Origin of the sequence: Sphingomonas sp. SAFR-052, from assembly GCF_051965015.1 — a bacterium.
Lineage (GTDB): Bacteria > Pseudomonadota > Alphaproteobacteria > Sphingomonadales > Sphingomonadaceae > Sphingomonas.
Window position 1 is genome coordinate 1 of record NZ_JBQCMO010000005.1, and the last position, 57671, is coordinate 57671.

Sequence of the window (57671 nt, forward strand, 5' to 3'; positions counted from 1 at the left end):
TGGCGCTGGTGACCGCCACTGAGCTGCTCATGGACGCCCAGAAGAGCCGTACTGGCGAACTCCAAGGCCGCTGGCCGTATGACGCGGCGCCACCTCGACACCGGCGGCGCTCGCAGTATCCCCCTCGAGCGTTGAAAGCCTTATCGCGTAGATAGGCCCAGTCCACCAAACAACGCAGGAAGCAAAGATCTGCCCCGCGCGCTGTGACTTAATCGGGTCGCTTGCCGCCAAGGTCCAATTCGCCGCAAACCGCCATTAGGGCCGTGCGCGCGAGTATCGAAGCAGCTTCCTTACCATATTGGCGATCCCAACACAGTAGCGCGGCTTGAATGCAGCCAGCGCCCGCGTCGGAACCCAGCAATTCTTCAGCAACGTCCGCTACAATCTTGCTCCGATCGTCAATACGGCGTTGCCGTTCGACCTCTCGATATTCCACAGACACGTTGCATAAGCCTTCTCAGTTAAGGCTTCGCTAGTGCCGATAAAGTATCCACTCAACCGCGGCTTTGTTCAGCACCGTTGTGGTGTTGTGCTACCACTCCCAGATTGGGACGATCCGTTACATCTGGAGGCGGACACACGCTCCGCCGCTGTCTTGTGACGGGGGTGGCAACGCGAAGCTCAACAGTGGTGCTGATACCCATCCCGTATCCGCGGTTCTGAACTGTTCGTCGCCGTGTCACTCCGGGTCGGACGTGTTCGGCGCGATCGTTGTCAGGAAGGTCAGTAGGCTTCGCCGTTGGTCGTCCGACAACCTCATGACGACACTGAGGATCGCGCTCGTTTCCGCGTCAAACGAATCAGCGGTGATTCGGCCAGTCAGAAGATAGCCAACGTCGATCCCACTGGCGCCGAGCAGCATCAAATAATTCGCGCCGGGCTCAGTTTCGCCCTTTTCATACCGGCTTTGCGAACCCAACCCGACCCCACCAATGGCGGCAAAGTCGGTCTGATTGCAACGACTTGCCTTCCGCGCCTCTCTGAGCCGTGACGCGAAATTCGCCATATTTGGAAATTCCGCTTGCTCTTTCACATAATCCTGCGCATTTTTGGACCAGTTTCTACAAACTGATACATGACACATGCCGAACGTAGTCGCCAATATTGACGGTGATATGCCCGCGCGCGCCCTCACGGCCCGCGAGCAGTTCACAGCGTCCGGGACCAACGTCTCCGAATGGGCGCGCGAGCGCGGCTTTTCGCTGACGCTCGTCCATCAGGTTCTCAGTGGCCGGCGTCGATGCATTCGGGGTGAATCGCATCGCATCGCGGTTGCATTGGGGATCAAAGTTGAGGCGACTGCCCCGGGTGCGCCGCCAATCAAGACCGGCGATCGTGCCGGAGGGCATCGCGCATGATCTGCTTCCGCGACCGCACGTTTTGCAACGCCGACTGCGCCTGCCCTGACTGCTGCACTCGGCTGACGTATGTCGTTCAACATACGGCCGACGCTTGGTGGGCAGTACAGCGCGGGCCTGTACCGGTGTCTGTCGCCGATCGGTCGAACGGCTGTCCCGACTTCAAGACGGCAGCCCGCCAGTGAGCGCGTCCCATCCCTTTCCCCCTTTCGGCCGCCCGAGCAACGGCCGGAAACTGCGCCCGGTCGATCTGTGTCGTACCGGCCGGGCGCAGGTGTTGCGCAGCGTCTCCCTATGCGCGGGCGGGGCCGGTTGTATGTCACAATCGGCTCCGCTTTTCGGGACGCACGCGTGACGAAGGTCCGCCAGCCCCTTTCGATCGAGCAGGCGCTATGCGACGTGATCGACGCGATCGGCTTGTCCCGGGCCGCGGAGGTTACCGGCCGTCGCCAATCGTACCTTCGCCGGGTGACCGATCCGGCTCGCCGCGACGCATTGACCTGTCACGACGCGCTGCTGCTCGACGCCGAGTATGATGCGACGGTCGGCGGACGCCCGATCCACGAGACGATGAAGGTCAAGCTCGACGCGCAGCGCTTGCACATCACCTTCGACCAGCAGGCGCTGCTGGAGGCAACTATGGATTCGGTCCGCGAGGCCGGCGGCGCGCATGCCGCGCTGATCGCCGCGACCGCCAATCCGTCCCCCTCCGTGCTGAAAGCTGCGCTGCGCGGCTTGATGCAGTCCGTCCAGGCCAAGAACCGGATTGCGCCGATTCTGCGCCAGATGATCCGGCGACAGCCGCAAGCGCCATGATGCCCCTCCACTAGCGCTGCCCAATCCCAATTTGCCCGACCCGTTCGCGACCATCTTGGTTCGCGAAGCGGCTTTCTGCTGCCCGGAGATACCTGTGCCCCCGACGCCCGGAGCGTATCTGAAATGCCGTAGGACCGCGTCCGGTCTGGCGGTCGAGGACGTCGTTCGCGCGATCGAGACCGATCCGTCCATGTCGCTCGCCGAACGGGTCGAATGGGTGCGGATGATCGAGGCAGATCTGGTCGCGGTACGCTGGTCGACCATCATCGCGTTGCGACAGACATTCCCGTTCGACCTCACGGTGCTTGAAAGGCTGTCACTGATCCATGACGGTGCCGACCTTCCGGCACCACGCCTCTGCCGGATCTGCCGAGCGGGTGAGTCCGGACCTGCCGGCGCGGCGCTACAGCCATGGGCATGGGACCAGACCGATCTCTGCATCGGCTGCGCCAGCGCCTCCTGATGCGTCCCCTTTCCCGCCTGAACCGCAACCTAAGTCGCGCTTCGACCCTACTCACCGGCGTCGCCGCCGGGTTCGGCATGCTCGGCCGCGAGTCGCTGGCGATCTTCGCTGCCGCCCTAGCCTGCCTGCTGGCGCTGACCGCTTTCCGCATCCTCACCCGACATGGAGATCGCTGATGTCGCGCGTTCGTCCTTTGCTCTCGACCTCCGATCCCGCACCTCGGCACCGGATCATTCATCTCATCGACTGCGACTGTCGGGAATGCGATCGCCCCGCGCCGTCCGACCGCGACTATCATGTCCGGGCGGCGGTCGAGACCGTCGCGATCTTCGCTGTCGGCTATATCGCTGCATGGCTGACCGATTGGGCACTCGACGGCCCCGGCCTGCAAATCATGGTAGGGCTATGACCGTGGGAAGCGCACAGGTGGGCTTGGGTGACGACACCCCGCCGCCGGAACCGGTGCGGTCCGATCTTCTCCGTGCGGTCCGCCTCGCGGCGAAATGCTTTGAAATGGCTTGGTCGACGCCGTTCCCCGCCGAGCGCGATGCGGCGATTTCCCGCGGGACCGCTGTCGCCAAGAAGGCCGGCCTACGGTTGGAGCTGTTCAAGATTCCCGGCCGTGACCAGACCGAGCAACAATTGCGCGATGCCTTGCGCGATGCAGCGGCGACGCGACAGCGCTGGGCGGATGATCTCGGCGCAGCGCAGGATGAGACGATCTACGCCGCGAAGCGGCGCGCCTTCGACGACGCTACCCGTCTTGCGGCCGAGCGCGACCGTTCTGCTGGGCGGCGGCCCGCTGCCTCGGCGGATTGCGACGCCGTGCGTCGTGCTGATCTGCTCGATCGCTGGCCATCGATCGGCGCGACGATCAACGCTCTGAAGGCTCGCCGCGTCGGCATACGCCAGATCAATGCTGACGATGGGTCCGACCAGCAGCGGTGGCATGTGCCCGATCGAATGCCGGAAACGCTCGACCAATGGCAACTGCGCGAGTTGGCTGACGAGGTATGCGCATGAAGCTGACCATCAACCAACGGCGGGTGTTCAACGTGCTGGAAAGGCTCGCCAACGACGGTGCGGCTTGCCCGACCAACGCCGCCCTAGCCGAAAGCATCGGCGCGGACACGTCCGACGCGGCAAAGGCGTTCGCCGATTTACGACGCATCGGCGTAATTGCCGTCGTGACGCTGCGCGCCAAACGGGAGGTGACGATCGTCGCTACCGGCGCAAAGACCGCTCCACTGTCCGGCCCGCCAGCTGCGCCAATGCAGTCAGAACGAGCGGACGCATGACGGTCCCACCCCCGCTGGCTGCGCTCATACGCGCCATTGCCGCTGACATGGCCGCCGAGGATGTTGCGCGCGCCTATCCTCCCCGGAGTCGCCCATGCCCCGCTGTGCCATCTACGCCCGCTTTTCGACCGAACTTCAGTCCGCCCATTCGGCCGAAGACCAGATTGCCAGCTGCTCGGCACGTGCAGGGCGCGAAGGGTGGGAAGTCGTTGGCGTATATACCGACATCGCGATCTCCGGGGCCTCCAATCGGCGACCCGGCATGACCGCAATGCTGGCCGACGCCGCCACAGGCTCGTTCGATATCGTCTGTGCCGAAGCGATCGATCGGATCGCGCGGAACCAAGCCGACATCGCGATGATCTACCAGCGGCTCGAATTTGCGAACGTCCGCATTCACACGCTGACCGAGGGCGACGTGTCGGAGCTCCACATCGGGCTGAAGGGCACGATGTCAGCGCTGTTCCTGAAAGAGCTTGCGGAAAAGATTCGGCGCGGTCAGCGCGGAACGGTCTCACGCGGCCGGGTGCCCGGCGGGCTGGCCTACGGTTATGAAGTGGTACCTGCGATCCGCCCGGATGGCGAACTCGATCGCGGTATCCGACGCATCGTGCCCGAACAGGCTGACGTCATTCTGCGCATCTATCGGGAATATGCCAGCGGCCGGGGCCCGAAGGCGATTGCCAAGGGCCTGAACGCCGATGGTATTCCGGCGCCGCGTGGTGGCGACTGGCGGGCTTCCGCCATTGCCGGATCGCGCGCCCGCGGTTTGGGCGTGCTCCACAATCCCATCTACGCCGGGCGGTACCTGTACAACCGCCTGCACATGCGGCGCGATCCGGAGACCCGGCGACGTATCTCCCGCGTCAATCCTGCGGAGGAACGCGTCTCGGTCGAGATGCCCGAGCTGCGAATCGTTCCACAGGACTTGTGGCAGCAGGTTCAGGATATGGCCGCGGATCGGTCCAACGGACCGCTGAACCAGCGCCGGCGGCCGAAGCACCTTTTATCCGGCCTAGTGCGGTGCGGGCGCTGTGGTGGGGCCTACGCGATGATCGGCGGTGGTCGCATGGGTTGCACCCGGGCACGGGAGGCCGGCACGTGCGACGTGCAACGGACGGTTGCTCGTTCCACCATCGAGGGCCGCGTTCTACGCGGGGTGACGGAAAAGCTGCTCGAATCGGACGCCGTTTCGCTCTTGGTTCGCGAATACCATGCCGAGGTAGAGAGCCGGCGCGCGGAGCGGGTCCGCGATGCGGGCGACGTCGACCGACGAATCAAGAAGACCCAAGGTCAGATCGAGCGGCTCATCAGCGCGATCGCCGACGGTGCCGCCGATTTCGCCGATGTGCGCGAAGCCCTCGCGGCACGGAAGGCCGAGCTGCTCGATCTGCAACGGGAACGGCAGGAGGTCGACGCGGTGCCGGTGATCGCCATGAACCCGTCAATCGTCGAGGACTATCGCAAGCGCGTCCGTGTCCTAGCGACAACGCTGGACGGCAGCAGTGCGACCAATGACGAGATAAAGGCTCGCCTGCGCGACATGATCGATGGCGTCCGGGTCACCCCAAACAATCACGACGGCTTCGATATCGAGGTATTGTCGTCGTTCGGCGCAGTAGTCGCTCTGGCGACTGACAAACCGAGGGGACGTTCGTCCCGCTCGGTTATGATGGTAGCGAAGGAGGGATTTGAACCCCCGACCCCAGGATTATGATTCCCGTGCTCTAACCAACTGAGCTACTTCGCCCCGCCACTTCCCGTCGGGAGGCGGCCCTATACGAACCGGAATCGCGCCGGTCAAGCGAACATGTGACGAGAAAATGCTTCCCATGGACCGCCGCGATACCACCAGCTTGCCAGACCCGCGATTTTCACCGGCCGCGACGAGAAACCCGCCGACAACGTCGCCAGCAATGCCTTCACTTCGGCGGGTTCGACCTTGTTCTGGACGGTGACGTGCGGACGCCATCCGCTGCGGTCCTGCGGCACCAGCATCGAGGCAAAGGCATCAGCCAGCTCGGCGCGGATCGCCTCGAGTTCGGGTGACTCAATCCGATAGGCGACGCCGCGACCCAGGTTCATCAACCCGCCGACCCGTGCGATCGGCGCGGGCTGTCCCCGCGTCGCCGCGTTCAGCCGCTGCTTGAGTTCGGCGGCCAGTTCCGGAGCGAGGTGATGGAACATCGTGCAATGCGCCGCCAGCACGTTGCGCTCAGGCGGGAAATAGGCGCGCCGCTGGCGATCGAACCATGCCTGATCCTCATGCCCGAACAGCGCGGTCACGATGATCGGGGCGGGGCCGGGACCGTCGGTCAAATCTCCACCTGACTGCCCAGCTCGACGACGCGGTTTGTCGGCAGGCGGAAGAATTCCATCGCGCTTTCAGAATTCTGCAGCATCCACGCGAACAGCTTTTCGCGCCAAATCATCATGCCCGGTCGCGACGATGGCAACAGCGTCTGCCTTGCAAGGAAGAAGCTCGTGTCCATCATCCGGAAATCGCCTCCGCAGCACCCGACAACCTTCAGCGCGCCCGGCACGTCGGGATCCTGCATGAACCCGAACTTCAGGATCATGCGGTGGAAGCCCTGCCCCAGATCCTCGGTCTTGGTCCGCACCTCCGGGTCGACATAGGGCGTATCGGCGATCTTGACGGTCAGCAGGATGACCCGCTCGTGCAGCACCTTGTTGTGCTTCAGATTGTGGAGCAGCGCGTGCGGCACGCCCTCCGGCGTCGAGGTCATGAACACGGCGGTTCCAGGCACGCGGGTGGCCGAGCTCGCCGCCGACTGGATGAACACCTTGATCGGCATCGCTGCCTCGCGCATCCGCTCGATCATCAGCTTGCGCCCTTTCGCCCAGGTCGTGAGCAGGACGAAGACGACGATGCCGACCAACAGCGGGAACCAGCCGCCGTCCGGAACCTTGGTCAGGTTCGACGCGAAATAGGCGCCATCGATGCATAGGAAGACGAACATGAAGCCCGCAACTGCGGCGACCGGCCAGTTCCAGACGCGCTTGACGAGCACCGCGATCATGCAGGTGCTGATGAACATCGTGCCGGTTACCGCAATGCCATAGGCGGCAGCGAGGTTCGATGATTCCTGGAACCCGAAGATTAGCAGCAGTACCATGATGAGCAGCGCCCAGTTGACGGCTGGGATGTAGATCTGCCCGGCGGCATCGGCGCTGGTATGCTCGATGCGCAGGCGCGGCATCAACCCGAGCTGCACGGCCTGCTGAACCACCGAGAAGGCGCCGGTGATGACCGCCTGGCTGGCGATGATCGTCGCAAGCGTCGCAAGGATGACCAGCGGCAAACGAAAATCTTCGGATGCCATGAAGAAGAATGGGTTCGACGCCGCATCCGGGTTCTCGAGCAGCAGCGCACCCTGCCCCAGATAGTTCAGCATCAGCGCCGGGAACACGCAGTAAAGCCACGCGATCGAGATCGGGCGCCGCCCAAAATGACCCATATCGGCGTAGAGCGCCTCTGCGCCGGTGACCGACAGCACAACCGACCCGAGCGCGAGAAAGGCTAGCACACCGTCCTGCGCAAAGAAACGGACGGCCCAGATCGGATTCAGTGCCTGAATGATGTCGGGCCGCGCCAGAATGTTCAGGACGCCGAGCCCGGTCAGCGTCACGAAATAGGCAATCATGATCGGCCCGAACAGCCGTCCGACCCCGGCCGTCCCGACCGCCTGCAACCAGAACAGGGCGATCATGATGACCACCGCGATCGGGATCACGAACGGGTCGAACGCGGCGTTGACCGTCGCCAACCCTTCGACCGCCGACAGCACCGACACGGCCGGAGTAATCATGCAGTCGCCGAAGAACAGCGCCGTCGCCAACACCCCGAGAATGACGAGGCTCGACGTCCAGCGGCCGCCACCGGTCTTGCGCTGGATCAGCGCCAGCAGCGCCAGGCTGCCGCCCTCGCCATTATTGTCGGCGCGCATGATGATGAAGACGTATTTCACCGTCACGATCAGCATCAGCGACCAGAAGACCAGGCTGACCACGCCGAAGATGTTGATCTGATCGACCGGCAGCCGGTGGTGCCCGACGAACGTCTCCTTCATCGCATACAGCGGCGAGGTGCCGATATCACCGTAAACGATACCGAGCGCACCGAGCGACAATTTGGCAAGCGACTGCGCGGGACCGTGATGGCCCGGTCCCTCGGCGGGAAGGTCGGTGGCTTCGCCGGAAGCCTCTCGAGAAAAGTTCACGGGCGCGGGGACCGCGCCGGAGTGGCAACGAGGTTGGTCATGTCGACCGCGTCCCAATGGTTTGAGCGCGGGCCGTTAGCACGCGCACCATGACCGCGCAACGGCCGGTGATGGACGTCGATACCTGCACCTTCGATGAACGGCGTTCCGAATCGCTCCGGTGTCAAGCGCGCAGCCGGCCGGTGTCGATCGCGGTCGGGATCAGCGCCAGATTTTCGATGGCAGCCAGCCCCCATTGCGACGCGGCATTGGTACTGATGCCGGGCCATTCGACGATGCCGCTGCCCAGCGTCCGTCTGGGATCGTTGGCCTGCGTGCCTAGCCCCGCCCTGCCGCCGAAGAATTCGGTCGACGCGCGCGTCGCGAGCGCGGCGTCGGCTTCGGCCCATGCCGCGAAGGCGGTAAGGCGCGAATGCGCCTCGGCAAGGTTCTCCGATCCCTTGCGCGGTCCGTAGCGCGCCTCGAATACGGCACGCGGCGCGTTGTAATAGCGGCAATAATCAAGCCACGCCTGCCGATAGCGCGGCACGTCGAACAGTTGCAGCAGTTCCGCGTTGATCTCGACCGCGCCGAAGACCGCGTTGAGATGCGAGATCGATACCCTGTCGCCCGGCCCGACGAAGCGTCCGCTAGCCAGATCATAGGGCGCGCTGCCCGCCATCCACCCATTCTTCAGGCGGCCGATACTGTCCATGCCGGCGATCAGCCGGTCGCGCCAACGGCGATCGCCGGTGCGTTCCCACTCGGTCAACCATGCGGCGGCGAGCGAACACCACACCGTCCCGAACGACATCTCTACCACCTCCGCCGGCAAGGCAGGTCGCTCGCCACCAGGGACCTTGCGTCCGATTTCGACGGTCGTCAGCGTCCGGTCCGACGTCAGCAGGTCGCGCATCAGGTCGCCAACCCGTTCATCGGCGGTCAGATAATAATAGATTCGGCGATACATGGCGTTGCTGACGCGGGGTTGTTTGGAGCTGTCACTGAAGTGCTGGACGCCGTGGCGGGTGCCCATGCCGCGGAATCGGCCGAGATGATACACGTCGACCTCGCCGGTATGACGGGTCATCGCCTCCGCCAGTCGATAGGCCTGGCCGCCGCCAGTGCGCAGCGCCTGCATCCATAGCCACAGATCGGGCGACAATTCGCTGTTGGCCCAGGCGAAGCCGCCGATATCGTAGCGCCATTGATGCCGGTCGGCATCATAGCTGTGCATGACGTCGCCATGGTTCCAGAAACCATACCAGTGACGGCGGTCGACCTCTCCGGAATAAAAATCGACCGAATTGGTCAGTTGGTTCTCGATCGCCGTCCGGTTGGGCGTCGATCGATCGGGTAGGCTCCAATGGCCGAACACCCCGGCGGCGTGCAGTCCGGCGGGATCGGCGACCAGTTGCGGCGCATCGGCAGTGATCGTCGCCAGCGCCTGCAACCGTTCGGTCGGCGGGGTCGCGTCGAACGCCCACAGCATCAACTCGCTGGTGCGGGCGATGCCGGTCGCGCTGTCCCAGCCCGGCTCGTAATCCTCGTACGTTATCGCCAACCCTTCATTCTGGGCATCATACCCCTCCATCCACATCACGCCGCGATAGGGCCGCAGGTCCATCGCCGCCGCACGCGGCGACCATAGCCACAGCGTCAGATCGGCGCTGTTGCCGGTCGCGTTGGCCACCGCGATCTCGCCAGGATGCCGCTGCCAGAACCAGCGCGCACCGATCGCGGCACCACCCTGCGGCGAGCCGACATAGGCGAAGCCTGGCGCACGACCGCCCTCGCCCGCATCGATCCAGCCATGGTCCGGCCCGGTCCGCTTGCGCAGTGTGAAGCCCTGCGCCGAGAACTGCGCCAACGACAGCTCGCCCCAAGCCGGAATCCGCTCCAACAGATCGCCAACCGGTTTCGCCATTGACGACGGGGGCGGCGTCGCCCGACCGGCGATCTGCGCCGCGCGCGTCGCCTCGCCGGGATCGCGCCGTAGCCCGGTCAGCGGCCGCACCGCCTCGACGAACATCGCCCCGTCGTCCAGCGCGATGCGGACATGACGGTCGTGCAACGCCGCCGCCATCGGCACGGCGGTGGTCAACCCGATCCCCGACACGAACCATGCCGCCGGATCGAGGTCATGGACGAAGCTGTGGACGATCCGCAGCCCCTGCGATCCGGCATAGGCATAGAGGCGGACGACGAACGGCAGCACCCGCTGTCCCGCACCGACATGATATCCCTCGACCTTCACGACCGCACGCACCGGCCCGCGTTGCTCGACGGTCACGCGATCGATCCGCCCCTTGAGCGACAGGCGCGGGCCTTCGGCCGCACCCTGCCGAAGTTCGGCGACCAGCGCCGCGTCGCGCAGCACCGTGCGGTCGCCACAGGTCGCCCGGCGAACCAAGGCGTCGCCGCTGCGCGCGATCTCCCAGCGCCGCTCGCCGGTCGCGATCATTATGGTGTCCGTCCGTTCCTCGACCCGCACCGGTGCGTCGGGCGCCGTCGCCCTGCCCGGCTCGACCATGACCCGTGAGCCCGGGGCGCTATCGGCCGGCAGCGCATGCGCGGTCCATTTCACGCTGCCATCGGGCCAAGTCGCCGTGACCCAGCTTTGCGCGGGCATAGGCCGCCCTGCCGTGTCGCGCACTGCCCAACTCTGTCGCGCCGACATCCGTCCGCGCGGCCACGCCATGCCGAACGTCTGCCCGACATGGACGGCGGGTGCTTTCCCTTCGACCCAGCCGGCGTGCGCCTCGACCGGCCGCCGCCGGTCAGTAGGGGTCGCGAAGGTCGGCAGGCTGCGCAAACCGGCCGCCAACATGGTCGCACCCATCAGTCCGCGGCGGGTGATCGGCATGGTCGTGTCTCCGATGGTCAGGGCCGGGAAATTGTGACCCGGCGAATGCGCAAATGGCTCTGCGTCGTGCGCAGCGCGAACCAGCCGCTGCGATAGGGTGTGGTGTCGTTCATCTTGAACAGCACGCGCCCGTCGCGCTCCACCGCGATGCGACCACCATCGGCGATCAAGGCGATGCGGGTCCAGCGATTGGCTTGCAACAACGCGAGCGTGTCACTCCGGTCATGTTGGGGGAGCAGCGGCCGGTCCCCCGGACGCCCGGTGTAGCGCCGCATCCGCGTGGTCGTGTTCCGGTTACCGCCGATTCCGACATAATAGGTGGTCAGCGTGTCATAAGCCTCGAACCGCCCATCGCGCGGTCGAGCAAACACCGAGCCGTCCGGTGCCGCCGGATCGGTCGCCATCCAGAACGCATTGAGATCGCTGACCTGATCGTTCGGCCCACCCGCGGACACCGCCATGGCATCGAACGCGATCCGCACCGGACCATCGAGCCGATCGGGATACCAGAGCGTTAGTCCGCGCGGCGTGTCGATATCGATCACGCCGCCGGGCAGGTAACGGACCTTCGCTTGTGGCGATTCCGCTTCGGTGCGCCATACCAGCGACCGGTCGGCGGAATGGGTGCAACTTGCGACCAATACCGCCAGTGCCATCCATGCCGGCCGGCCGCGAGGTTCGTCGACGCGGCTGACCGAGTTCGTCACAGCTTGAACTGTGCGCCGATAAAGATGCGCCGACCGAAATCGCTATATTCGATCGGGCGAGCGCGATCGACATAGAAGCGGGACAGTTCGTTCGTCAGGTTCAGTGCCTCGAACCAGATGCTGTATTGCGGTGTGATGCGGAACGTCACCTTCGCATCGACGTAGGATTCACCTTCGCGGAACACCGGATTGTTGCCGACCGCGGTATCCGATGCCGTCAACAGCCAGCCAGTCCGCCGATTATAGTTCACGCGCGCATTCAGCCAGTTCTTGTCGTAATAGAAGCTGGCATTGTAGGTGAACTTCGAAAGGCCGGGGAAGGCGTCGAGCGGCTGCCCGGTCGCCTGGTTGGTCAGGACGTTGTTCAGCGAACGGCTGAAGGTGAAATTGCCCGTCGCGCCAAAGCCGTCGAATGGCGCCGGCAGGAAGGTGAACGCCGTCTGCGCGCTCAGTTCGAACCCGTCGAGCTTCGCACCGAAGCCGTTGATCGGCTGACGAACCGTATAGAGCAGGCCGTCGCCGAACAGATCGACATTCTCGCGCGTGGTCGGCGACAGGACGAAACTTTTAATATCCTTATAATAGTAGCCGATGCTGACGATCGTATCGGAATTCGGATACCATGCGGCGTTCAGGTCATATTGATCGGCGCGATATGGTTGCAGGAACGGATTGCCGGCCGAGCAGGCATCGGCACCCGGGATCGTATCCGCCGTATCGATGACGCAGTTGATCGCCGGCGACAGATCGCCTGGTTTTGGTCGGGCAAGGTTCTTGGCATAGGTGGCCCGGATGAACAGGTTGGGCTGCGCCTCCAGCGACAAGTTCACCGCCGGCAACCAGTCGTGATAATCGTTGGTCAGCGTGACTTCCTGTACCGCGGTCGTCACCGTTTCGATGACCGGCGCGATGCCGTTCACCCCGGTTCCCGGACGGACCCGGTTTTCGCGCCGGGTGTTCGCGCTTTGCGAGGCGTCCCGGGTGTAAGTGTAGCGGATACCGGCATTACCGGTCAGCGGCATGCCGAACACTTCGGTCGCCATGTTGAACTTCAGATAACCGGCGACGATCTTTTCGTTGATGATGTATCCGGGAATCTGCGGCAGTCCATCGGCGAAGCGTACCCGCGACTGATTGAACCCCGACAAATCATAATACCGCGACAGGTTGCCATAATCGAAGAGCGGCTGCGCCAGTCGCTCGGGTGCTCCGTCAAGCCCCTTGATGCCGCCGAACAGTGGCGCACCGCCGGTCACGCCGCCATTTAGTTGCAGGAATTCCTGATATTGCGCCTGGGTGAAGTAATAGGTGTTCGGAGCCGGGCCAGCCGCAGGAGGCGAGCCGATCACGGTGTTAAGCGAGACGTTGTTGTTATACTGGTAGAGGGCACTTTGCGTGATCGTGCCGTTGGGCGCCCGTACCTCCGGCCGCAACAGGCGCGCACCGCCGTTGTTGTAGAAGGTCAGGTTCTGATCGCGATACTGACCGCCGAATTCGAAGCTCTTCAACAGGCCGAAATCGAGATCATAGTCGACGTCCAGCTTCAGTTGATCCTCGCCGACGTCGCTCTGGCTGGGGCGATATTGTACCGACGGCCCTAGCTGTACCAGCAGCTGCCCGTTCGCGCCGCGCCGAGTGAAATCACCATAGTTGGCGATGTTGGCGGGATCGAAGCTGCTGGGGAAGGTGATGACCGGCAGCCCGTCGGCGTTGCGACGATCCACGGTGATGCCCGACACACCGGTGGTAATCGCAACGAGGTTCGTCTCGTTCTGCCGCTTCGCTTCCGACCGCGAGGCTAGGAAAACCATGTTCATGCGGTCGAGGTCCCATTTGAACCCCGTTTGATAATAGCGCGACTCCTCGTCATAGGAAAAGTCGCGACGCTGCACGCCGACGATGTTGCTTGCGCCCGCCGAATTGACGATTGCGCCGCTGGCGCCGGTCGTCGCTCCGTTCAGCGCCGTCGTCCAGCTGGTCAGGACATGACCCTCGGTCGTGACGGTGCTGAGTGTGGGACGCGCGCGTGACGTGCCGCCGCGCGCATTGGCGGCGAGCGGCGCATCGAGATTGAAGCGCGTCAGATCGATCGAACTGCCCGAGCCACCGCCGAGGTTCACCGCATAGTTGGTGTCGCGCAGTTCCTGATTGCGCAGGTTCAACTGCGCCTGTCCCCAAGCGGAAAAGTTGTCGAAGAACTGATACTGAAGCTGGAAGTCGAGCGTGGTGCGGGCGTCGGTCCGCTCCTGATTACGATAGCGCACCGATCCGGGTGACCAGTCGAAGAATTGCGTTTCGCAGGCTAGCCGGTTTGCGGTCGCATTCGCCGCCGAGGTGCCGGTGGTGTTCGCGCAGCTCTCATAGGTGCCGAACGAGGCATAATTCGGGTCCGCGACGGTCTTTTCGGCCGACCGATCGAAATCGAGAATTCGCTGCCAGTTAGTGTTAGCGACCGAATCGCCACGGGTATCGACGACACTGTGGGTGACGTTGAACAGGACGCCCAGCTTGCCGTCGAGCAGGTCCGATCGGCCGGCGATCAGGTTCAGCCGGGGGCGCCATTTCTCGACCAGGTTCAGCCGCTGTGCCGACGCCGTGATGCTGAAGATCGGCTTGACGAGCTCGAGCGGACGGCGGGTTTCGACCTTGACCGTTCCGCCGATGCCACCTTCGGTAAGGTCGACGGTATAGCCCTTGTACACGTCGATCGACTTGACCAGTTCGACGGCGAGTTCGCGGAAGTCGCCGCTGCGGTCGCCGCCGGCGCTTTGCTGGCTCACGCCGTTGATTTCGATACGGTTGAGATCGGGTTCGACGCCGCGGATCGAAACCTTCGATCCTTCGCCGAAATCGCGTTGCAACTGTACGCCGGTGACGCGTGCCAGCGCTTCGCCGACATTCTTGTCGGGGAAGCTGGCGATGTCGTCGGCGACGATGCTGTCGACGACGGTATCGGCATTCTTCTTGCGGGCGATCGCCGATTGCAGCGATGCCCGCGTGCCGGTGACGATGATTTCGCCTTCTTCGGCCAGCGGGTCTGTCGGCGACGTGCGGACCTGATCGGTGGTCGCGACGTTGCCCTCTTCCGGCGCGATCTGCGCAAAGGCCGGAGCGCTGCCCATCGCCACGATCAGGGCCAAGCCCGATGCGGCGGCGCGTAGCCTTGCTCCACGGATGTTGGCGAACGACGTCATGCAAACCCCTCCTCATGTCCGGGACGGCGCGTGGGTGTTCCCAGTCGCCGATCAAAATCGCTTGGCTCGACGATGGACCTATCGTGGAACGAGCGGGTTGCAAAGCACAATCTTCGCAATATGATATTTGTGTCCATATGGTGAAACAATATGGTCATTGGGAGAGTGGGTTATGCGCGGATTGATACTGGCGATGCTGGCGGCGAACGTGTCGGCAGGCGCCCTTGCCGCGCCGAGTGCCGCGACCGATGGTCGCCAATTCGAACGACTCGGTCGGGGACTAGTCGCGGTTCCGGCGAAGGGCGGCGGCAATCACGTGTCGTGGCGATTGCTCGCGACCGACCGGCCGGGAACCGCCTTCCGCCTGCTGCGCGATGGCAAGGTCATCGCAGCGCGCGTGACCGGAGCGTCGAGCTTCCACGACCGGGCCGGTACGTCTGCTGCCCGCTATCGGCTCGAAACGATCGGGATGCGTGAACCGGCGGGGACCGCAGCGGTCTGGTCGAAGGGCTTTTGGTCGATCCCGCTCGATCTGCCCGCCGATCGGGCGACGCCTGCGGGCGAGCACTATGGCTATACCGCCAACGATGCCAGCGTCGGCGATCTCGATGGCGACGGGCAGTACGAGATCGTCGTGAAATGGGACCCGACCGTTTCGAAGGATAATGCGTTCGGCGGCTATAGCGGCGAGACGCTGCTCGACGCCTATACGCTGGAGGGGAAGCGGTTGTGGCGGATCGATCTGGGGCGCAACATCCGATCGGGCGCGCATTATACCCAGTTCATGGTTTATGACTTCGATGGCGATGGCCGGGCCGAGATCATGGTCAAGACCGCCGACGGTACGGTCGACGGGACCGGCCGCGTGCTGGGCGATCGCCAAGCCGACTGGCGGGCGAAGGACGGCGAGATACCACAGGCCGACCGGACCGGTGCCACCACCCTGCCCGACGGGCGCAAGGTCGCGCGGGTGCAGGGACGCATTCTGTCCGGACCCGAATATCTAACCGTGTTCGAAGGGACGACCGGGCGGGCGCTGGCGACGCAGCCCTATGCCCCGTCGCGAGGCAGCGACACGCCCGAGGGGCTGCAGGCGCTGTGGAGCGACGGCTATGGCAACCGCTCCGACCGGTTTCTGGCCGGGGTCGCCTATCTTGACGGGAAGCGGCCGAGTGGCATTTTCGGGCGCGGCTATTATGCGCGATCGACGGTCGCGGCATGGGACTGGCGCGACGGCAAGCTGACGCAGCGCTGGCTGTTCGACAGCGCGGTGCCGGGCAATGCGAAGTTCGGAGGGCAAGGCAACCACAACCTGTCGGTCGCCGATGTCGATGACGATGGTCGCGACGAAATTATCTACGGTTCGATGGCGATCGACGACAATGGCAGGGGGCTGTGGAGTGCGGGCCTCGGCCATGGCGACACGATGCATGTCGGCGATCTCGATCCCGATCGGCCGGGGCTCGAGAAATTCGGCGTGCATGAGGAGGTACCGCGGAACGGAGGGATCGGATCGGCGATGCTCGATGCGCGGACCGGCGCGATCCTGTGGACGACCCCCGCGACGAAAGATACCGGACGCGGCCTGTCCGCCGATATCGATCCGCGCTATCCGGGTGAGGAGAATTGGAACTCCAGCACGCCCTATCTCTACACCGCCAAGGGACAGATCATTCCGGGTCCCAAGCCCAAGGTCGCCAATTTCGCAATCTGGTGGGACGGGGATGCGCAGCGCGAGCTGCTCGACCGTAACCGGATCACCAAATGGGACTGGCAAGCCGGCGTCGAGGAGCCGCTATTAGTGGCAGAGGGCGCCACGTCGAACAACGGGACGAAAGCAACACCGGCGCTATCGGCCGATATTCTGGGCGACTGGCGCGAGGAAGTGATCCTGCGCAGCGAGGACAGCCGCGAGTTGCGAATTTATACCACGCCCTACCCGACCACGATTCGGCGCGTGACGTTGATGCACGACCCGATGTACCGGTTGAGCGTCGCCTGGCAAAATACCGCGTATAATCAGCCGCCGCATCCGTTGGTCGCACCGAAGTGATCGTGGCGCTCGCCATGCTGCTCGCCGGGCCGGTGACGCCGGTGACGTACCGGCTGGACGATAGCCGGCCGCGTGACGGCGAGGTGCGCGTCGAGCGCGATCGGCCCTATCGCGACGGCTATGGCTATGAGCCGGGCGGTGGGCGGCGCTTCTCGGTGGCGCTGCCCGAGGGAAATTGGCGCGTTACGATGACGCTGAGCGAGCGGCGGGCGGCGACGACGACGGTGAAGGCCGAGGCGCGGCGGCTGATGCTCGATCGGGTGACGACGCGCGCCGGACAGCGGCTGGAACGCAGCTTCGTCGTCAATACGCGCACCGCCGCTTTGGCACCGCCCCCGGCCAATGCGCCGGGTGGCACGATGGTTCGCCTGAAACCACGTGAGGCCGGAAGCGCGACGTGGGACGATCGGTTGACGCTGGAACTGCTGGGTGACGCTGCGGTCGGCTCGGTGCGGATCGAACCGGCGGACGTGCCGACGCTGTATCTGGTCGGGGATTCGACCGTTACCGACCAACCGTCCGAACCGGCGGCGAGTTGGGGGCAGATGCTGCCGGCGTTTCTCGACGGCCGGGTCGCGGTCGCGAACCATGCGGAGTCGGGCGAGACGCTCAAGTCTTTCCTGACCGAATTGCGGCTCGACAAAGTGCTGTCGACGATTGGCAAGGGCGACTGGCTGCTGATCCAGTTCGGTCATAACGACCAGAAAACGCAATGGCCGCAGACCTATGCCGAGGCGGCGACGACCTATCGCGCCTATCTGAAGGCGTATATCGCTGAGGCGCGGCGGCGGGGCGCGACGCCGGTGCTGGTGACCAGTCCCGAGCGGCGGAATTTCGATGAGGACGGGCGGATCAAGCCGACGCTCGGCGACTATCCCGCCGCCGTCCGCGCGGTCGCGGCGGAGGAAGCGGTAGCGGTCATCGACCTGAACGCCGCCAGCATCGCGATCTACGAGGCACTCGGGCCGGCGGTCAGCCCGCAGGCGTTCAACGATGGCGGGGCGGACCGAACCCACCACAATAATTACGGCGCGTGGCTGCTGGCGCGGGCGGTGGCGGAGGGGCTCCGGACGCTGCCGGGCATGGCGGGGCATGTGACGGCGGAGCGGTTTGATCCGGCGCATCCGCCGCTGCCGGCGGCGGTGACGATCGTGCCGAGTGCGGCACGCAGCGACGTGCGGCCCGACGGCAATTGATCGACCGGCGCGCCGTGTTGCTGGGGATGCTCGCCCTGCCCTTTCCCGCCCATGCGGCGCGGCGGTTCGACGTGCGAGCGTTCGGCGCGGTCGGGGATGGGCGGACTCTCGATACGGCAGCGGTGCAGCGGGCGATCGATGCGGCGCGGGGCGGCGGGACGGTGGTGTTTCCGAAGGGGCGCTATCGATGCTTCACGCTAAGACTGGTGAGCGATGTGACGCTGGTATTGGAGCGGGGAGCGGTACTTATCGCTGCCGATCCGGCGCGGGACGGCGGGCGCTATGCGCTGCCCGAGGATCGCGGTGAGCAGCTGTATCAGGATTTCGGACATAGCCATTGGCATAACAGCTTGATCGTCGGCGACGGCGTGAAGCGGGTAGCGATCATCGGGCCGGGGATGATCGATGGCGAGGGGCTGACCCGCGACGGGCCGGGGGCGCGGTGGCGTCGGCAGGCGGGCGAGCGCCCGCTGTCGATGCGGCAGATGACGGCAGCGGAGATCGCGGCACTGGAACCCGATGCCGCGCGGATGAACGGGCTGGGGAACAAGGCGATCGCGCTGGTGGAGGCGCAGGACGTGCGGATCGAGGGGCCGACGATCGCGCGCGGCGGGCATTTCGCGATCCTCGCCACCGGATGCCGGGGCGTGGTGCTGCGCGACCTGACGATCGATACCAATCGCGACGGGATCGACCTAGACGGGGTCGGCGACGTGCTGGTCGAGCGGTGCCGGGTGAACACGCCCAATGACGATGCCATTGTTTTGAAGAGCAGTTTCGCGCTCGGCCGGGTGATCCCGTGCAGCGACGTGACGGTGCGGGATTGCGTGGTGTCGGGGTTCGATCCGGGTACGCTGATCGACGGGACACGGCGGCGGACGCAGCAGGTCGCGCCCGACCGCGATCGGGTGACCGGGCGGATCAAGCTGGGGACCGAGAGCAATGGCGGATTTCGGCGGATCCGGATCGAGCGGTGCCGGTTCGAGCGGTCTCGGGGGCTGGCACTGGAGGCGGTCGATGGCGGGGTGATCGAGGACGTGATCGTCCGCGACCTGACCATGGCCGACGTGACCACCGCTCCTCTGTTCCTGCGGATCGGCGACCGGCGACGCGGGCCTGCGGGTACCGGCGTGGGTGCGATCCGGGGGGTGACGGTCGAGGGATTGACCGCGACAGGCATCGACCACCGGTTCGCGGCGACGCTGGCGGGGTTGCCGGGGCACGCGATCGAGGACGTAACCCTGCGGGATATCAGCCTTTCCTATCTGGGCGGGGGGCAGCCGGTGGCGATGCCGCCGGAGCTGGCCGATGCCTATCCCGAGCCGAGCATGTTCGGACCGACCCCGGCCTGGGGGTTGTGGTGCCGGCATGTGCGGGGGCTGACCGTCGAGGGGCTGGAGCTAGTCACCAAGGGTGATGGGCGGGCGGCGATCCGGATGGACGATGTCGAGGGGGCGAAGGTGACGAAGGTTACACGTAGCGATTGACCTGCACGTCCGATCGTTTTATTATTTGGATATAACGTTCACATAGTGAACAAGCAGGAGGGGTGGATGGCGCGGCAGGCGTTTCGGATGCAGTTGAAGCCGGGCATGGCCGCCGAGTATCGTGCGCGCCACGACGCGATCTGGCCCGAGCTGTCGGCGCTGCTGCGTGAGGCGGGGATTTCGGATTACTGGATCTTCCTAGACGAAGCGACCGGCGCGCTGTTCGCGACGCTGGAACTGGCCGAGCAGAATCAGCGCGATAGCCTGCCCCAACATCCGGTCATGCAGCGTTGGTGGGACTCGATGGCGCCGCTGATGGAGACGCAGGCCGACAACCGGCCGCTCGAATGGCCGCTCACGCCCATGTTCCACATGGCATGACCCGGATGCTCCGTAGCCTGCTCCTGTGTGGCGCTGCCGTGTCGATGTTGACGCCGGCGGTCGCCCAGACCGCGAAACCGACCGCCAATCTGGCCGCGCCGGTCAAGAAATTCGGGCGTGTTTCGTATGATGCCCGCTCGCTGATGATCGATGGCAAACGGATCACCATCTGGTCGGCCGAGGTCCATGCGTTCCGCCTGCCCTCCCCCGACCTGTGGCGCGACGTGTTGCAGAAGATGAAGGCGAGCGGGTTCAACACCGTCGCCTTCTATTTCGACTGGGGGTTCCACAGCCCGAAACGCGGTGTGTACGACTTCACGGGCATTCGCGACATCGACCGGCTGCTCGACATGGCGGCCGAGGAAGGGCTGTACGTCATCACCCGCGCCGGGCCGTATGTGAATGCAGAGCTGACGCGCGGCGGCTTTCCGGGATGGTTGCAGAACCAGCGGGCGCGGGCGCGGACCGACGATCCCGACTATCTTGCCGCTGCCGACGAATGGCTCAGCCAGATCAACCCGATCATTGCCCGCCACCAGATCAACAACGGCAAGGGCACGGTGATCCTGCACCAGATCGAGAACGAACTGGCGCTGACCACCCCGGCACAGGGGCGGTATATGGACCACCTCTATGCCAAGGCGCGGGCGGACGGGATCACCGTGCCGCTGTTCCATAACGATCAGGGGCGCAACGGATATTGGGTGCCGCGCGGATCGAACGTCGCCAAGACGGTCGAGGGTTCGCCCGACCTGTACGCGTTCGACGGCTATCCCGGCGGCACCTGTACCGTCGGTGGCAAGGTGACGCGCGGGAGCGCCGCGCCCGACTGGGGTTTCTACGGCCCCGGCGGAGCGAAGGGTGGTGCTTCGGCCAGCCCGAACACGCCCGGCTTCGCGGCCGAATTCGGCGGCGGCTGGTTCGATTATTGGGGATCGAACGGCGGCTATGAGTGCAACGCCCGCCAGCGCGGCAAGCGGTTCCAGCGGGTATTCTATGGCACCAATCTGGCCAACGGCATCGCCATCCAGAGCTTCTATATGGGGTTTGGCGGGACCAGCTGGGGCTGGTTGCCGGCGCCGGTGGTCTTCACCAGCTATGACTATGGCGCGGCGTTCAGCGAGACGCGCGAGGTGCGCGAAAAGGCCGAGGAACTGAAGGCGCTGGCCGGCATGATCGCGGCGGTGCCCGATCTGGCGGGGATGGTGCCGGCGGGGCCGGTGACGATCTCTTCGCCGAATATCCAGGTCTATCACAACAAGTCGCCGGAAACCGACGCCCGGTTTTTGCTGGTGACGCACAATCCGTCGAACAAGCAAAGCGACGACCGCTTCACCATCACCGCCGACCTGCCCGACGGACGCTATGCGTTGCCGGAGATGCGGCTGAACGGGTTCGATGCGAAGTGGTTGATTGCCGGCGTCAATCTGGGCGGGCAGCGGCTGGTCTATGCGACGTCGGAATTGCAGTCGCATCTGCGGATCGACGGCGGCGATATGCTGCTGCTGTACGGGCGGACGCAGGAAGCGGGCACGACGGTGCTGCGCTATGCCAGCGCGCCGAGCGTGCGGGTGATCGCCGGGCACGTGCGGTCGTCCTTCGATACGGCGCAGGGCGATTTGCGGCTCGATTACACGCATGGCAGCCTAGCGCGGGTGCAGGTGTCGGGCGGCGGACGGCCGCCGATGACGCTGCTGATCGGCGATGAGGGCGAGGTCGCGAAGTTCTGGAAAGCGGGCGACGTGCTGGTGCGCGGGCCGGCGCTGGTACGCGGGCCGGCGCTGGTACGATCGGCCAAGGGTGGCGCGACGCTGGCGTTGACCGGCGACACCAGGGAAGCGACGCCGCTGGAGGTCTGGGCGCCGAAGCGGGTGCGGTCGGTGACGTGGAACGGTGCGCGGGTCGCGACCGGGACGGGCAGCGCCGGCAGTCTGGTCGCGCGTTCGCCCCTGCCCGGTCCGGCGGCGGTGACGTTGCCGGTACTGGCCGAGTGGCGGATGGCGCCGGGATCGCCCGAGGCGGAACCCGGCTTTGACGATGCGGCGTGGCAGGCGATCGATAATCGCGCCTATGCCAGCATCACCGCGCGGCCCGATGGGCAGCCGAACATGCTGATGGACGCATACGGCTTTCATGAGGGCGATGTGTGGTATCGCGGGCGCTTCACCGGCACGGCCGATGCCGAGCGGCTGCGGCTCTATTACGGGGCCGGCGGGTCGGGGATGGTACAGGTGTTCCTCGATGGCAAGCTGATCGGGCAGGACGAGCTGCCCGGCGGATTGCCGCGACCGATCACGACGGGGACCGCGACGATCGCGCTGCCGGATCCGGCACGGACGCCGGGCGAGCATGTGCTGTCGGTGATGCTGCGCAACAACGGCCATAACTGGGACCTCGACGCCGACGATTTCCATAAGGAAGCGCGCGGGATCGTGTCGGCTTCGGTCGAGAAACAGGCGGGGCAGTCCTTCGCCATCCCGGTCGCGTGGAAGATTCAGGGGCGGCAGGGCGGCGAGGATATCGTCGATCCGGTCCGCGGGGTCGCCAATAATGGCGGGCAATTTGGCGAGCGGATGGGATGGCACCTGCCCGGGTTCGACGATGCGCGCTGGGCGAAGGTCACGTTGCCGGCGACCTCGGCTCCAGCGGGGACCAGCTGGTATCGCACCAGTTTCGACCTGAACGTGCCCAAGGGGCAGGATGCGACGATCGGGGTGTCGTTCGGCGATGCATCGCTTCCCCGATCGCCGGTCGATTACCGCGTGCTGGTGTTCGTCAATGGCTGGCATATGGGGCAGTTCATCGCCCATGTCGGGCCGCAGCGGACGTTCGTCGTGCCCGAAGGCATACTGAACCATCGCGGGCGCAACGTGCTTTCGCTTGCCGTCACCAGCGATGGTGCGCCGGGCAACGCGCTGGAGCAGGTGCGGCTGGTGACGATGCGCAACGTTCGCGGCGGGGTGCCGGTGCGGATGGTCGATGCGCCGGCGGTGTTGGCAGCGGCGAAGTGACCGGCGTCGTTTCTTCGTACCCCCGCGCAGGCGGGGGTCCAGAGCCGCAGGCGAACCACTTGCGGCCCTAGGCTCCCGCCTGCGCGGGTGCAAACCGAATTCTTACACGAACAACCCTTCTACCGGAGCTATCATGGCCGCGCTGACCCACGACATTCCCCGCCAACAGGTGACCGACGCCATCGCGCTGCTGATGGACAATCTGGTCAATATCAAGGACGAGACGGGCGAGTTCCTGCTCCATCTCGACGACGGGCGGATCATCGACACCAAGGGCTGGGCCGGGTGGGAATGGACGCATGGCGTCGGCCTGTTCGGCATGTGGCGCTATTATGAGCAGACCGGCGACAAGGCGGCGCTGGCCATCATCAAGCAATGGTTCGAGGATCGCTTTGCCGAGGGCACGCCGACCAAGAACATCAACACCGTCGCGCCGTTCATCACCCTCGCCTATCTGTACGAGCATGAGCCGGACCCGCGCTATATCCCGTATCTGGATACGTGGGCGGAATGGCTGATGGCGCCCGACGGCCTGCCCAAGACCGAAGAGGGCGGGTTCCAGCATATCGTCTATAACGACGAAAATCCGGGCGAGATGTGGGACGACACGCTGATGATGAGCGTGTTGCCGCTGGCCAAGATCGGGCTGTTGTTGAACCGCCCGCATTATGTCGAGGAGGCGAAGCGCCAGTTTCTCGTCCATATCAAGTATCTGTTCGACAAGAAGACCGGGCTGTGGTTCCACGGCTGGGACTTTAACGGGCGGCACAATTTCGCCGAAGCGCTGTGGGCGCGTGGCAATTGCTGGGTCACGATCGCGATTCCGGAGATCATCGAGATTCTCGATCTGCCGCAGGGCGATGCGCTGCGCATGTTCCTGATCGATACGCTGGCGGCGCAGGTCAAGACGCTGGCCGAGACGCAGGACGAGAGCGGGTTGTGGCATACGCTGATCGTCGACCCGACCAGCTATCTGGAAGCGTCGGCGGCGGCGGGGTTCGCCTACGGCATCCTGAAAGCGGTGCGGAAGGGGTATCTGCCGCGGCATTATGAGGCGGTCGGGATCAAGGCGGTGCGTGGCGTGCTCGCCAATATCGACGAGACCGGCGAGTTGAAGCAGGTCAGCTTCGGGACCGCGATGGGCGATACGCAGCAATTCTACAAGGATATTGCGCTGACTTCGATGCCGTACGGGCAGAGTCTGGCGGTGTGTGCGCTGGCTGAGTTTTTGCGGACGTATATCTGAGGGCTGGCCGGGAACCCTACCCATTCCGTACCCCCGCGGAGGCGGGGGTCCAGGGTCACGGGCGGTGCGCTGTGTGGCTCTGGATCCCCGCCTGCGCGGGGATACGGTTTGGGGCGGGTCACGCCCTACCCCACACAAACGACGTACCCCGGCGGAGGCCGGGGCCTAGTTGAGGGACGCTGCCCGCATCTCGCGGAGGTCTTCCCAACTGGGCCCCGGCCTTCGCCCGGGGGTACGATAACGTCCGTGCGTTGGGCGATCAGCCCGCCAGCAACGCCTTAATTGCGTCGATCGCCTCGGCGCCCTTCGATCCGTCCGGGCCGCCGCCCTGCGCCATGTCGGGACGGCCGCCGCCGCCCTGCCCGCCCAAGGCCGCGACCGCCGCCTTGACCAGATCGACCGCGCTGATCCGGCCGACAAGGTCGCTCGACACGCCGACACCGACCGAGGCACGGCCGTCATTGACCGCGACCAGCGCGACCACGCCGGACGGCACGCGCGCACGGGCTTCGTCGATCGTGCCGCGCAGGGCCTTTGCCTCCAGCCCGTCGATGACCTGACCGAGGAAGGCGATGTCGCCGACCTGTTCGGGACCGGCGGGTGCGGCACCGGCGCCGCCACCCATGGCCAGCGCCTTCTTGGCGTCGGCCAGTTCGCGCTCGAGGCGACGGCGATCCTCGACCAGTTGCGCGACGCGCGCGGGGACCTCGTCGGGGGTCGCCTTCAGCGCTGCGGCGGCTTCGCGGAGCTTCGCGTCGCGGTTGCCGAGCCACTGGCGCGCGGCTTCGCCGGTCAGCGCCTCGACACGACGGACGCCCGAGGAGACGGCGCCTTCGGACACGATCTTGAACAGGCCGATCTCGCCCAACGCATTGACGTGCGTGCCGCCGCACAGCTCGATCGAGTAGGTGCCTTCCGCATCCTGCCCCATCGAGACGACGCGGACCTCGTCGCCATATTTTTCGCCGAACAGCGCCATCGCGCCCATCGCGATCGCGTCGTCGGGGGTCATCAGCCGGGTGGTGACGGTGCCGTTGCCGCGGACCTGCGCGTTGACGTCGGCCTCGACCAGCGCAAGCGAATCGGCGGCGATCGGTGACGGCTGCGAGAAGTCGAAGCGCAGCCGTTCGGGCGCGACCATCGACCCCTTTTGCGCGACATGGGTGCCGAGCCGTTCGCGCAGCGCCTCGTGCAGCAGGTGCGTCGCCGAATGGTTGGCGCGGATCTGTGCGCGGCGGGCGGTGTCGATGGTCAGCGCGACGCTGTCGCCGACCTTCAGGCTGCCAGCGTCGATCGTGGCGACATGGGCGTGCAGCTTGCCCAGCTGCTTGGCGGTGTCGGTGACGGTCGCCGTCAGCCCGGCATCGGTGGTCATGGTGCCAGCATCGCCGACCTGGCCGCCGCTTTCGGCATAGAAGGGCGTCTGGTTGGTGAGGACCAGCACCTCGTCGCCGGCCTCAGCCGATTCGACGCGCACGCCGTCCTTGACGATGGCGACGACCTGTCCCTCGCCCGCCTCGACCGAATAGCCGATGAATTCGGTCGGACCGGCGGTTTCGAGGACGTCGAACCAGATATCGTCCGAAGCCTTGGCACCCGAGCCCTTCCACGCGGCGCGTGCCGCCCGCTTCTGTTCGGCCATCGCCGCGTCGAAGCCGGCACGGTCGACGGCATAGCCCTGGGCGCGGAGCGCGTCCTCGGTCAGGTCATAGGGGAAGCCATAGGTGTCGTAGAGCTTGAATGCGGTCTCGCCGGCCAGCGTCGCGCCATCGGCCATGCCGGCGGTTGCTTCGTCGAGGAGCTTCAGCCCCTTGTCGAGCGTGCGGCGGAACTGGGTCTCTTCCTGTTGCAGCGTCGCTTCGATCAGCGGCTGGGCGCGGACCAGTTCGGGATAGGCGGCGCCCATTTCGGACACGAGCGAACCGACCAGCCGGTGCATCAACGGGTCCTTGGCACCCAGCAGATGCGCGTGGCGCATCGCGCGGCGCATGATGCGGCGGAGCACATAGCCGCGCCCTTCATTGGCCGGCAGCACGCCGTCGGCGACGAGGAAGCCCGAGGCGCGAAGGTGATCGGCGATGACGCGGTGGCTGGCCTGGATCGGACCCTCGGCGCGGGTGCCGGTAAGTTCGCACGACGCGGCGATCAGCGCCTTGAAGGTGTCGGTATCATAATTGTCCGACACGCCCTGCATCACCGCCGCGATGCGTTCGAGGCCCATGCCGGTGTCGATCGACTTCTTGGGCAGTTCGCCGACGATCTCGTTCGCGTCCTGCTCGAACTGCATGAACACGAGGTTCCAGATCTCGACGAAGCGGTCGCCATCCTCGTCGGGCGAGCCGGGAGGGCCGCCGGGGATATGGTCGCCGTGATCGTAGAAGATTTCCGAGCACGGACCGCACGGGCCGCTGTCGCCCATCGCCCAGAAATTGTCCTTGGTCGGAATGCGGATGATCTTGTGATCGGGCAGGCCGGCGATCTTCTTCCACAGGTCGAACGCTTCGTCGTCGGTGTGATAGACGGTTGCGGTCAGTTTCTCCGCGGGCAGACCCCAGTCGCGGGTCAGCAGCGTCCAGGCGTTCAGGATCGCCTGTTCCTTGAAATACTCGCCGAACGAGAAATTGCCGAGCATTTCGAAGAAGGTGTGATGCCGCGCGGTGTAGCCGACATTGTCGAGATCGTTATGCTTGCCGCCGGCGCGCACGCATTTCTGCGACGACGTCGCCGTCACATAGGCCCGCGTCTCCAGCCCGGTGAACACGTTCTTGAACGGCACCATGCCCGCATTGACGAACATCAGCGTCGGATCGTTCTGCGGAACGAGCGGGGCGGAGGCGACGCGGGCGTGGCCCGCCTTCTCGAAAAAGTCGAGGAACGAGCGGCGGACATCATTGGTCGAGGTCATGCGGGCTCGATACGCAGGCACGCGCGACTTGCCAAGCTGCGACAAGCACAGGGGTTGACCCGGACGAAACATTCCCGTCCTTTCCCGCGCAAACGATCAGGGACTGCGCATGGCCAAGCGGCTTACGACTTTCATTCTCATCGCCCTTGTCGCGGGCCTCGTGCTTGGCTGGGCGCTGAACGCCGGGCTGGACGATGGCGGCGGCGCGGGCAGCGCGACGCTGAAGAACATCGCCTATTACCTCTCCGCGGTGACCACCGTGTTCCTGCGGCTCATCAAGATGATCATCGCGCCGCTGGTCTTTTCGACGCTGGTCGTCGGCATCGCGCATATGGGCGACAGTTCGTCGCTCGGCCGCGTCGGGCTGCGGTCGTTCGGCTGGTTCGTGATGGCGAGCTTCATCTCGCTGATGCTCGGGCTGGTGCTGGTCAATCTGTTGCAGCCGGGCGTGGGGCTGGGCCTGCCGGTCCCACCGGTGACCGCCGCGACCGGCGTCGACAAGCCGGCGTTCGATTTTGTCAAGTTCGTCGGCCATATCTTCCCCGCCTCCGGCATCGAGGCGATGGCGACCAACGAGATATTGCAGATCGTCATCTTCTCGCTGTTCATCGGCGTCGCGCTGACCGCGGTCGGCGACAAGGGCAAGCCGCTGGTGCGCGCGCTCGAGGGCCTTGTCGCGGTGATGTTGCAGGTCACTGACTATGTCATGCGCTTCGCGCCGTTCGCGGTGTTCGCGGCGGTGACGGCGACGCTGGCCGAGCGGGGACCGGGGATCATCGGCGACCTCGCCTATTTCATGGGCAGTTTCTATCTCGGCCTCGCTACGCTGTGGACGGTGCTGATCGGCATCGCGTTCGCGATCATCGGCCCGCGGGTGAAGATGCTGCTGCGCTATCTGCGCGATCCGATCCTGCTCGGCTTTTCGACGGCATCGTCTGAGGCCGCCTATCCGCGCACGCTGGAAGCGCTCGACCGGTTCGGGGTGCCGCCACGCATCGCCAGCTTCGTGCTGCCGCTCGGCTATTCGTTCAACCTCGACGGGTCGATGATGTATATGACGTTCGCGTCGATCTTCATCGCGCAGGCCTATGGCATCGACCTGAGCTGGGGACAGATGATCCTGATGCTGCTGGTGCTGATGGTCACGTCGAAGGGGATTGCCGGCGTACCGCGCGCCAGCCTGGTGGTGATCGCCGCGACTTTGGGCATGTTCAACATCCCGGAGGCGGGGCTGTTGCTGATCCTCGCCATCGATCACTTCCTCGACATGGGTCGCACCGCGACCAATGTCGTCGGCAACGCGATCGCCGCCAGCGTCATCGCCAAGTGGGAGGGCGGGTTCGACGCGCCCGAATCGCCGGTGATCGAGCCGTTGCCGACGCCTTCGGGGCATCCGCGTACCGACGTCCCCGACAGCTTCCGTGACATGGGCGAGCCGAAATAATGGAGAGCCGCGAGGCGGACCACCCCGCCCCGCCCGCCAGCGGCCCGACCTATGGCAGCTATCTGCGGCTCGACCGGTTGCTGACGTCGCAGGAGCCGCTGTCGGACACGCATGACGAATTGCTGTTCATCGTCATCCATCAGGCGTCAGAACTGTGGATCAAGCTGTGCCTGCACGAGCTGGAAGCGGCGCGGCAGGCGCTGATCGCCGACCGGCCGGGCAGCGCGTTCAAGATGATGGCGCGCGTCGCCCGTGTACAGCAACAGCTCATCCAGAGCTGGGAGGTGCTGGCGACGATCACCCCGGCCGATTATTCGGCGATGCGGGGCAAGCTGGGCGGGAGTTCGGGGTTCCAGTCGGTGCAGTATCGGCTGCTCGAATATATGCTGGGTGCGAAGAAGGCGGGGATGCTGGCGGCGCATGACGGCGACGTCGATGCGCAGACGGTATTGCGCGAGGCGCTGTCGCGGACCAGCCTGTATGACGAAGCGCTGCGGATGCTGGCGCGGCGCGGGTTCGCCATTCCGGCAGACCGGCTGGAGCGCGATTTCACCCAACCCTATGTCGCGTCCCCGGCGGTCGAGGCTGCGTGGCAGGCGGTGTATCAGGACCCCGATCGCTGGTGGGACCTGTACGAACTGGCCGAGAAGCTGGTCGACCTTGAATATCGCGTGCAGTTGTGGCGGTTCGGCCATCTGAAGACGATCGAACGGATCATCGGCTTCAAGCGCGGCACGGGCGGGACGGCGGGCGTCCCCTATCTGGCGAAGGTGATCGACGAAGTGTTCTTTCCCGAATTGCTGGCCGTGCGGGTGGCGTTGTGACGTCGCTGACGGAGGCCGAGGCGCTGGATGCCGCCGATCCGTTGCGCGGGTTTCGCGATCGGTTCGCGCTGCCAGAGGGGGTGATCTATCTCGACGGCAATTCGCTGGGCGCGCTGCCGAAGTCGACGCCGGCGCGGTTGCAGGCGGTGGCGGTCGAGGAATGGGGCAATGAGCTGATCCGCAGCTGGAACGCACATGACTGGGTCGGAGCGGGACGGCGCGTCGGAGCGAAGATCGCGCCGTTCGTCGGGGCGCGGCCGCATGAGGTGGTGGTGGCGGATTCGACCTCGGCCAATCTCTACAAATTGCTGGTCGCGGCGGTGAGGGCGCAGGGGGAACGGCGGACGATCCTGTCGGAGCCGGGCAATTTCCCGACCGACCTGTATATGGCCGATGGTGCGGCATGGAGCATCGGCGACGCGCGGGTGAGGACCGTGCCGGTGGCGGAGATCGTCGATGCGATCGACGACGATGTTGCGGTCGTGCTGCTGACCCATGTCCATTACAAGAGCGGGGCGATGCTCGACATGGCGGCGATCACCGCCGCTGCGCAGGCGAAGGGCGCGCTGGTGCTGTGGGATTTGAGCCATAGCGTCGGGGCGGTGCCGGTCGACCTTAATGGCGGCAACGCCGACCTGGCGGTCGGGTGCGGTTATAAATATCTGAACGGTGGCCCCGGTGCCCCGGCATTCCTGTATGTGGCGGAGCGGCATCAGGCGGTGTTGCGATCGCCGCTGTCGGGGTGGTTCGGCCATGCTGCGCCGTTCGATTTCGGCGACGATTATGCGCCGGCGGGCGATATCGGCCGGTTCCAGTGCGGGACGCCGCCGATCCTCGGCATCGCTGCGCTTGAGGAAGGGATCGCCCAGTTCGATGGCGTCGATCGTGCAGCGCTGTTCGCCAAGGGGCGGGCGCTGGGCGATGCGTGTATCGCGCTGATGGCGCAGCATTGTCCCGACATGGAACTGGTGTCGCCGCGGAATGCGACGGCGCGGGGCAGCCATGTCTCGTTCCGGCACCCCCAGGCCTATGCGATCTGTCAGGCGCTGATCGATCGCGGGGTGATCGGCGATTTCCGCGCGCCGGACGTGCTGCGGCTGGGCTTCGCGCCGCTCTATGTCGGGTTTGCCGATCTGTGGCGGGCGGTGGCGGTGCTGGCGGAGGTGCTGCGTGAGGGTAGTTGGGACAAGCCCGAATATCATGCGCGCAACGCGGTAACCTGACGGAACGAATTGAGAACGCGGCGGTTGGTGGCGGCGAAAGGAACTGCCATGACCGACCATGCCAATCCCAAGAGCGAACCCTTTTCGAATGCCGAGAAGGACCCGGACGACTGGACGACCGGCGACGAGAAGATGACCGGGGCGCAGGCGTCGTATCTGAAGACACTGAGCGAGGAAGCGGGCGAGCCGTTCGACGACGGCCTGACCAAGGCGGAAGCGTCGAAGGCGATCGATGCATTGCAGGAGAAGACCGGGCGTGGGGTGAGCTGAGGCTCCCCCTTCTCCTTCCGTTCGTTTCGAGCGGAGGTTCGAGCTTGTCGAGAACCGTAGTCGAGAAGTTGGTGCCCCAAGCGCCCCGTTCTCGACAGACGCTTCTCGACTTCGCTCGAAGCTGCTCGAACCGAACGGGGGAGTTCGGGGTCAGGACGTCGGACGCATCGCCATCAGCCGGTCGAGCAATACCAGCCGGGTCGCGAGGTCGACGCGGTAGGTTGCATTCGGCCTCGACCGCTTGAGTGCGGCCAGCCATGCCCGCTTGGCGCCGGCCAAGTCGCCGGTCTGGATCAGGGCCATGCCGTAGTAGAAATAGGGTCCGGGATGGTCCGGCGCGTTGGCGATCCCCTGGGCGAAGGCGAGTTTGGCGGCGGGCGACAGGACGCGGCCGCCGTCATGGGCGAGGATCGCGGTGCCGAGCCGGGTCCACAGCCGCGCGCTCTGCGGATTGCCCTGCAACCCGCCGAGCACCGCATTCACCGCCGCCTGGGTCGCGCCGGCGCGCGCGAGCCCGTCGGCGGCGACGGCATAGGCATAGTCGTAGGTGAAGCGACCCCAGATCGCGTCGCGCAGATCGTCGGCGGCGATGTCGACCGGCTCGGTCTCGCGGTGCGCGGCGCGTGGCGTGCCAGGGAGTTCGGGGCTGCCCTGCCACGCATAGCCGGCCGCGCCGAGCATCAGTGCGGCACCGACGAACCCCCAGAGCGGCTTGGCGACGCGCGCCAAGACCAGCAGCGCGAAGCTGCCGACCAGCAGCGCCGTCAGGATCAGCCAGCCGTTCATCGCCGCCTCCGCTTCAGACTGCGCCGCGCGAGCACGATGCCGATGCCGAGCAGCAGGAGCGGCGTCGCCCAGAGCAGGAGGCTGGCCGGCGAGAAGGGCGGGTCGTAGCTGACATAATCGCCATAGCGCTGGATCAGCCAGTCGCGGACCTGGTCGGGGCGTTCGCCCGCCGCGATGCGTTGCCGGACCAGCGCACGCATGTCGGCGGCCATGTCGGCATCGCTGTCGGCGATCGACTGGCTTTGGCAGACGAGGCAGCGCAGCGTTTCCATCAGTGCCTTGGCCGCGCGTTCCTGCGCCGGATCGGGCAGTTGCGTGTCGGCGAGTGCGGGCGGCGGCACGTTGGATTGTGCCGCTGCGGGGCCGGCGAAAAGCAGCGCGAGGGGGAACAGCGCCCTCATCGTGCGGCCTTCAGCTTGGCGAGGAGGACCGGCACGTCCTCGTCGCGGATCGCGCCGATATGCTGGTGGGCGATGCGCCCCTGCCCGTCGATGACGAAGGTCTCGGGCACGCCCGACGATCCGAGTGCCAGTTGTACCGAGCTGTTCCGGTCGTCGCCGATCGCGGCATAGGGGTCGCCATAGTCTGCGAGGAACGCGGCGACCTTGTCGGGCGTATCGCGGATCGCGATAGCGTCGATCGCTGCGCCAGCGTTGGCGAGCTTTGCCAATTGCGGGGCTTCTGCGGCGCAGGGGACGCACCAACTGCCGAAGACGTTGAGGAGGCGCGGCTGGCCGGTGCGGAAGACTGCGGTGGTCAGGCCCGGCTTGCTCGGGAGCGCGGGGGCTAGGGTGAAGGCCGGCAGCGGCTGCCCGACCAGGCGCGAGCGGACCTGCCGGTCGGGCTCCTGACGCAACATCCACGCGAACAGGCCGGCGATGACGACGAACGCCAGCAGCGGCACCCAGAGCAGCCGCCGCTTCACCGCGCCCTCCGTCGCCGGACGCGACCGATCAGCGACACGAACCCGCCGAGCGCGATCAGGCCGCCACCGGCCCAGATCAGCGTCACGAACGGCTTCCACCACAGCCGCAACTGCCGCCGCCCGCCATGATCGTCGCGGCCGAGCACGGCGTAGAGCTGTCCGTCCCAGAAGGTCGCGAGCGCGGCTTCGCTGGTTTCGGTCGGCGGGTTGGCGAAGAAACGCTGTTCGGGGCGCAGCAGGAACGGCTTCCCGCCGTCGCGGGTGACGATCAGCCGCCCCTGCACCGCCGACCAATTGTCGCCGACGACCGGCTTGATCCCCTCGAACCGGATCGCGAACGGACCGACGCGGTTGCTCTCGCCCGGCGCGGCCGCGACGAGGCGTTCGGCGGTGAAGGCGCTGTCGCTGGTCATGCCGGCAAGGCTGACGGCGATGCCGAGATGCGCGACGACCATGCCCCAGATCGGCAGCGGCGTGCGCCACGGACTGCGGCCGATCAGCGGCAGGACGCTGGCGACCGCAAGTCCCGCGGCGAGCGACAGGCCGAGGACCGGCATCCAGCCGGCATCGCTGAACAGCAACACGATAAAGACGAGCAGCGAAACCCCGGCCGGCACCGCGATCCGCCGGGCGACCGCCCTGCCCCGGTCGCGCCGCCAGCGCAGCAACGGCCCGACCGCCATGCCGGCGACCAGCAGCAATGCGATCGGCCCTGCGGCCCGGTTGAAGAAGGGCGGGCCGACCGACAATTGCACGCCGAACGCCTCGGCCAAGAGCGGGTAGAGCGTGCCGATCAGCACGATGCCGAGGATGACCGACAGCAACAAGTTGTTGAGCACCAGCCCACCTTCGCGGCTGACCGGTTCGAACAATGCCCCCTGTCGTACCGTACCGACGCGGAAGGCGAACAGGGCGAGCGCTCCGCCAATATAGAGAATCAGCAGCGCGAGGATGAAGCTGCCGCGCGTGGGATCGACCGCAAAGGCATGGACGCTGGTCAGGATGCCCGAACGGACGAGAAAAGTGCCGACCATCGACATCGAAAAGGCGACGACCGACAGCATGATCGTCCATGCGCGCAACCCGTCGCGGGTCGCCAGTACCGTCACCGAATGGAGCAACGCGGTCGCCGCCAGCCACGGCATCAGCGAGGCGTTTTCGACCGGGTCCCAGAACCACCAGCCGCCCCAGCCGAGCTCATAATAGGCCCAGTAGCTGCCCGCGGTGATGCCGATCGTCAGGAAAATCCATGCGCCGAGCACCCATGGCCGCATCGCCCGCGCGAAATCGCGACCGACATCGCGGGTGACCAGCGCCCCGACCGCGAACGAAAACGCCACCGACAGCCCGACATAGCCGAGATACAGGGTCGGCGGATGGAAGGCGAGACCGGGGTCCTGCAACAGCGGATTGAGGCCGAGACCGTCGAGCGGTGCCGGCGACAGGCGGGCAAAGGGGTTCGAGGCGAACAGCAGAAAGGCGTAGAAGCCGGCCGCGATCGCCGCCTGCGCCGCCAGCGTCGCGACGTGGGTGCGCGTGACCAGCAACCGCTCGAACAGCGCGATCGCCCCGCCCGCCACCGCCAGCACGGTGACCCACAGCAGCATCGACCCTTCGTGATTGCCCCAGGTCGCGGCGACCTTGTACAGCATCGGCTTCGCGCTGTGGCTGTTTTCGGCGACCAGCAGCACCGACAGGTCGGTCCGCGCGAACAAGGCGACCAGCGCGGCGAAGGCACCGAGCGCCAGCACCCCCTGCGCCACCGCGACCGGCCGGACGGCGGCCAGCAGGTCGCGCACGATCTGCGGCGGTTCGCCTGCGCGCGACGGCAGCGCGATCGCCGCCATCGCCAGTTGCAGCAACGCCATCGCCGCCGCCAGCCACAGCGCCGCCAGACCGGCTTCGGCGATCACTGCTCGATGCTTTCGCTCTTGTGCATCTTTCCGGCGACCTGCGGCGGCATGTAGCGTTCGTCATGCTTGGCGAGCAGATTGTCGGCGACGAAACCGCCGCCGGCCAGGAACTTCCCTTCCGCCACCACGCCCGAATTCTCCCGGAACAGGTCGGGGACGATGCCGGAGAAACGGACCGGCACGGTCGCCTTCCCATCGGTGACGGTGAAGGCGATCGTCACGCCATCGGCCATGCGCTTGACCGATCCGGGGGCGACCATGCCGCCGAGGCGCACCGGCTTGTCGACCGGTGCCGAGGCGGCATCGGCCGGCGCATAGAAGAAGGCCGCTTCGTCGCTCAAAGCCGACATTGCCAGCAGCACCGCGCCGACGATCGCGACCACCGCCAGCAATGCCAGCGTCATGCGTTGCCGTTTCGGAGTCATCCCCGCTCCGCGCGGCGCATCGCCACCCATGCCGACACGATCAGCGCGACGATTGCCGCGATGGTCAGGCCGTAGGCGGCGAGGATGAACGGCCAATGGTTCATGCCGCGGCCCGGCGACGCATCCGCGCCTCCGCCTTGATCCGGGCAAGATCGGCCCGCATCCGCATCAGCACGATGCCGCCGAACAACAGGCTGGCGCCACCGGCGGTAAAGCCCAGCGGCCACAGGATCGACGGGTCGATCGTGGATTTGGCGAGGGTGATGCTCGGCCCTTGATGCAGCGTGTTCCACCACAGCACCGAATAGCGGATGATCGGGAGCAGCGCGGTGCCGGCGATGCCGAACAGCGCCGGTATCCGCCCGTCCCCGTCGCGATCGGCATCGGCGCGGGCGAGCGCCAGATAGGCGAGATAGACGAAGAACAGCAGCAGCATCGACGTCAGTCGTCCGTCCCATTGCCACCATGTCCCCCAAGTCGGACGACCCCAGATCGAACCGGTGGCAAGGCAGATGCCGGCGAACACGGCGCCGGGCAACGCGATGGCGCGTGCCGCGACCGCGGCCAGCGGGTGCCGCCAGACGAGATAGACGATGCTCGACAGGGCTAACCCCGACCAGCCGCCCATGCCGAGCCATGCGGCGGGCACATGGACATAGAGGATGCGGACGCTGTCGCCCTGCAGATAATCCGCCGGCGTCTGCGTCAGCCCCGCCCAGCACCCGAACAGGAACAGCGCCAGCCCGCCCCAGACCAGCAGCGGCGTCAGCGGTCGCGCGATCGACAGAAATCGACGGGGATTGGCAAGGGCATGGAAGCTGGGCACGGTCGCGCCCTGTCTATGCAAGCCGCACGGAAACGGCAATGCGGATCGACGTCCTGTCGCCGATCGCAACCGTAAGGATATATTACCGTTGGTACGCTACGGACTTGGACCCATATCCGGCTGGTTTGTACGGGAGTGATCATGAGTTTGCAGCACGATCATGCCGGCATTGTGAACCGGACCGCCGCCACCCCCGCCGGTCGGCGCATGTCGGCCAACCTGTTCCTCGCCAATCTGAGCGATGCGGATTTTTCGTTGCTTTCCCCGCATTTTGAACGGGTTTCGATCGCGGTCGGCGACGTGATCGTGCCGGCGGGGGCGCGGATCGAGTATCTGACCTTCCTCGATTCCGGCATCGCCGCACTGCTCGATTCGATCGAGGGCGAACGGCTGCACGCGGTCGGGCTGATCGGGAACGAGGGGTATCTGGGCTGGCCGGTGCTGCTGGGCGACGACCGGTCGCCCTATGCGACGATCCTGCGTGCCGAGGCGGGGACCGCGCTGCGCATCCCGGTCGATCGAGTGATCGAGGCGGCGGAACAGAGCGACACGCTGCGCCGCGCACTGCTGCGCTTCGTCGAGGTCTTCATGATCCAGATGGGGCGGACGGTCGTATCGGCACTGGGCCATTCGGTCGAACGGCGGCTGGCGCGGTGGATCCTGCTGTATCACGACCGGGTGCGCGGCGATGAGATCGCCATGACGCATGAGGAGTTCCGCATCATGCTGGGCGTACGGCGCAGCAGCATCACCGATGCGCTGCACCGGCTGGAGGAACAGCATGCGATTCGATCGGTACGCGGGCGGGTGATCGTGCGCGAACGCGAAAAGCTGTTGGCGCTGGCCGCCGATACCTATGGTTCGGCCGAGGCCGCCTATGAACGGCTGGTGCGGACCGGCGAGGAATAAGCGGCAAACGCAACGGACAAAAAAAGGGCCGCCCCGAAACGGAGCGGCCGAATACCCCAGGGGGCTGGGATCAGCTGGAAGCGCTTTGCCGGATCGTGCCGTTGACCCCGTTCGGGAAGAAGCCGCCGGCGGTTTGGACGGTGCGGTTCAGATAGACGATGTTCAACACCTGGCCGGGCGTGCGGCTGAAGGCGATGCCCATATTGTCGGCGGGGACGATGTTCGACGCAAGCGTCGAGCCGCTGCCGGTGGCGCGGATGCCCTGATCGAGATCGGTGCTGCCATCGAGGCTGTCGCGCGCGTTCGAGATCGCGTCGGCCGCATCGATCAGCGCCGGGGTGGCGACGCCCTTGCGATACAGCACGGTGCGGACCAGACCGGCATGATATGCCTCCGCCGCATGGATGCCGGCCGCCGCTTCGAGGAAGGTCTTGTTCGAGATGAACCCGACCGCGCCCTTGTAGGCGGTGACGCCGACATCCTCGAAGATATACGCGCCGAGCAGGAAATTCTCGTCATTGGCATAGACGTCGAACGCCGCCCCTGCCCCGATCAGCCCGGCGGCACGCGCCGCGTTCGAAAAGGCGCTGGTCGCGGTCACGCCGATATCGATCGCCGGTTGCGCCACCGCCGCCGACCCCAGCGCCCGGCGCAGGAAGTTGACGTGCGCGATCTCGTCCGCGGCGATTTCGCGGGCATAGCGGGCGACGAGCGGATCGGTGAAGGTTACCTGCCGGCCGCCGGTGACCGCCCCCTGGTTACCGGTACCCGACAGGCTGCTGTTGGGCAGGCCGGTGCCGAGCGCGGCGTAGGAATAGAATTGCGCTTCGAGATATTCGAGATTCAGCGCGAAGTTCAGCACATCGGCATCGCTGATCGCGCTGGTCGGGGTCGGCGTGGGGGTCGGCGTCGGCGTCGGCGTGGCACCGTTGCGCGGGCCGCCGCCGCTGTCGCTGCACGCGCCGAGCAGCGAGGCACCCGCCGTCGCGACGGCCGCGCCGCCGGCATAACGGATGAAGTCGCGCCGGGCGTTGCGGCGTTCGTCACAGGCTTCGAGCACCTGCAGGATCGGATCGTTGGTCATGCTACTCTCTCCCTGGCTCAGTTCGCGGCGCTGGCGCGGATGGTGCCGTTCACCCCGTTGGGGAAGAAGCCACCGCCATTCACCTGGGCGCGGTTGAGGTACACGATGTTCAGCACCTGCCCGGCCGAGCGGCTGAAGGCGATGCCGTCGCTGTCGAGGGGGACGATGTTGCTGGCAGTCGAGTTGCTGGCGAGCGGCGTCAGCCCCTGATCGAGATCGGTCGTGCCGTCGAGGCTGTCGCGCGCATTCGAGATCGCGTCGCTGGCGGCGATCAGCTGCGACGAAGGCGTCTCTATCCCCTTGGCATAGAGCGTCGTGCGGACGATCGCAGCGTGGTACGCCTCCACCGCGAGGATGCCGGCGGCGGCCTCGAGGAACACCTTGTTGGCGAGCAGCGGCGCCGCGCCCTTGTAGGCGGTGACGCCGACATCTTCGAAGATGTACGCGCCGAGCAGGAAATTCTCGTCGCTGGCATAGGGATCGAAGCTGGCGCCCGCGCCGATCAGCCCGGCCGCGCGCGCGGCATTCGAAAAGGCGCCCGTCGCCGAGGCGCTGATGTCGATCGCCGGCTGGGCGACGGCGGAGGTGCCGAGCCCGGCGCGGAGGAATTCGACATGCGCGCGTTCATCGGCGGCGATCTCCCGGGCATATTGCGCGACGATCGGGTCGGTGAAGGTCACCTGTCGCCCGCCGGTCACCGCACCCTGTTGCCCGGTGCCGGTCAGCAGCGAGCTGGGCAGGCCGGTGCCGAAGGCGGCGAAATAGTAGAACTGCGCCTCCAGATATTCCAAGTTCAGCGCGAAATTAAGAACATCGGCATCGCTGGGCGCGGTTTGCGCAATGGCTTCGTTCGATTCCGATGCGAAGATGACGGCGCCGCCGATCGCCGCCGCCCCCCCCAGCATCCGAAAGAAATCGCGCCGCTCCTCGCGGCGTTTGGCGCGTGCTTCGAACGCCTCCGTCAACAACGTCTGATCGGTCATGGCACCGTCTCCCTGCATCGTTCTTCCGCAGAAACGATACCGGCTCGAATAAAGATGCACGCCCGGACCGGACGTACGGTTCCGTACAGGGCACGGCCGATGACTGGATTGCAAAAAATCTTGCGGGCAAAAGGTCGTCAAATGGCGTTCGTAGTGCAAACAGACATTTCGCCCGACAATGGCAGTTTTCTGCCGACGACGGACAATCGGCTGATCGGATCGCTGCGCGCGGAAACGCGGCGACGACTGGCGATGGCGGCGACCCGCATCGAATTGAATACGGGCGACGTGCTTACCCGCGCCGGCGAACCCATCGATCGACTGGTCTTTCCCGAAGGCGCACCGGCGATGCTGTCGGTATCGACCGGCGGTTCGTCGCAGGATGTCGGGCTGATCGGGCGCGACGGCGTCGTCGGCTGGTCGCGCCTGTACAGCGACCAGCCGACGCCGTTCACCGCGCGCGTCCATATCCAGTCGGGCAGCGCGATCGAAATCCCGGCGGCGGCGGTAGTCAATGCCGCCGACGACGATCCCGAATTGCTGAAACGCATCCTGACCTTCGCCCAGCGCTTCACGATGCAGATGGCGCGGACGCTGGCGTCGGCGCTGCGCGACGTGCCCGAACGGCGCATCGCCCGCCTGCTGCTGATGATCGACGACCGAATCGATGGCGACACCATGTCGGTGACCCATGCCTCGATCGCGGCGACGCTGAACCTGCGCCGGGCGACTGTCACCGACTGTCTCCACATATTGGAGGGCGAGCATATGGTGCGGTGTTCGCGCGGGCGGATCACGATGCGCGACCGCGCGGCGCTGCAGGCGCGCGCCGGCCTTGCCTATGTCGCCGAAGACGGCCTGGCACCCGAAACGCCGCGCTGATCGTCAGGGCTGGCCGCGCACCGTCTTCAGGTCGATGCCGAGCCGCTGCACCTTGTAGTAGAAAGTCTTGCGCGGGATGCCGAGGCGGTCGATCGCCGCGCCGATCTCGCCGCCGGTCGCGGCGATCGCGGCGAGGATCGCCTCGCGTTCGAACGCGGCGATGCGTTCGGGCAGCGGGCGGCTGGCGTCGTCGGACGCCGCCATGCTGCCGCTGCCGTCGAGCCCCAGCACGAAGCGGTCGGCGAAATGCGCCAGTTCGCGGACATTGCCCGGCCAGTCGTGATGCGCGAGCAGGTCGCGCGCCTCGTGCGTCAGTGGCGGCACCTCGCGCCGCAGCCGCGCGGCCGACGCGTCGACCAGATGCGCGAACAGCAGCGGCACGTCCTCGCGCCGTTCGCGCAAGGGGGGAATGCGCAGCCGCACCGCCGCCAGCCGGTAGAGCAGCGCCGGGGCGATCGCGTCGGGCGCGCGCTGCGCCTCCTCCGCCGCGGTCGCGATGACGCGGATATCGACCGGTACGGCATCGCGGTGCCCCCGAATCGCCCGGTCCTCGATCACCTGGGTCAGCCGCCCCTGGAGCGCGCGGGGCGCCTGATCGATATCGTCGAGGAACAGCGTGCCGCGCTGCGCGCCGACGATGCCGCGATCGCCGACGGTTACGAACAACTCGTCCTCGATCGCCTGTCCTGGCAGCGCGGCACAGGCCACCGCGACGAAGCGGTGCCGGGCGCGGCGGCCGGCGCGGTGGATCAATCGCGCCAGCAATTCCTTGCCGGTGCCGGTCTCCCCCTCGATCAGCAGGTCAATATCGGTATCGGCGAGCACCGGGATCATCTCGCGCAGGCGGACGATCGCGGGCGAGCGGCCGATCAGCGCCGCCTGTTCGCCGCCCGCCGCCTGTGCCCGCAACCGACGATTGTCGAGCGCCAGCGCGCGCGCGGCGACGGCGCGGGTGGCGGCGGCGATCAGCGCGTCGGGATCGAACGGCTTGGACAGGAAATCCCACGCCCCCGCCTTCAGCGCATCGACCGCCATCTCGACATCGGCATGGCCGGTCACGAGCACCACCGGCAGCGTCGGGTCGCGTTCGCGCAAGGTTCGGAACAGTTCGATCCCCGACATATGCGGCATGCGCACGTCGGTGACGACGATGCCGTCGAAATCGGCATCGATCGCAAGCAGCGCCGGCTGTGCCGCGACGAAGGGCACGACGTCGAATCCCGCCAGCGTCAGCAGCTGCTGGGTCGAGGCGCGCAGATCGGGATCGTCCTCGACCAGCGCCACCCGCCCCGCGATCGCACGAACGTCGCTCATGGCACCCGCCGCAGCGTCGCTTCGAAACGGGCGCCACGTTCCGAGGGAAGGAGCCGCAGCGTGCCGCCGAGATCGGTCATGATGTCCTGCGCGATGACCAGCCCCAGTCCCAGGCCGTTGGGGCGGCTGGTGACGAAGGGGGTGAACATGCGTTCGGCGACCGACGGATCGATGCCGGGACCGTTATCGGCGACGATCAGCGAGACGATATCGCCATCGACCTGCACCTCGATCGCGATGGCGGGATCGGGGCGGCCGTCCAGTGCCTCCAGCGCGTTCTGCAACAAATTGACCAATACCTGTTCCAGCCGCACCCGCCCAGCGACCACCAGCAGATCGTCGGAAATGACCGGCGCGGTGAAATCGACTTCGGACAGACGCTCCTTCAGGATAAGCCGCGCGCCGTCGACGATATCGGCCAGCGGCACCGGGCCGATCGTGCCGCTGCCCTTGCGCGCAAAGCCGCGCAATTCGGCCGTGACGAGGCCGATCCGGTCGGTCAGCCGGGCGATTGCCCCCAGATTGTCGTCGACCTGCCGCGCGTCGCCCCGCGCCAGCAATTGCCGGGCGGCAGCGACATAGTTGCGGATGGCGGCGACCGGCTGCGCGGTTTCGTGGGCGACACTGGCAGTGATCTGTCCCAGCGCGGCGAGGCGATTGGCCTGGCGCAGCCCCTCGCGCAGATCGGCGGCGCGCGCTTCGGCGGCGGCGCGTTCCTCCATCTCGTCGCGCAGCAGGCGGGTACGGTCGGCGACGGCGGCCTCCAGCTCGCTGGTACGGATCGCGCGACGGCGCGAGCGTTCGCGCAGGCCCCAGGCGAGCGCCAGCAGCGCCAGCGTGACGATCGCCGCGGCAATCGCGCTGCCGCGCACGACGCCGCCAACCGCCGGTTGCAACGGCATGGCGAGATGGACGCGCCAGCCGGCGGTGTCGGGATCGGTCTGGACATGCTGCAACAGGCGCCGTTCACCGTTCAGGCGGATCGCATCGTCGAGGATCGCGAACGGCCGCGGGCGCAGCGCTTCGGCGCCACTATCGGCACGCACTGCCGCGGCGATGACGGGCGCGATCGGCAGCGTCGCGGCGAAGCGCCATTGCGGAAGGCTGGAGATCAGGACCACCCCCGCCTTGTCGGTGACGAAGGTCAGCCCGCCCGCCGCGCGCCATTCCTGTTCGATCCGGTCGAATTCCAGCTTCACGATGACCACGCCCCCCTCGGCCGTCCGGCGGCTGAGATACAGGCCGGGGCGGTGGCTGACGGTGCCGAGCGCGAACTGCATGCCCGATCCCAACCGCATGGCATCGCGATAATAGCGGCGGAAGGTATAGTCCTTGCCGACGAAGCTTTGCGGATCGGCCCAGTTGCTGGCGGAAGTGGCCAGCCCGTCCCGCCCGATGACGTAGATGACCGACGCGCCGGTCGCGGCGGCGAGCGCGCTGAGCTTCAGGTTCAGCGCCTGCGCCGCGCCCTCGGCACCGCGCACCGCCGCGACGACGTCGCGATCGTCGGCCAGCGCCAGCGGCAGCAGGCGGAAGCGGGCAATCTCGCTGGCAAGCAATACCTGGCGCAACCGGGCATCGGCCTCCATCGATGCGACGAGGTCGGCGCGGGCACGACGTTCGGTCACACGACCGACCAGCACGGCGGCAAGGACGCTCAGGAGCAGCGCCCCGAACACCCAGCGAATCCATGCCGATCTCAGTCCCACCCGCATCGGCCACCAGCTTTACGAAGCGGAAAGCTTTTGTGCAAGAATTTGCACTTTGCGCGCTTTCCGGCGGCGGAAATTGGCGCAACGCAGGCGTAATGGTTTTGATATATATCTGTTATATATAGCTTTTATAACCTTGATTGCGCGCACGACAACCTTGATTGCAATCCGTTAAACCATTCTCGCAGCGCCAACCGCCACCAAAAGAACAGGGCCGGGCGCACCAGAGGATGAAAGGTCGTCGCATGATAATCACTGGTCATTCCACCCATCCGCCGATCCCGCCCGCAGCCAAGCCATGGTATACGCATCTGTACGTACAGGTGCTGGTCGCCATCGTGTGCGGCGTGTTGCTCGGTCACTTCTATCCGCAGACCGGCGAAGCGCTGAAGCCGGTCGGCGATGCGTTCATCAAGCTCGTCAAGATGATCATCGCGCCGGTCATCTTCCTGACGATCGTCACCGGCATCGCTGGGATGCGCGACCTGGCCAGCGTCGGCCGCGTCGCGGGCAAGGCATTCGCCTATTTCCTGTTCTTCTCGACCCTCGCGCTGATTGTCGGCCTGATCGTCGGCAACCTCGTCCAGCCGGGCGCCGGGCTGAACATCGATCCCTCGACGCTCGATACGTCGAAGGTCACCGAATACGCCGAAAAGGCGCATGACACGACCATCACCGGGTTCCTGATGGGAATCATCCCGGACACGTTCATCTCGGCGCTGACCGAGGGCAATATTCTCCAGACGCTGTTCGTCGCGATCCTGTTCGGCATCGGGCTCGCCATGATCGGTGACAAGGGCGAACGCGTCCTCGACGGCCTGAACGAAATCTCGATCGCCTTCTTCAAGGTCGTGGCGATCGTCATGAAGGCCGCTCCGATCGGCGCGTTCGGCGCGATGGCCTTCACCATCGGCAAATACGGCATCGGCACGCTGTTCAGCCTCGCGGCACTGGTCGGCACCTTCTACCTCACCGCCCTCGTGTTCGTCGTGGTCGTGCTCGGTGCGGTCGCCCAGTTCTGCGGCTTCTCGATCTTCAAGCTGATCTCGTATCTGAAGGCCGAACTGCTGCTGGTGCTCGGCACCTCGTCGTCGGAAAGCGCGCTGCCCTCGCTGATCGAGAAGATGGAGCGTGCGGGCATCCCGAAGTCGATCGTCGGGCTGGTCGTGCCGACCGGCTATTCGTTCAACCTCGATGGTACCAACATCTACATGACGCTGGCGGCGCTGTTCATCGCGCAGGCGTGCAACGTCGACCTGACGCTCGGCCAGCAGCTGCTGCTCCTCGCCGTCGCGATGCTGTCGTCGAAGGGCGCGGCGGGCGTGACCGGTGCGGGTTTCATCACCCTCGCCGCGACGCTGTCGATCGTGCCCACCGTGCCGGTCGCCGGAATGGCGCTGATCCTCGGCGTCGACCGCTTTATGAGCGAGTGCCGCAGCCTGACGAACTTTATCGGTAACGCGGTAGCAACCGTCGTCGTCGCAAAATGGGAAGGCAAGCTCGACAAGCACCAGTTCGACGAGGCCCTGGCCGGTCGCAGCGTGCGGGTCGACCAGATGCCCGAAGGCGCTATTCCCGCCGAGTGATCCCAACCTGCCGGCCCGGAGCGATCCGGGCCGGCGTCGACGACATCGCCCTGCGGGCGAACAAAGGTATGCCGAGATGAAGACGTTGCTGCGGCTGTGCGCCGCCTCCACCCTGATCGTTCCCGTCGCCGCCTGGGCCGAGGAAGCCCCCGCTCCCGCGACCGCCGCCGCGACCACGACCGTGCAGGTCGCCGATCGCGGCAATGCCCGTCCGGTGGCGCAGGAATATCCGACCGCAGGGGTCGGCGACGGCGTGACCGCCGGTGGCTACAACCAGTCGCGCTGGGCCGAGGACTGGACCAGGTATCGCGATCCCAAGAAGCGCGACGACTTCCTCGACCGGCTGAAATATATCCCGATCGGTGGCGACGACGTCTATCTGACGCTGTCGGGCGAGTTCCGCTACCGCGTCAACCTGACCACCAACCCCAATCTGCGCGACCGCGAGGCGCAGCGCCAGGACATCAACCGCATCGTCGGCGGTGCCGACCTGCATCTGGGCGACCATGTCCGCCTGTACGGCGAACTGGCCCATGCCGGCATGTCGGGCCGCAATCTGGGGGTGAAGGCAGGGCAGCTGCACAACGACCTGGTCGTGCAGCAGAGCTTCGCCGACGTGACCGGCACGATCGGCGGCGTCGATCTGGGCGTACGCTATGGCCGGCAAACCTTTGCCGACGGCCCGAACCTGATGGTCGTGCCGCGCGACAACAACACCATCTTCTTCGTCTACAACGGCGTGCGCGCCTGGGCGAAGGGCGACGCGATCCGCGGCGACGTCTTCGATTTCAAGACGACCCGGCTGGGCGTCGGCGGGACCGGTGACGACATCGTCGACGACAATCGTCGCTTCTCGGGCGCGACCGTCGGCTTCGTGCTGCCCAAGACCTTGCTCGGCGGATCGAACCTGTATTTCGACCCATTCCTCTGGCGGCTGCGCAACAGCAACGCCGTCTGGGGCGGGCGGACGGCGGAGGAAGTCCGCAAATTCTACGGGCTGCACCTCTATGGCGACAGCGGCCCGGTGAATCTCGACTGGACGGTCAATTATCAGGGCGGCGAATTCAATGGCCGACCGATCTCGGCATGGCTGATCCTGCTGCAACAGATGTACAAGGTCGGCAAGTCGAAGACCGCACCGCGCGTCGGCTTCCACTTCGACTATGCCAGCGGCGGCGGCTCCTATGGAACGGGCACGCTCAAGACCTCGCTCGCGCCGTTCGGCAACAACATCTATTACAGCTATCAGCTCTATGCGACGCCGACCAACATGATCGCGTTCGCGCCGAGCGTGCAGTTGCAGCCGACGTCGAAGCTGCGACTGGCGGCGGAATATCAGCTGTCGTGGCGCGACAGCCTGAATGACGCGGTGTACCGCGCCAACGGACAGGCCTTTGCCGGCACGCAACTCGGCAATTCGCGCAAGATCGCCGATACCATCCGCTTCCAGGCGATCTATCCGATCAGCCCGCGGGTCAGCCTGACCGCGCGCTACGAGCATCTGATCGCCGGACCGGCGCTGACCGATGCGAATTACAAGAGTTCGGACTTCTTGGCCGGCTGGATCAGCTTCCGCTTCTAGTTCCTTGAGCCAACTCGCGCCCCGGTGGTCTCCGCCGGGGCGTTTCTTTGTCTTCTGAATCCGAAGGGATCGCCGATGTCCCCCGCCGCCCATGCCGCCGCCCGCGCGCTGCTCGCCGATCCGCTGACCAACAAGGGCACCGCCTTTACCGAGGCCGAGCGCGATCTGCTGGGCCTGCACGGGCTGTTGCCGCCGCATGTCGGCACGCTCGACAGCCAGATCGAACGCCGGCGTCGGGCGCTGGCGGGCATGCCCGACGATTTCCACCGCTACTCCTTTCTGCGCGAATTGCAGGATTCGAACGAGATCCTGTTCCACGCGCTGGTGCAGCGCGACCTGCCGGCGATGCTGCCGCTGGTCTATACCCCGACCGTCGGCGAAGGCTGCGAGCGGTTTAGCGAGATATGGCGCCGCCCGCGCGGGCTGTTCCTGTCCTGGCCGAACCGCCATCGGATCGCCGACATCCTCGCCGACCCGGCGCTCGACCGGGTGAAGGTGATCGTGGTCAGCGACGGCGAACGCATCCTCGGCCTCGGCGATCAGGGCGCGGGCGGCATGGGCATCCCGATCGGCAAGCTGGCGCTCTATACCGCCTGTGCCGGCATCCATCCGGCGGAAGTCCTGCCGATCCTGCTCGACGTCGGCACCGACAATGCCGCGCGGCGCGACGACCCACTCTATGTCGGCTGGCGCAATCCGCGCATCCGCGGCGCCGAATATGACGCGTTCGTCGAGGATTTCGTGACCGCCGTTGCCGATCGGTTCCCCGGCGTGCTGCTGCAATGGGAGGATTTCGCCGGCCACAACGCCTACCGGCTGCTGGAGCGCTATCGCGACCGGTTGCTGAGCTTCAACGACGACATCCAGGGGACCGCCGCCACGGCCGTCGGCACGTTGTTGTCGGCGATCGAGCGGACGGGCATGGCCCTGACCGAGCAGCGCATCCTGCTGTTCGGTGCCGGGGCGGCCGGGTGCGGCATCGCCGACATGTTGTTGCAGACGCTGCAAGCCGAAGGGCTGGACGAGGCGCAGGCACGCAGCCGCATCTGGGCGGTCGATCGCGACGGGCTGATCCTGTCGGACATGGACGGATTGTCGCCGGCGCAGACCGAACTCGCGCGCGACCCCGACGACGTGGCGGCGTGGACGCGGACCGCGCATGGGGCGATCGACCTGTTCGACACCGTCGCCAATGTTCGTCCGACCGTGCTGATCGGCGCATCGGGCCAGCATGGCGCGTTCACCGAGGCGGTGGTGCGTACCATGGCACAGGCGGTCGCCCAGCCGGTGATCTTTCCCCTGTCCAACCCGGTGTCGCGGGCCGAGGCACATCCGGGCGACCTGCACCGCTGGAGCGCCGGTCGCGCGCTGATCGGCACCGGCAGCCCGTTCGGCGTGGCCGGCGTCACCCAGGTCAACAACGTGTACATCTTTCCGGGCGTCGGGCTGGGCGCACTTGCGGCGGGTGCGACCAAGATCACCGACACGATGTTCATGGCCGCCGCGAAAGCGCTGGGTGCGATGGGCGGCGACGATACGCTGTTGCCGCCCATCGAGCGGTTGCGCGACGTCGCACTCGACATCGCCGTCGTCGTCGCGAAGCAGGCGGTGGCCGACGGGGTCGCATCGGCCGATGCGGTGACCGACCGCGACGGCATCGCGGCCCAGATGTGGACACCGACCTACTGACCGGTTCGGAACCCTGCCGCCCCGATCGGCTTTCGCTTTGCTGTCGATGCCGTCCAGCGTCGGTTCACCCGGACCGGCGCAGGACAGGGACAGAAAGGAACCGATATGAAGCAGTTGATGCAGATACTTGCCGGGGTCGGCCTGACACTCGCCGGGCTGACCGCCGTTCCCGCCGTGGCGGACGCGCAGCCGCGCCATCATGCGCACCGGCATGACGACGGTCCGCGGGCGCGCGACCATGACCGCCGCCGCTGGGACGATCGTCGCCACTGGGACAACCGGCGTGGCTGGAACGACCGTCGCGGCTGGGACAATCGCCGCGCGTGGAACGACCGCCGCTGGGACGGGCGCCGCGACCGATATGGCTATCGCGGCGAGCGGATCATCCATGGCGGATCGCGCGAAGCTGCGGCGATGGGGGTCCAGTATCGTGGTCCCTGCCGCTACGTCATCCGCAACGGCCGCCGCGTCTGCGGATGAGCCGACGACCCCGTCCGGCGATACCGGGCGGGGTTATTGCTTGGGCGTGACCCAGACCGACACCGGCACCACGACCTTGCCCGGCGCGGGCTTGCCGACATCGACCCGGTCGGCAGTGACCAGTTCACCGGTTTCGAGATTGAACGACGCCCATGGCTTGGGCATGCGGCCGAAGGTCATCTTCTGGATCGGCTGGCCGGTGGTCGAATTCATGATCGTAGCAGTGATAGGCATGGCCGGGCGGGTAGCCCCCGCCCCGCCGGTCTGTCCAGTTCAGAAACGCGTGTCCCAGCCGAGCGTGAAGGTTCGCCCGCGCCCGGCAAAGAAGGCGAAGTTGTCGCTGGGCAGACGGGTGTCGCTATTATAATCGATATAGAAGCGGTCGAAGATATTCTGCGCACTCAATGACAATCCGCCGAACTTCGTCTGGTAGCGGACTTGCGCATCGGTGACGTCATAGCCGCCGAAATTATTGTCCGGGTTCGGGTTCGCCTTTCCCCGGAAATTGCGGGACAGGTAGAATTGGGTCTGCACCCGTGCGGTCAACGGACCGCTGGCGACGTCGGCGGCGAGGTTCAGGCGGTCGGGCGAGATGTTGGTCCCGTCGAGATCGGTGTCGACCACACCGTCGCCGGGCGCGCGATCGCTGTCATAGCGGCCGAGGATATGGGCATAGCCGGTCGAGACGCGCAGGCCGGGCAGCGGGGTCTGTACCGCCAAGCTGACCTCCAGCCCCTCGATCTCGACGCGCTGACGCTGCACCTCTAAAATGCCGTTGCCCTGCGCGATCAGCAACTGGCCACGATCGCTCGACGACCAGAAATAGGTAGTGCTGGCGTCGAGCGGCCCGCGCTTCACCTCGACGCCGACCTCGCGATTGTTCGACACGACCGGCTGGATATCGAGGAAGTCGTCGAGCCGGACATTGGGCACGGCGATAGCGCGGGTGATGCGACCGATATCGGCCATGGTGAAGCCCTGCGCATAGCTGGCATAGGCGCGCACGCCGGGGACCGGTTCGACGATCGCACCGCCGTTGAACAGCAGGTCGCTGAATTTCGGTTTGCCACCGGTCACCGCGACGCCGCCATAGGTTGCGGCATTGCGCCCGTCATAGGTGGTCGAGGCGAGCGTGCGGAAATCGTTGATCTGGACCTGCACATTCTCCCAGCGCGTGCCGCCGGCCACGCGGACGACGCCGTCGAACAGCTTCAGATTGGCCTGTGCGAACGGGGCGAGGCTGCGAAAATCGGCGGGCGGCACCCAGATGCGGTCGGTCGCGATCAGCCGCTGTTCGGTCTTGTCGAACAGCGCGTCGAACCCGATCGTCGCCACCAGTGCCTCAAAGCCGGGGATGGCGCGTTCGTAGCTGGCCTTCGCCCCCAATTTGCGTGAGCGATTCTCCGACTGGTCGAACAACGTGCCGACCGGGGCCAGCGCCGGATCCTGAAACGTCGGGGTGAAGGTCACTTCGCCACCGAACGTGTCGTGCGTGCGATTGAAGAAAAGCTGCGTGATCAGATTGCCACCGAACAGGTCGCTGTCGGTATAGGATAGCGACAGCGCCTCGGCGCGGTTGGCGGCGGGTTTGCCAGGCGGATCGCCGCGCACCGCGCTGGTCGGCAGGCCGGTGCGGCGGTTGCCGGCAATGGCGACGTAATCGCCGTCGCCGTTCAGTTCGTAGCGATTGGCGATCAAATCGAGCCGGCCGGTCGCACCGACCTCCATCCCGAAGCGCGCGAAGAAATCCGTGGCGCGCGAATCCTGCGTCTCGCCCTGTGTCAGGTTGACGCCGATGCGCCGATCCTGCGCATCGTAGAAGGCACCGCGTCGCTCGTAGCTGCCACCGATCGTCGCGTCGAAGCGTCCGGCCTTGCGCTGGACCAGCCCGGCCACCTTGCCGCCGATCCCGTCCCGTTCGAAGCCGTCGGCGGTCGTCCCCTGCAACAGTGCCCTGCCGCTGACGCCCTCCTGTCGCGGTGCGCCGACCGTCACCTGATTGACGATGCCACCGGTGCCGCCCACCCCCTGCAACGCGTTCGATCCGTAGATCAGTTCGACGCGGTCGATGAAGAAGCCGTCGATGGTGAAGCCGTCGCGGCTGCCGTCGCGCAACGGCGTCGTCTGGGGGATGCCGTTGATTGCGTAGAGCGGCGAGCGGCCGCGCAGCGTCTCCCCCGCCCCCGACAATTTACCGCGGGTCGGTGAGAAGCTGGGGGTCAGCGTCGCGACGGCATCGGTGACGCTGCCGGAAATCGCGATCTGCTGGTCGAGCGCCTGCTTGTCGATCAGGTCGATGGTCAGCGGCAGGGCGTTGGGCGGCAGGATTGTGCGCGCGGCGGTGATGACGATGTCGTCACCGGACGCTTCGTCGCTGGCGGAGGGCACCTCCGGCTGCGCCATTGCCGTCTGCGGGACCAGCGTGAACGCCGCCCCGATCAGCCAGTACGAACGTCCCATCGGCGACGTCATCATCATTCCCCCTGCGCAACGATTGACCTAATTTGAGGCGTGCGCTATCGCGATCAATTATCAATAGCAAGCCGAAACGAGCGAACCCTCGATGATCCGCACCGTGCTTTTCCAGATCCACTGGTTTCTCGGCATCACCGCGGGGCTGGTGCTGGCAGTGATGGGGGTCACCGGCGCATCGCTCAGTTTCGAACCGGAAATCCTTGCCGCGCTGAACCGCGACCAGCCGGTCGTGGCGGGTGCGCGTCTGTCGGGACCGGCGTTGATCGAACGATTTGCGGCGCAGAAGCCGGGCGCGGTGATCACCCGCCTGACCGTACCCGCCGATTCGAGCGAGCCGACGCTAATCAGCTATACGCTGCCCGGGTCGAAGGAGCGCCATCTCGAGCGCATCGACCCGACCAGCGGACGGCTGGAAGGCGCGTTGCGCGGCAGCGGCGTGTTCGAGGTGATGGAGGACCTCCACCGCTGGCTGGCGCTACCCGATGGCGGCGACGGGATCGGGCGGCAGATCACCGGCTTTTCGGCGATCGCGCTGGTATATTTCGCGCTGTCGGGCCTGTATCTACGCTGGCCGAAGCGGCCGCTCGACTGGCGCAACTGGTTCGTGCTCGACCTGAAAAAGACCGGGCGCAACCTGTATCGCGCGCTGCATGCGGTGATCGGCGGCTGGGTGCTGGTCTTCTACCTCATCAGCGGCCTGACCGGGCTGTGGTGGTCCTATGACTGGTATCGCGACGGAGTGAAGGCGATGCTGGTCGCCGAAGCGCCCGCCGAGCGCACCCGCCCCGCCAAGGGAGCGAAGCCCGACCTGGCGCTGGCATGGCGCGGTTTCGAGCAGGCGACCGAGGGGCGCCGCTACGACCGGATCGTTGCCAGCGTCCGCGACGATCAGGTGCAGTTCCGCGCGAAGCTGCCCGATGCGCGCCACGACCGGGTCAGCGACGAACTGACCATCGACGGCATAAGCGGCGCGGTGGTGTCGGCGACGCCCTATGCCGCGCGGACGCTGGGCGAAGATATCGTCACCAGCGTCTATGAACTGCATCGCGGCGCCTATTTCGGCATCGCGGGACGGATCGCGATCCTGCTGAGCAGTCTGGCGATGCCGCTGTTCACCATCACCGGCTTCCTGCTGTATTTCGCGCGGCGGCGGCGCAAGGCGGCGTTGGCGGCGGTGGTCAACGACACGACGGACGTCCCGGTGGCGCAGGCGACGACGCTGGTCGCCTATGCCAGCCAGACCGGATCGGCCGAACGGATCGCGCGACTAACCGCGAAAGCGCTGCCCGCTGCCACCGCGCTGCCGATCGCCGCCCTTGACGACGCGGCATTGGCGCGGGTCCAGCGGCTGTTCGTGGTCGCCAGCACCTATGGCGAGGGCGAGCCGCCCGACGCGGCGCGCGCCTTTGCCCGCACGCTCGACGGACCGGCACCCGATCTGTCGCACCTCCAATATGCGGTGATGGCGCTCGGCGACCGCGAATATGCCGAATTCTGCGCGTTCGGCCACCGGGTCGACCGCTGGCTGCACGATCGCGGCGCGACCCGGCTGTTCGATGCGGTCGAGGCCGATGGCGACGATGCCGATGCGCAGCGCCATTGGCAGCGGCAACTGGCGGGGCTAGGCGCGCGCACCGATCAGCCCGACTGGGCGCCGGCGGCGATGGACGACTGGCGGCTGGTCGAACGGCGACTGCTTAATCCCGGCAGCAGCGGCGGCGAGGCGTGGCACGTCGCGCTCGCACCGGTCGGTGGCGGGGCGGACTGGTGCGCGGGCGATATCGTTGAGATCGTGCCGCAACAGGATGTCCGCCGGGTCGATGCGTTCCTGCGCCGCGCCGGCATCACCGACATGCCGGAGACGCGCGCGCTGCTGATGACGCGGATACTGTCGGACGCGCCCGATGCCGATATCGCCACGCTCAAGCCGATCGGCCACCGCGAATATTCGATCGCATCGATCGCCGCGTCGGGACGGGTCGAACTGATCGTGCGGCGCTGCCCAGCGGCCGACGGCTATGACGGGCTGGGCTCGGGCTGGCTGTGCCACGGCGCACCGATCGGCGGGATCGTGCAGGCGCGGGTGCGGGCCAACCCCGCCTTCCACCCGCCGCAGGACGCCGCCACGCCGCTGATCCTGATCGGCAACGGCACCGGGCTGGCCGGGCTGCTTGCCCATATCCGCCACCGCGCGGCGGGCGGCGGCGGGCCGGTGGCGCTCTATTGGGGCGAGCGACAGGTGGCGCACGACGATTTCCATGCGGCGGAGCGGCAGAGGCTGGTCGAGCGCGGCGTGCTGACCCGCGCGATCACGACGTGGTCGCGCGATCCGGGCGGCCATCGCTATGTCCAGGACGCGGTGGCGGCGGATGCACCGGCGATTGCCCAGGTAGTCGCTGCCGGGGCGGCGATCTATGTCTGCGGCAGCGTACAGGGCATGGCGCCCGCCGTCCATGCCGCGCTGGCGACGATCCTCGGTGATGCGACGGTCGAAGCGATGCTGGCGGACGGACGCTACCGCCGCGACATCTACTGACCGGCGATCAGTGGCGGTGTTCGCGCCGCAACCGGTAGCGACCGTCGGCATAGTCGTCGAACAGGCCGGTGATCGCGGGATGGTCGACCGGCTCCTCGCTGTCGTCGGCGATCAGGTTCTGCTGGCTGACATAGGCGACATAGCTCGCCTCGGCATTTTCAGCGAGCAGGTGATAGAAGGGCTGGTCCTTGCGCGGGCGGGCCTCGGCCGGGATAGACTGATACCATTCCTCGCTGTTGGCAAAGATCGGGTCGATATCGAACACGACCCCACGGAAATCGAACAGGCGGTGGCGCACGACGTCGCCGATCGAGAAACGGGCATGGGCGACCGGCGGCAACGGCGTGCCGAGGTCGAGCGAGGGGGAGGACGGGGCCTTCATGCGAAATAATCTAGGTCCGATGTGCGATTGCAGCAAGGAGGCGCTTGCAAGTCTCGAATCCTTGGGCTAACCGACCGCCCTCGCTGACCACCGTGCCGCGCTGACCTGCGGCATGGAGCGAGAAACCTCTGCGGAGAGGTGGCAGAGTGGTCGATTGTACCGCACTCGAAATGCGGCGTGCCTTTACGGGTACCGAGGGTTCGAATCCCTCCCTCTCCGCCAGATACTCCCCAGCGTAATAGAACAGGTGCGTGACGCTTTTGCGGCGACCCAACTGCGCGCCCGCGGCTTGCGGCATGACCAAAAGTTCATCGCGCGCTCACCGCCCTGCCCGATCCGCTCGACTAGGCGGCGGTCGATGACCGTAGCGTTCGGTCGGTGCAGCCAAGGTCGACCGTGTGAGCAAGCCAATCTTCTTCGATCCGACCGGCCGCCGGGGCGTCTGGGCAAGGCGCGGGGTCGCGTTGCTGATCCTCGCCGTCATCGCGGCGGCGATCGCCTTTGCGACGACGCTGGTCGCGACGCCGCGGACGCTGGGCATTCCCCTGCCCTTCGCCCGGCGGCATGGCGAGGCGTTCGCACCGCGGGCCGACAAGACCGCGCGTCATGGCCGCTGGCTACCGCGTACCAGCTCGCTCAAGGCGGGCGGCACGCCGCTGACGATCGGCTTCTATGCGCCCGATACGGCGGGCGGGATCGCGTCGCTGCAACGCCATCTCGACACGCTCGACTGGGTGGTGCCGGCGTTCGTCAGCGTGGTGGGTACGCAGGTCCATGCGATCGACGATCCGCGGCTCGAACAGGTGCTGACCGGTGCGCGCCATGCGCCGAAACTGTTGCCGATGGTGCAGAACCTGACCGATTCCGACTGGGACGGTGCGGGCGCGGCGAAGATGCTGGCCGATCCGGCGGCACGGTCGGCGCTGGTCACCGAACTGGCGGGATATGTGCGCGCGCACCATGCCGCCGGGCTGGTGATGGACTATGAAAGCCTGCCCGCCACCGCCGTCGCCCGTTATCCGGCGTTCCTGGCGCAGCTGAACGCGGCGCTGCCCAAGGATGCGGTGCTGGCGGTGACGGCGCCGGCGGGGGATCCCGACTGGCGGCTGGGCGATCTAGCGCGCGCCACCGACCGCGTCATCCTGATGGCCTATGACGAGCATTGGGAAAGCGGATCGGCCGGGCCGATCGCGTCGCAGCCATGGTTCGTCGGGCAGGTCGAAAGCGCGTTGCGACAGGTCGGTCGCGACAAGCTGGTCGTAGCGCTCGGCAGCTATGCCTATGATTGGCACGACGGCAGCGCCGATGCGCTGTCGATCGAGGAGGCGTGGCTGGCCGCGCATGATTCGGCGGCGACGGTCGGGTTCGACAGGGCGAGCGGCAATGCCGGCTTTGCCTATCAGGACGAACGCGGCAGCAGCCATCAGGTGTGGATGCTGGATGCGGCGACGAGTTGGAACCAGATGGCGGCGCTGCGCCGGCTGGGGATCGATGCGGTCGCGATGTGGCGGCTGGGCAGCGAGGACGCCGGCTTCTGGAGCGACCTGACCGCCTATCGCACCGCCGACCGCGTGCCGCGCATCACCCGGTTGCAGTCGGCGCTGAACGTCGATGTCGAGGGTAGCGGCGAGGTGCTGCGCATCACCGCGCGGCCGACGCCGGGGGCACGCCGCGTCGCCTTCGACCGGAACGGCATGATCGCCGACGAAGCCTATGCCGCGCTGCCGACGCCCTATGTCGTGCAGCGGACGGGAGCGGCCGATCCGAAGGCGATCGCGCTGACGTTCGACGACGGGCCCGATGCGACCTGGACGCCGCCGATCCTCGATGCGCTGGAGGCGGCGCATGTGCCCGCGACCTTCTTCGTGGTCGGCGAGAATGCGATCGAGCATCCCGGCCTTTTGCAGCGGATCGTGCGCGACGGCGACGAGATCGGCAACCACAGCTATACCCACCCCAATATGGCAACAACCGGCGAGCGGACGACGACGCTGGAGCTGAACGCCACGCAGCGATTGATCGAGGCCTATACCGGGCGATCGACGACGCTGTTCCGCGCGCCCTATTTCGGCGACGCCGAACCGACGACGATGGACGAGATCGCTCCGGCGCTGCTGGCGCAGGATCTGGGCTATACGGTGGTCGGGCTGCACGTCGATCCCAATGATTGGCAGCGGCCGGGCACCGACGCGATCGTGCGACAGGTGGTCGAGCAGGTCGAGGATGCCAGTGCCGACAGTTCGCGCAACGTCGTGCTGTTGCACGATGGCGGTGGCGACCGAGCACAGACGGTGGCGGCGCTACCGCAGATCATCGCGATCCTGCGGGCGAAGGGCCATCATTTCGTTACTGCCTCCGCGCTGGTCGGGGTGCCGCGCGCGGTCGCGATGCCGGCGGTGACCGGGCGCGACCTGGCGGCGGTGCGGACCGACGTCGCGATCTTCATCGTCATCGCCGCTATTTCGGTGTTGCTGGCATGGCTGTTCTACCTCGCCATCGCGCTCGGCATGGCGCGGGCGGTGTTGATGGCGGGACTGGCATGGTTTCAGTCACGACGCGAACGGCCGACGCCGCCCGACTATCGCCCGAACGTCACGGTCATCATCCCCGCCTATAACGAGGAACGGGTGATCGCCGATTCGGTCGCGCGCGTGATGGCCAGCGACTATCCGGGATTGCAGGTGATCGTCGCCGATGACGGGTCGAAGGACGGGACGAGCGCGGTGGTCCGCGCCCGGTTCGACGCCGATCCGCGGGTCACGCTGCTGACGCTGGCCAATGGCGGGAAGGCGGCGGCGCTCAACCGCGCGCTGCTGCAGGCCGATGGCGAAATCATCATCGCGCTGGACGCCGATACCCAGTTCGAGCCGACGACGATCGCCCGACTGGCGCGCTGGTTCGAAGACCCGGCGCTGGGTGCGGTCGCGGGCGATGCGCGGGTCGGCAATCGGGTCAACCTCGTCACGCGCTGGCAGGCGGTCGAATATATCACCGCGCAGAATCTGGAACGCCGCGCCTTGGCCGGGTTCGACGCGATGACGGTGGTGCCGGGCGCGGTCGGCGCGTGGCGGCGTGTGGCGCTGGACGCGGTCGGCGGATACCCGGAGGATACGCTGGCCGAGGATCAGGACCTGACCATCGCCATCCAGCGGGCCGGGTGGCGCGTGACCTATGATCCGAATGCCATCGCGTGGACCGAAGCGCCCGAGACGTTCAAGGCACTTGCCAAGCAGCGCTATCGCTGGGCGTTCGGGACGCTGCAATGCCTGTGGAAGCACCGCGCGATCCTGCGCAGCGGCAAGCCGGCGGGTCTGGCGCGGATCGGACTGCCGCAGGCATGGCTGTTCCAGATCGCCTTTGCTGCAGTGTCGCCGCTGATCGACCTTGCGCTGTTGCTGTCGATTGTCGGGACGGCGGTACGGGTGGCGCAGCATGGCTGGGCACAGACCAGCGGCGACGTGTCGCAAATGGGGCTGTACTGGCTGTGCTTCACCGCGATCGACGTCACCTGCGGCTGGATCGCGTACCGGCTTGACGGGAACAAGGCGCGCTATCCGGCGCACCTGCTGGTCGCGCAACGGCTGGTCTATCGTCAGATCATGTATTGGGTCGTGCTGCGCGCGATCGCTTCGGCGGTCGGCGGGTTCGTGGTCGGATGGGGCAAGCTGGAGCGGACCGGGAGCGTGCAGGCGACCGCCTGACGATCAGCGCGGAAAGGTCATGCAGACGATCAGGCCAGGTTGGTTGTCAGCCAGATCGATCGTCCCACCATGCAGCCGAGCGACCGCCGCGACCAGCGACAGGCCCAGCCCGGCACCGCTTTCGTGCCGTGACGGATCGAGACGGCCAAAGCGTTGCAGCGCGGCGGCGCGGCGGTCGGGCGGGATGCCGGGGCCATCGTCGCGGACGACGATCGCCACGCTGCCGCCATTGGCCTCGACCGACAGGCGGATGGTTCCGGCACCATATTTCAATGCGTTGTCGATCAGGTTTGACACCGCCTGTCCGATCATTTCCCGGTGGACGGCGACCGTTACCGGCGCCGACGGCGTGACGGCGATGGTCATTCCGCGATCCTCGGCCAGCGGTTCGAACAGGTCGGCGATGTCGGCCACCAGCTCCGTCAGATCGACCGGCGTAAAGGCGTCGCGGCCGATCCCGGCCTCGGCACGGGTGATGCGCAGCGCCGTGTCGAGCATGCCGAGCAGCCGCTCGCCCTC

The 57671-nt window shown here is 66.3% G+C and carries 48 protein-coding genes, 2 tRNA genes and 1 pseudogene (1 of these 51 running past the window's edge); 27 read left to right on the forward strand and 24 right to left on the reverse strand.

The features are described from left to right. Window positions 1-679: 679 nt before the first annotated feature. Window positions 680-1006, reverse strand: a complete 327-nt coding sequence (locus ACTHQV_RS09795; protein ID WP_440489962.1) for a helix-turn-helix domain-containing protein — start codon at window positions 1004-1006, stop codon at window positions 680-682. 76 nt (window positions 1007-1082) lie between these two features. Here ACTHQV_RS09795 and ACTHQV_RS09800 point away from each other — a divergent pair, with 76 nt between their 5' ends. The 8 genes and pseudogenes from ACTHQV_RS09800 to ACTHQV_RS09835 all read left to right on the forward strand — a co-directional run. Further along, entirely contained in the window at window positions 1083-1358 is a 276-nt protein-coding gene (locus ACTHQV_RS09800) for a DNA-binding protein (RefSeq protein ID WP_440489963.1), read from the forward strand. Window positions 1359-1757: 399 nt separating this feature from the next. Continuing rightward, the gene (locus ACTHQV_RS09805; protein ID WP_440489965.1) at window positions 1758-2174 is read left to right on the forward strand and encodes a hypothetical protein; all 417 of its coding nucleotides are present in this window, start codon (window positions 1758-1760) and stop codon (window positions 2172-2174) included. A gap of 94 nt (window positions 2175-2268) precedes the next feature. Further along, window positions 2269-2637 (forward strand): helix-turn-helix domain-containing protein, encoded by a 369-nt coding sequence (locus tag ACTHQV_RS09810; RefSeq protein ID WP_440489967.1) that lies wholly within the window; start codon window positions 2269-2271, stop codon window positions 2635-2637. Beyond that, window positions 2637-2813, forward strand: coding sequence for a hypothetical protein (locus ACTHQV_RS09815; RefSeq protein ID WP_440489968.1), 177 nt, complete (start codon window positions 2637-2639; stop codon window positions 2811-2813). The genes ACTHQV_RS09810 and ACTHQV_RS09815 overlap by 1 nt, the downstream gene beginning before the upstream one ends. Continuing rightward, the gene (locus ACTHQV_RS09820; protein WP_440489970.1) at window positions 2813-3046 is read left to right on the forward strand and encodes a hypothetical protein; all 234 of its coding nucleotides are present in this window, start codon (window positions 2813-2815) and stop codon (window positions 3044-3046) included. Before ACTHQV_RS09815 ends, ACTHQV_RS09820 begins: the two co-directional genes overlap by 1 nt. After that, the gene (locus ACTHQV_RS09825; protein ID WP_440489971.1) at window positions 3043-3660 is read left to right on the forward strand and encodes a hypothetical protein; all 618 of its coding nucleotides are present in this window, start codon (window positions 3043-3045) and stop codon (window positions 3658-3660) included. The genes ACTHQV_RS09820 and ACTHQV_RS09825 overlap by 4 nt, the downstream gene beginning before the upstream one ends. After that, window positions 3657-3935 (forward strand): hypothetical protein, encoded by a 279-nt coding sequence (locus tag ACTHQV_RS09830; protein ID WP_440489972.1) that lies wholly within the window; start codon window positions 3657-3659, stop codon window positions 3933-3935. The genes ACTHQV_RS09825 and ACTHQV_RS09830 overlap by 4 nt, the downstream gene beginning before the upstream one ends. A gap of 94 nt (window positions 3936-4029) precedes the next feature. Continuing rightward, a pseudogene (locus ACTHQV_RS09835) lies at window positions 4030-5031 on the forward strand (recombinase family protein); the annotation flags it as partial. A gap of 54 nt (window positions 5032-5085) precedes the next feature. Here ACTHQV_RS09835 and ACTHQV_RS09840 read toward each other — a convergent pair. The 7 genes from ACTHQV_RS09840 to ACTHQV_RS09870 form a co-directional block, all read right to left on the reverse strand. Next, a complete protein-coding gene (locus ACTHQV_RS09840) occupies window positions 5086-5331 on the reverse strand; it encodes a hypothetical protein (protein ID WP_440489974.1) in 246 nt (81 codons plus the stop codon). 277 nt (window positions 5332-5608) lie between these two features. Continuing rightward, window positions 5609-5685, reverse strand: a tRNA-Met gene (locus ACTHQV_RS09845). A 50-nt stretch (window positions 5686-5735) separates the two neighbouring features. Beyond that, on the reverse strand, window positions 5736-6254 hold the full coding sequence (locus ACTHQV_RS09850; protein WP_440489975.1) for a 2'-5' RNA ligase family protein: 519 nt from the start codon (window positions 6252-6254) through the stop codon (window positions 5736-5738). Beyond that, entirely contained in the window at window positions 6251-8176 is a 1926-nt protein-coding gene (locus ACTHQV_RS09855) for a potassium transporter Kup (protein WP_440489977.1), read from the reverse strand. The genes ACTHQV_RS09850 and ACTHQV_RS09855 overlap by 4 nt, the downstream gene beginning before the upstream one ends. A gap of 163 nt (window positions 8177-8339) precedes the next feature. Then, the gene (locus ACTHQV_RS09860) at window positions 8340-11021 is read right to left on the reverse strand and encodes an exo-rhamnogalacturonan lyase family protein (RefSeq protein WP_440489979.1); all 2682 of its coding nucleotides are present in this window, start codon (window positions 11019-11021) and stop codon (window positions 8340-8342) included. A gap of 17 nt (window positions 11022-11038) precedes the next feature. Continuing rightward, entirely contained in the window at window positions 11039-11728 is a 690-nt protein-coding gene (locus ACTHQV_RS09865; RefSeq protein WP_440489980.1) for a DUF6250 domain-containing protein, read from the reverse strand. Next, window positions 11725-14922 (reverse strand): TonB-dependent receptor, encoded by a 3198-nt coding sequence (locus ACTHQV_RS09870; RefSeq protein ID WP_440489982.1) that lies wholly within the window; start codon window positions 14920-14922, stop codon window positions 11725-11727. Before ACTHQV_RS09870 ends, ACTHQV_RS09865 begins: the two co-directional genes overlap by 4 nt. A 172-nt stretch (window positions 14923-15094) precedes the next feature. On the opposite strand from ACTHQV_RS09870, the gene ACTHQV_RS09875 reads away from it, so the two are divergent. The 6 genes from ACTHQV_RS09875 (at window position 15095) to bglB (ending at window position 24296) form a co-directional block, all read left to right on the forward strand. Then, a complete protein-coding gene (locus ACTHQV_RS09875; protein WP_440489984.1) occupies window positions 15095-16975 on the forward strand; it encodes a rhamnogalacturonan lyase in 1881 nt (626 codons plus the stop codon). Window positions 16976-16977: 2 nt separating this feature from the next. Further along, window positions 16978-18171: a rhamnogalacturonan acetylesterase gene (locus tag ACTHQV_RS09880; protein ID WP_440489985.1), complete on the forward strand. Its 1194-nt coding sequence runs from the start codon at window positions 16978-16980 to the stop codon at window positions 18169-18171. A 14-nt stretch (window positions 18172-18185) separates the two neighbouring features. Beyond that, window positions 18186-19658: a rhamnogalacturonidase gene (locus ACTHQV_RS09885; protein ID WP_440489987.1), complete on the forward strand. Its 1473-nt coding sequence runs from the start codon at window positions 18186-18188 to the stop codon at window positions 19656-19658. Window positions 19659-19724: 66 nt separating this feature from the next. After that, the gene (locus ACTHQV_RS09890; RefSeq protein ID WP_440490398.1) at window positions 19725-20039 is read left to right on the forward strand and encodes an L-rhamnose mutarotase; all 315 of its coding nucleotides are present in this window, start codon (window positions 19725-19727) and stop codon (window positions 20037-20039) included. Further along, window positions 20036-23050 (forward strand): glycoside hydrolase family 35 protein, encoded by a 3015-nt coding sequence (locus ACTHQV_RS09895; RefSeq protein WP_440489989.1) that lies wholly within the window; start codon window positions 20036-20038, stop codon window positions 23048-23050. The genes ACTHQV_RS09890 and ACTHQV_RS09895 overlap by 4 nt, the downstream gene beginning before the upstream one ends. A gap of 133 nt (window positions 23051-23183) precedes the next feature. Next, window positions 23184-24296: a beta-galactosidase BglB gene (bglB, locus tag ACTHQV_RS09900; RefSeq protein WP_440489990.1), complete on the forward strand. Its 1113-nt coding sequence runs from the start codon at window positions 23184-23186 to the stop codon at window positions 24294-24296. Window positions 24297-24555: 259 nt separating this feature from the next. On the opposite strand, the gene alaS is transcribed toward bglB, so the two are convergent. Further along, window positions 24556-27201, reverse strand: coding sequence for an alanine--tRNA ligase (gene alaS / locus ACTHQV_RS09905; protein WP_440489991.1), 2646 nt, complete (start codon window positions 27199-27201; stop codon window positions 24556-24558). Between the two features lie 109 nt (window positions 27202-27310). On the opposite strand from alaS, the gene ACTHQV_RS09910 reads away from it, so the two are divergent. From ACTHQV_RS09910 to ACTHQV_RS09925, 4 genes are read left to right on the forward strand one after another with little or no spacing between them, the layout of a single operon-like run. Beyond that, entirely contained in the window at window positions 27311-28645 is a 1335-nt protein-coding gene (locus ACTHQV_RS09910) for a dicarboxylate/amino acid:cation symporter (RefSeq protein ID WP_440489992.1), read from the forward strand. Next, window positions 28645-29469, forward strand: a complete 825-nt coding sequence (locus ACTHQV_RS09915) for a tryptophan 2,3-dioxygenase (RefSeq protein ID WP_440489993.1) — start codon at window positions 28645-28647, stop codon at window positions 29467-29469. Before ACTHQV_RS09910 ends, ACTHQV_RS09915 begins: the two co-directional genes overlap by 1 nt. Next, window positions 29466-30692 carry a kynureninase gene (kynU, locus tag ACTHQV_RS09920; protein ID WP_440489995.1) on the forward strand — a complete coding sequence of 409 codons (1227 nt, stop codon included), beginning with the start codon at window positions 29466-29468 and terminating at the stop codon, window positions 30690-30692. Before ACTHQV_RS09915 ends, kynU begins: the two co-directional genes overlap by 4 nt. Window positions 30693-30740: 48 nt before the next feature. Next, a complete protein-coding gene (locus tag ACTHQV_RS09925) occupies window positions 30741-30962 on the forward strand; it encodes a DUF3072 domain-containing protein (RefSeq protein ID WP_440489996.1) in 222 nt (73 codons plus the stop codon). A gap of 150 nt (window positions 30963-31112) precedes the next feature. On the opposite strand, the gene ACTHQV_RS09930 is transcribed toward ACTHQV_RS09925, so the two are convergent. The 7 genes from ACTHQV_RS09930 to ccmC are packed head-to-tail and all read right to left on the reverse strand — an operon-like array spanning window position 31113 to window position 35837. Beyond that, entirely contained in the window at window positions 31113-31748 is a 636-nt protein-coding gene (locus ACTHQV_RS09930) for a tetratricopeptide repeat protein (RefSeq protein ID WP_440489998.1), read from the reverse strand. Continuing rightward, complete coding sequence (locus tag ACTHQV_RS09935) at window positions 31745-32149, reverse strand: cytochrome c-type biogenesis protein (protein ID WP_440490000.1); 405 nt, start codon at window positions 32147-32149, stop codon at window positions 31745-31747. Before ACTHQV_RS09935 ends, ACTHQV_RS09930 begins: the two co-directional genes overlap by 4 nt. Then, window positions 32146-32673, reverse strand: coding sequence for a DsbE family thiol:disulfide interchange protein (locus tag ACTHQV_RS09940; RefSeq protein ID WP_440490001.1), 528 nt, complete (start codon window positions 32671-32673; stop codon window positions 32146-32148). Before ACTHQV_RS09940 ends, ACTHQV_RS09935 begins: the two co-directional genes overlap by 4 nt. Next, window positions 32670-34586 (reverse strand): heme lyase CcmF/NrfE family subunit, encoded by a 1917-nt coding sequence (locus tag ACTHQV_RS09945; protein WP_440490003.1) that lies wholly within the window; start codon window positions 34584-34586, stop codon window positions 32670-32672. The genes ACTHQV_RS09940 and ACTHQV_RS09945 overlap by 4 nt, the downstream gene beginning before the upstream one ends. Next, window positions 34583-35011 carry a cytochrome c maturation protein CcmE gene (gene ccmE / locus ACTHQV_RS09950; RefSeq protein WP_440490005.1) on the reverse strand — a complete coding sequence of 143 codons (429 nt, stop codon included), beginning with the start codon at window positions 35009-35011 and terminating at the stop codon, window positions 34583-34585. The genes ACTHQV_RS09945 and ccmE overlap by 4 nt, the downstream gene beginning before the upstream one ends. Then, window positions 35008-35115: a heme exporter protein CcmD gene (locus ACTHQV_RS09955; RefSeq protein ID WP_440490007.1), complete on the reverse strand. Its 108-nt coding sequence runs from the start codon at window positions 35113-35115 to the stop codon at window positions 35008-35010. Before ACTHQV_RS09955 ends, ccmE begins: the two co-directional genes overlap by 4 nt. Next, window positions 35112-35837 (reverse strand): heme ABC transporter permease CcmC, encoded by a 726-nt coding sequence (gene ccmC / locus ACTHQV_RS09960; RefSeq protein ID WP_440490009.1) that lies wholly within the window; start codon window positions 35835-35837, stop codon window positions 35112-35114. Before ccmC ends, ACTHQV_RS09955 begins: the two co-directional genes overlap by 4 nt. A gap of 141 nt (window positions 35838-35978) precedes the next feature. On the opposite strand from ccmC, the gene ACTHQV_RS09965 reads away from it, so the two are divergent. Beyond that, window positions 35979-36746: a Crp/Fnr family transcriptional regulator gene (locus ACTHQV_RS09965; protein ID WP_440490010.1), complete on the forward strand. Its 768-nt coding sequence runs from the start codon at window positions 35979-35981 to the stop codon at window positions 36744-36746. Between the two features lie 70 nt (window positions 36747-36816). Here ACTHQV_RS09965 and ACTHQV_RS09970 read toward each other — a convergent pair whose 3' ends face one another. Then, window positions 36817-37830: a ferritin-like domain-containing protein gene (locus ACTHQV_RS09970; protein WP_440490011.1), complete on the reverse strand. Its 1014-nt coding sequence runs from the start codon at window positions 37828-37830 to the stop codon at window positions 36817-36819. A gap of 17 nt (window positions 37831-37847) precedes the next feature. Then, window positions 37848-38813, reverse strand: a complete 966-nt coding sequence (locus tag ACTHQV_RS09975; protein ID WP_440490013.1) for a ferritin-like domain-containing protein — start codon at window positions 38811-38813, stop codon at window positions 37848-37850. A gap of 141 nt (window positions 38814-38954) precedes the next feature. Between ACTHQV_RS09975 and ACTHQV_RS09980 the strand changes: the two genes are divergently transcribed. Beyond that, the gene (locus ACTHQV_RS09980) at window positions 38955-39695 is read left to right on the forward strand and encodes a Crp/Fnr family transcriptional regulator (RefSeq protein ID WP_440490014.1); all 741 of its coding nucleotides are present in this window, start codon (window positions 38955-38957) and stop codon (window positions 39693-39695) included. 3 nt (window positions 39696-39698) lie between these two features. On the opposite strand, the gene ACTHQV_RS09985 is transcribed toward ACTHQV_RS09980, so the two are convergent. Together ACTHQV_RS09985 and ACTHQV_RS09990 are read right to left on the reverse strand one after the other, a co-directional pair. Further along, entirely contained in the window at window positions 39699-41009 is a 1311-nt protein-coding gene (locus ACTHQV_RS09985) for a sigma-54-dependent transcriptional regulator (RefSeq protein ID WP_440490016.1), read from the reverse strand. Continuing rightward, window positions 41006-42724 carry a sensor histidine kinase gene (locus ACTHQV_RS09990; protein WP_440490018.1) on the reverse strand — a complete coding sequence of 573 codons (1719 nt, stop codon included), beginning with the start codon at window positions 42722-42724 and terminating at the stop codon, window positions 41006-41008. The genes ACTHQV_RS09985 and ACTHQV_RS09990 overlap by 4 nt, the downstream gene beginning before the upstream one ends. 242 nt (window positions 42725-42966) lie before the next feature. Between ACTHQV_RS09990 and ACTHQV_RS09995 the strand changes: the two genes are divergently transcribed. The 4 genes from ACTHQV_RS09995 to ACTHQV_RS10010 all read left to right on the forward strand — a co-directional run bounded on the left by ACTHQV_RS09995 (window position 42967) and on the right by ACTHQV_RS10010 (window position 48058). After that, on the forward strand, window positions 42967-44307 hold the full coding sequence (locus ACTHQV_RS09995) for a dicarboxylate/amino acid:cation symporter (protein ID WP_440490020.1): 1341 nt from the start codon (window positions 42967-42969) through the stop codon (window positions 44305-44307). 76 nt (window positions 44308-44383) lie between these two features. Continuing rightward, window positions 44384-45889 (forward strand): alginate export family protein, encoded by a 1506-nt coding sequence (locus ACTHQV_RS10000; protein ID WP_440490022.1) that lies wholly within the window; start codon window positions 44384-44386, stop codon window positions 45887-45889. A gap of 75 nt (window positions 45890-45964) precedes the next feature. Continuing rightward, window positions 45965-47578 carry an NAD-dependent malic enzyme gene (locus ACTHQV_RS10005; RefSeq protein WP_440490023.1) on the forward strand — a complete coding sequence of 538 codons (1614 nt, stop codon included), beginning with the start codon at window positions 45965-45967 and terminating at the stop codon, window positions 47576-47578. Between the two features lie 105 nt (window positions 47579-47683). Further along, window positions 47684-48058, forward strand: coding sequence for a hypothetical protein (locus tag ACTHQV_RS10010; protein ID WP_440490025.1), 375 nt, complete (start codon window positions 47684-47686; stop codon window positions 48056-48058). A 33-nt stretch (window positions 48059-48091) separates the two neighbouring features. On the opposite strand, the gene ACTHQV_RS10015 is transcribed toward ACTHQV_RS10010, so the two are convergent. Both ACTHQV_RS10015 and ACTHQV_RS10020 read right to left on the reverse strand, forming a co-directional pair. Continuing rightward, window positions 48092-48292 carry a hypothetical protein gene (locus ACTHQV_RS10015; protein ID WP_440490027.1) on the reverse strand — a complete coding sequence of 67 codons (201 nt, stop codon included), beginning with the start codon at window positions 48290-48292 and terminating at the stop codon, window positions 48092-48094. Between the two features lie 39 nt (window positions 48293-48331). After that, window positions 48332-50530, reverse strand: a complete 2199-nt coding sequence (locus tag ACTHQV_RS10020; protein WP_440490028.1) for a TonB-dependent receptor — start codon at window positions 50528-50530, stop codon at window positions 48332-48334. Window positions 50531-50621: 91 nt separating this feature from the next. On the opposite strand from ACTHQV_RS10020, the gene ACTHQV_RS10025 reads away from it, so the two are divergent. Continuing rightward, entirely contained in the window at window positions 50622-53069 is a 2448-nt protein-coding gene (locus tag ACTHQV_RS10025; RefSeq protein WP_440490030.1) for a PepSY domain-containing protein, read from the forward strand. A gap of 7 nt (window positions 53070-53076) precedes the next feature. On the opposite strand, the gene hspQ is transcribed toward ACTHQV_RS10025, so the two are convergent. Further along, window positions 53077-53451, reverse strand: a complete 375-nt coding sequence (gene hspQ, locus ACTHQV_RS10030) for a heat shock protein HspQ (protein WP_055994544.1) — start codon at window positions 53449-53451, stop codon at window positions 53077-53079. A gap of 132 nt (window positions 53452-53583) precedes the next feature. Between hspQ and ACTHQV_RS10035 the strand changes: the two genes are divergently transcribed. Further along, a tRNA-Ser gene (locus tag ACTHQV_RS10035) sits at window positions 53584-53673 on the forward strand. Between the two features lie 176 nt (window positions 53674-53849). Beyond that, a complete protein-coding gene (locus ACTHQV_RS10040) occupies window positions 53850-57152 on the forward strand; it encodes a glycosyltransferase (protein WP_440490032.1) in 3303 nt (1100 codons plus the stop codon). Between the two features lie 3 nt (window positions 57153-57155). Here the strand turns inward: ACTHQV_RS10040 and ACTHQV_RS10045 are convergent, their stop codons facing one another. Next, window positions 57156-57671 carry the 3' end of a HAMP domain-containing sensor histidine kinase gene (locus ACTHQV_RS10045; RefSeq protein WP_440490033.1) on the reverse strand. Its footprint extends 825 nt past the window's final position, so only the last 516 of its 1341 coding nucleotides appear in the window; the start codon falls outside the window, past its right edge; the stop codon is at window positions 57156-57158.

Coding starts and splice junctions, on each gene's coding strand:
- ACTHQV_RS09890 (WP_440490398.1), top strand. CDS start 19,725: ATGGCGCGGCAGGCGTTTCGGATGCAGTTGAAGCCGGGCATGGCCGCC.
- ACTHQV_RS09970 (WP_440490011.1), bottom strand. CDS start 37,830: ATGACCAACGATCCGATCCTGCAGGTGCTCGAAGCCTGTGACGAACGC.
- ACTHQV_RS09870 (WP_440489982.1), bottom strand. CDS start 14,922: ATGACGTCGTTCGCCAACATCCGTGGAGCAAGGCTACGCGCCGCCGCA.
- ACTHQV_RS09815 (WP_440489968.1), top strand. CDS start 2,637: ATGCGTCCCCTTTCCCGCCTGAACCGCAACCTAAGTCGCGCTTCGACC.
- ACTHQV_RS10015 (WP_440490027.1), bottom strand. CDS start 48,292: ATGCCTATCACTGCTACGATCATGAATTCGACCACCGGCCAGCCGATC.
- ACTHQV_RS09820 (WP_440489970.1), top strand. CDS start 2,813: ATGTCGCGCGTTCGTCCTTTGCTCTCGACCTCCGATCCCGCACCTCGG.
- ACTHQV_RS09800 (WP_440489963.1), top strand. CDS start 1,083: ATGCCGAACGTAGTCGCCAATATTGACGGTGATATGCCCGCGCGCGCC.
- ACTHQV_RS09895 (WP_440489989.1), top strand. CDS start 20,036: ATGACCCGGATGCTCCGTAGCCTGCTCCTGTGTGGCGCTGCCGTGTCG.
- ACTHQV_RS09930 (WP_440489998.1), bottom strand. CDS start 31,748: ATGAACGGCTGGCTGATCCTGACGGCGCTGCTGGTCGGCAGCTTCGCG.
- ACTHQV_RS10010 (WP_440490025.1), top strand. CDS start 47,684: ATGAAGCAGTTGATGCAGATACTTGCCGGGGTCGGCCTGACACTCGCC.
- ACTHQV_RS09825 (WP_440489971.1), top strand. CDS start 3,043: ATGACCGTGGGAAGCGCACAGGTGGGCTTGGGTGACGACACCCCGCCG.
- ccmE (WP_440490005.1), bottom strand. CDS start 35,011: ATGACTCCGAAACGGCAACGCATGACGCTGGCATTGCTGGCGGTGGTC.
- ACTHQV_RS10000 (WP_440490022.1), top strand. CDS start 44,384: ATGAAGACGTTGCTGCGGCTGTGCGCCGCCTCCACCCTGATCGTTCCC.
- ACTHQV_RS10025 (WP_440490030.1), top strand. CDS start 50,622: ATGATCCGCACCGTGCTTTTCCAGATCCACTGGTTTCTCGGCATCACC.
- ACTHQV_RS09995 (WP_440490020.1), top strand. CDS start 42,967: ATGATAATCACTGGTCATTCCACCCATCCGCCGATCCCGCCCGCAGCC.
- ACTHQV_RS09795 (WP_440489962.1), bottom strand. CDS start 1,006: ATGGCGAATTTCGCGTCACGGCTCAGAGAGGCGCGGAAGGCAAGTCGT.
- ACTHQV_RS09915 (WP_440489993.1), top strand. CDS start 28,645: ATGGAGAGCCGCGAGGCGGACCACCCCGCCCCGCCCGCCAGCGGCCCG.
- ACTHQV_RS09975 (WP_440490013.1), bottom strand. CDS start 38,813: ATGACCGATCAGACGTTGTTGACGGAGGCGTTCGAAGCACGCGCCAAA.
- hspQ (WP_055994544.1), bottom strand. CDS start 53,451: ATGAAGGCCCCGTCCTCCCCCTCGCTCGACCTCGGCACGCCGTTGCCG.
- ACTHQV_RS09925 (WP_440489996.1), top strand. CDS start 30,741: ATGACCGACCATGCCAATCCCAAGAGCGAACCCTTTTCGAATGCCGAG.
- ACTHQV_RS09875 (WP_440489984.1), top strand. CDS start 15,095: ATGCGCGGATTGATACTGGCGATGCTGGCGGCGAACGTGTCGGCAGGC.
- ACTHQV_RS09935 (WP_440490000.1), bottom strand. CDS start 32,149: ATGAGGGCGCTGTTCCCCCTCGCGCTGCTTTTCGCCGGCCCCGCAGCG.
- bglB (WP_440489990.1), top strand. CDS start 23,184: ATGGCCGCGCTGACCCACGACATTCCCCGCCAACAGGTGACCGACGCC.
- ACTHQV_RS10020 (WP_440490028.1), bottom strand. CDS start 50,530: ATGACGTCGCCGATGGGACGTTCGTACTGGCTGATCGGGGCGGCGTTC.
- ACTHQV_RS09965 (WP_440490010.1), top strand. CDS start 35,979: ATGAGTTTGCAGCACGATCATGCCGGCATTGTGAACCGGACCGCCGCC.
- ACTHQV_RS09910 (WP_440489992.1), top strand. CDS start 27,311: ATGGCCAAGCGGCTTACGACTTTCATTCTCATCGCCCTTGTCGCGGGC.
- ACTHQV_RS09990 (WP_440490018.1), bottom strand. CDS start 42,724: ATGCGGGTGGGACTGAGATCGGCATGGATTCGCTGGGTGTTCGGGGCG.
- alaS (WP_440489991.1), bottom strand. CDS start 27,201: ATGACCTCGACCAATGATGTCCGCCGCTCGTTCCTCGACTTTTTCGAG.
- ACTHQV_RS09985 (WP_440490016.1), bottom strand. CDS start 41,009: ATGAGCGACGTTCGTGCGATCGCGGGGCGGGTGGCGCTGGTCGAGGAC.
- ACTHQV_RS09980 (WP_440490014.1), top strand. CDS start 38,955: ATGGCGTTCGTAGTGCAAACAGACATTTCGCCCGACAATGGCAGTTTT.
- ACTHQV_RS09860 (WP_440489979.1), bottom strand. CDS start 11,021: ATGCCGATCACCCGCCGCGGACTGATGGGTGCGACCATGTTGGCGGCC.
- ACTHQV_RS09830 (WP_440489972.1), top strand. CDS start 3,657: ATGAAGCTGACCATCAACCAACGGCGGGTGTTCAACGTGCTGGAAAGG.
- ACTHQV_RS10005 (WP_440490023.1), top strand. CDS start 45,965: ATGTCCCCCGCCGCCCATGCCGCCGCCCGCGCGCTGCTCGCCGATCCG.
- ACTHQV_RS09955 (WP_440490007.1), bottom strand. CDS start 35,115: ATGAACCATTGGCCGTTCATCCTCGCCGCCTACGGCCTGACCATCGCG.